The sequence below is a fragment of the Seonamhaeicola sp. genome (assembly GCF_028281565.1).
Classification (GTDB): Bacteria; Bacteroidota; Bacteroidia; order Flavobacteriales; family Flavobacteriaceae; genus Seonamhaeicola.
Map to the genome: position 1 here is coordinate 230,687 of NZ_JANQJQ010000013.1, position 43,871 is coordinate 274,557.

Annotated in this window: 37 protein-coding genes and 1 tRNA gene (1 of these 38 cut by a window edge); 12 read left to right on the plus strand and 26 right to left on the minus strand. The window is 37.7% G+C overall.

All coding sequences use genetic code 11. The features are described from left to right. Window positions 1-1,592, minus strand: the 5' portion of a protein-coding gene (locus Q0983_RS06435) for an SLC13 family permease (RefSeq protein ID WP_299550401.1). The gene continues 241 nt to the left of window position 1, outside the view; the window shows 1,592 of its 1,833 coding nt (coding positions 1-1,592); its start codon is at window positions 1,590-1,592; the stop codon falls past the left edge of the window. A 332-nt stretch (window positions 1,593-1,924) separates the two neighbouring features. Here Q0983_RS06435 and bshB1 point away from each other — a divergent pair, with 332 nt between their 5' ends. Both bshB1 and Q0983_RS06445 read left to right on the plus strand, forming a co-directional pair. After that, window positions 1,925-2,647, plus strand: a complete 723-nt coding sequence (gene bshB1 / locus Q0983_RS06440; RefSeq protein ID WP_299550404.1) for a bacillithiol biosynthesis deacetylase BshB1 — start codon at window positions 1,925-1,927, stop codon at window positions 2,645-2,647. Between the two features lie 97 nt (window positions 2,648-2,744). Then, a tRNA-His gene (locus Q0983_RS06445) sits at window positions 2,745-2,820 on the plus strand. 153 nt (window positions 2,821-2,973) lie between these two features. Here the strand turns inward: Q0983_RS06445 and Q0983_RS06450 are convergent. From Q0983_RS06450 to Q0983_RS06465, 4 genes are all read right to left on the minus strand, one after another. After that, entirely contained in the window at window positions 2,974-3,999 is a 1,026-nt protein-coding gene (locus Q0983_RS06450) for a M28 family metallopeptidase (protein ID WP_299550406.1), read from the minus strand. Between the two features lie 64 nt (window positions 4,000-4,063). Continuing rightward, complete coding sequence (locus Q0983_RS06455) at window positions 4,064-5,116, minus strand: M28 family metallopeptidase (protein ID WP_299550408.1); 1,053 nt, start codon at window positions 5,114-5,116, stop codon at window positions 4,064-4,066. A 107-nt stretch (window positions 5,117-5,223) separates the two neighbouring features. Further along, window positions 5,224-5,586 carry an FUSC family protein gene (locus Q0983_RS06460; RefSeq protein WP_299550411.1) on the minus strand — a complete coding sequence of 121 codons (363 nt, stop codon included), beginning with the start codon at window positions 5,584-5,586 and terminating at the stop codon, window positions 5,224-5,226. Between the two features lie 3 nt (window positions 5,587-5,589). Further along, a complete protein-coding gene (locus Q0983_RS06465; RefSeq protein ID WP_299550413.1) occupies window positions 5,590-6,354 on the minus strand; it encodes a DUF3108 domain-containing protein in 765 nt (254 codons plus the stop codon). Between the two features lie 140 nt (window positions 6,355-6,494). Here Q0983_RS06465 and Q0983_RS06470 point away from each other — a divergent pair, with 140 nt between their 5' ends. Then, a complete protein-coding gene (locus Q0983_RS06470; protein WP_299550415.1) occupies window positions 6,495-7,385 on the plus strand; it encodes a universal stress protein in 891 nt (296 codons plus the stop codon). A gap of 3 nt (window positions 7,386-7,388) precedes the next feature. Here Q0983_RS06470 and Q0983_RS06475 read toward each other — a convergent pair whose 3' ends face one another. The 4 genes from Q0983_RS06475 to Q0983_RS06490 all read right to left on the minus strand — a co-directional run bounded on the left by Q0983_RS06475 (window position 7,389) and on the right by Q0983_RS06490 (window position 15,304). Next, window positions 7,389-8,717, minus strand: a complete 1,329-nt coding sequence (locus tag Q0983_RS06475; protein ID WP_299550417.1) for an adenylate/guanylate cyclase domain-containing protein — start codon at window positions 8,715-8,717, stop codon at window positions 7,389-7,391. Between the two features lie 185 nt (window positions 8,718-8,902). Then, the gene (locus Q0983_RS06480; RefSeq protein ID WP_299550419.1) at window positions 8,903-12,388 is read right to left on the minus strand and encodes a 4Fe-4S binding protein; all 3,486 of its coding nucleotides are present in this window, start codon (window positions 12,386-12,388) and stop codon (window positions 8,903-8,905) included. A gap of 181 nt (window positions 12,389-12,569) precedes the next feature. Continuing rightward, a complete protein-coding gene (locus Q0983_RS06485; RefSeq protein WP_299550421.1) occupies window positions 12,570-13,124 on the minus strand; it encodes an OsmC family protein in 555 nt (184 codons plus the stop codon). Window positions 13,125-13,468: 344 nt separating this feature from the next. Further along, window positions 13,469-15,304 carry a sigma 54-interacting transcriptional regulator gene (locus tag Q0983_RS06490; RefSeq protein ID WP_299550422.1) on the minus strand — a complete coding sequence of 612 codons (1,836 nt, stop codon included), beginning with the start codon at window positions 15,302-15,304 and terminating at the stop codon, window positions 13,469-13,471. A gap of 137 nt (window positions 15,305-15,441) precedes the next feature. Here Q0983_RS06490 and Q0983_RS06495 point away from each other — a divergent pair, with 137 nt between their 5' ends. Beyond that, window positions 15,442-17,490, plus strand: a complete 2,049-nt coding sequence (locus Q0983_RS06495) for an adenylate/guanylate cyclase domain-containing protein (RefSeq protein ID WP_299550424.1) — start codon at window positions 15,442-15,444, stop codon at window positions 17,488-17,490. A 72-nt stretch (window positions 17,491-17,562) separates the two neighbouring features. Beyond that, entirely contained in the window at window positions 17,563-17,901 is a 339-nt protein-coding gene (locus Q0983_RS06500; protein ID WP_299550482.1) for a DUF4870 domain-containing protein, read from the plus strand. Window positions 17,902-18,020: 119 nt separating this feature from the next. On the opposite strand, the gene Q0983_RS06505 is transcribed toward Q0983_RS06500, so the two are convergent. The 5 genes from Q0983_RS06505 to Q0983_RS06525 all read right to left on the minus strand — a co-directional run bounded on the left by Q0983_RS06505 (window position 18,021) and on the right by Q0983_RS06525 (window position 24,364). Next, window positions 18,021-19,205 (minus strand): hypothetical protein, encoded by a 1,185-nt coding sequence (locus tag Q0983_RS06505; protein WP_299550426.1) that lies wholly within the window; start codon window positions 19,203-19,205, stop codon window positions 18,021-18,023. A 340-nt stretch (window positions 19,206-19,545) separates the two neighbouring features. Then, window positions 19,546-20,664: a DNA polymerase III subunit beta gene (gene dnaN / locus Q0983_RS06510; RefSeq protein WP_299550428.1), complete on the minus strand. Its 1,119-nt coding sequence runs from the start codon at window positions 20,662-20,664 to the stop codon at window positions 19,546-19,548. An 87-nt stretch (window positions 20,665-20,751) separates the two neighbouring features. After that, window positions 20,752-23,136 carry a gliding motility-associated ABC transporter substrate-binding protein GldG gene (gene gldG, locus Q0983_RS06515; protein ID WP_299550430.1) on the minus strand — a complete coding sequence of 795 codons (2,385 nt, stop codon included), beginning with the start codon at window positions 23,134-23,136 and terminating at the stop codon, window positions 20,752-20,754. 91 nt (window positions 23,137-23,227) lie between these two features. Beyond that, the gene (locus tag Q0983_RS06520) at window positions 23,228-23,524 is read right to left on the minus strand and encodes an antibiotic biosynthesis monooxygenase family protein (RefSeq protein ID WP_299550432.1); all 297 of its coding nucleotides are present in this window, start codon (window positions 23,522-23,524) and stop codon (window positions 23,228-23,230) included. A 3-nt stretch (window positions 23,525-23,527) separates the two neighbouring features. Then, the gene (locus Q0983_RS06525; RefSeq protein WP_299550434.1) at window positions 23,528-24,364 is read right to left on the minus strand and encodes an SAM-dependent chlorinase/fluorinase; all 837 of its coding nucleotides are present in this window, start codon (window positions 24,362-24,364) and stop codon (window positions 23,528-23,530) included. Between the two features lie 275 nt (window positions 24,365-24,639). Between Q0983_RS06525 and Q0983_RS06530 the strand changes: the two genes are divergently transcribed. Both Q0983_RS06530 and Q0983_RS06535 read left to right on the plus strand, forming a co-directional pair. Beyond that, the gene (locus Q0983_RS06530) at window positions 24,640-25,593 is read left to right on the plus strand and encodes a PhoH family protein (protein WP_299550436.1); all 954 of its coding nucleotides are present in this window, start codon (window positions 24,640-24,642) and stop codon (window positions 25,591-25,593) included. A 253-nt stretch (window positions 25,594-25,846) separates the two neighbouring features. Further along, on the plus strand, window positions 25,847-26,794 hold the full coding sequence (locus tag Q0983_RS06535; RefSeq protein ID WP_299550438.1) for a phosphoribosylaminoimidazolesuccinocarboxamide synthase: 948 nt from the start codon (window positions 25,847-25,849) through the stop codon (window positions 26,792-26,794). Between the two features lie 72 nt (window positions 26,795-26,866). On the opposite strand, the gene Q0983_RS06540 is transcribed toward Q0983_RS06535, so the two are convergent. Both Q0983_RS06540 and Q0983_RS06545 read right to left on the minus strand, forming a co-directional pair. Next, on the minus strand, window positions 26,867-27,892 hold the full coding sequence (locus Q0983_RS06540; RefSeq protein WP_299550440.1) for a serine hydrolase domain-containing protein: 1,026 nt from the start codon (window positions 27,890-27,892) through the stop codon (window positions 26,867-26,869). 568 nt (window positions 27,893-28,460) lie between these two features. After that, a complete protein-coding gene (locus tag Q0983_RS06545) occupies window positions 28,461-29,147 on the minus strand; it encodes a protein-L-isoaspartate(D-aspartate) O-methyltransferase (RefSeq protein WP_299550442.1) in 687 nt (228 codons plus the stop codon). A gap of 121 nt (window positions 29,148-29,268) precedes the next feature. On the opposite strand from Q0983_RS06545, the gene ppgK reads away from it, so the two are divergent. Continuing rightward, a complete protein-coding gene (gene ppgK, locus Q0983_RS06550) occupies window positions 29,269-30,018 on the plus strand; it encodes a polyphosphate--glucose phosphotransferase (RefSeq protein ID WP_299550444.1) in 750 nt (249 codons plus the stop codon). Here ppgK and Q0983_RS06555 read toward each other — a convergent pair. The 4 genes from Q0983_RS06555 to Q0983_RS06570 form a co-directional block, all read right to left on the minus strand. Then, a complete protein-coding gene (locus Q0983_RS06555; RefSeq protein WP_299550446.1) occupies window positions 30,015-30,140 on the minus strand; it encodes a hypothetical protein in 126 nt (41 codons plus the stop codon). The genes ppgK and Q0983_RS06555 overlap by 4 nt on opposite strands. A 68-nt stretch (window positions 30,141-30,208) precedes the next feature. Then, window positions 30,209-31,342: a beta-agarase gene (locus tag Q0983_RS06560; RefSeq protein ID WP_299550448.1), complete on the minus strand. Its 1,134-nt coding sequence runs from the start codon at window positions 31,340-31,342 to the stop codon at window positions 30,209-30,211. 97 nt (window positions 31,343-31,439) lie between these two features. Then, entirely contained in the window at window positions 31,440-31,703 is a 264-nt protein-coding gene (locus Q0983_RS06565; protein ID WP_299550450.1) for a hypothetical protein, read from the minus strand. Between the two features lie 68 nt (window positions 31,704-31,771). Next, window positions 31,772-32,764 carry a helix-turn-helix domain-containing protein gene (locus Q0983_RS06570; RefSeq protein ID WP_299550452.1) on the minus strand — a complete coding sequence of 331 codons (993 nt, stop codon included), beginning with the start codon at window positions 32,762-32,764 and terminating at the stop codon, window positions 31,772-31,774. A 188-nt stretch (window positions 32,765-32,952) separates the two neighbouring features. Between Q0983_RS06570 and Q0983_RS06575 the strand changes: the two genes are divergently transcribed. Beyond that, on the plus strand, window positions 32,953-33,333 hold the full coding sequence (locus Q0983_RS06575; protein WP_299550454.1) for an antibiotic biosynthesis monooxygenase: 381 nt from the start codon (window positions 32,953-32,955) through the stop codon (window positions 33,331-33,333). 216 nt (window positions 33,334-33,549) lie between these two features. On the opposite strand, the gene Q0983_RS06580 is transcribed toward Q0983_RS06575, so the two are convergent. From Q0983_RS06580 to Q0983_RS06605, 6 genes are all read right to left on the minus strand, one after another. Next, window positions 33,550-34,344, minus strand: coding sequence for a carbonic anhydrase family protein (locus Q0983_RS06580; RefSeq protein ID WP_299550456.1), 795 nt, complete (start codon window positions 34,342-34,344; stop codon window positions 33,550-33,552). A 120-nt stretch (window positions 34,345-34,464) separates the two neighbouring features. Further along, entirely contained in the window at window positions 34,465-34,950 is a 486-nt protein-coding gene (locus Q0983_RS06585) for a nuclear transport factor 2 family protein (protein ID WP_299550458.1), read from the minus strand. A gap of 30 nt (window positions 34,951-34,980) precedes the next feature. Then, on the minus strand, window positions 34,981-38,139 hold the full coding sequence (gene ccsA / locus Q0983_RS06590; RefSeq protein WP_299550460.1) for a cytochrome c biogenesis protein CcsA: 3,159 nt from the start codon (window positions 38,137-38,139) through the stop codon (window positions 34,981-34,983). Between the two features lie 106 nt (window positions 38,140-38,245). Next, window positions 38,246-39,742, minus strand: coding sequence for an ammonia-forming cytochrome c nitrite reductase (gene nrfA / locus Q0983_RS06595; protein WP_299550462.1), 1,497 nt, complete (start codon window positions 39,740-39,742; stop codon window positions 38,246-38,248). A gap of 28 nt (window positions 39,743-39,770) precedes the next feature. Continuing rightward, window positions 39,771-40,376 (minus strand): cytochrome c nitrite reductase small subunit, encoded by a 606-nt coding sequence (gene nrfH / locus Q0983_RS06600; RefSeq protein WP_299550464.1) that lies wholly within the window; start codon window positions 40,374-40,376, stop codon window positions 39,771-39,773. Between the two features lie 216 nt (window positions 40,377-40,592). Further along, window positions 40,593-40,967 carry a TfoX/Sxy family protein gene (locus Q0983_RS06605; RefSeq protein ID WP_299550466.1) on the minus strand — a complete coding sequence of 125 codons (375 nt, stop codon included), beginning with the start codon at window positions 40,965-40,967 and terminating at the stop codon, window positions 40,593-40,595. A 77-nt stretch (window positions 40,968-41,044) separates the two neighbouring features. On the opposite strand from Q0983_RS06605, the gene Q0983_RS06610 reads away from it, so the two are divergent. From Q0983_RS06610 to Q0983_RS06620, 3 genes are all read left to right on the plus strand, one after another. Continuing rightward, window positions 41,045-41,302, plus strand: coding sequence for a DUF4212 domain-containing protein (locus Q0983_RS06610; RefSeq protein ID WP_299550468.1), 258 nt, complete (start codon window positions 41,045-41,047; stop codon window positions 41,300-41,302). Between the two features lie 16 nt (window positions 41,303-41,318). Next, a complete protein-coding gene (locus Q0983_RS06615) occupies window positions 41,319-43,019 on the plus strand; it encodes a sodium:solute symporter family protein (RefSeq protein ID WP_299550484.1) in 1,701 nt (566 codons plus the stop codon). Between the two features lie 126 nt (window positions 43,020-43,145). Further along, window positions 43,146-43,871 (plus strand): AMP-binding protein (locus Q0983_RS06620; protein ID WP_299550470.1); only part of this gene is annotated, 726 nt, incomplete at its 3' end.

Sequence of the window (43,871 nt, forward strand, 5' to 3'; positions counted from 1 at the left end):
AGTACCGCTGTTGCCGAGTTATTGATCACCTGACTAAAGGTTGTTGTTAACAGAAATACGCCGCCTAACAATAGTGACGGATGTATAGCTCCTAAATAGTTAACCAGGCCATTGGCTATAACCTGAGCCGTTCCTGTTTTTTGTAGTGCTATACCCATTGGTATCATGGCTGCAATCATTACAACACTGGTCCAGCTAATACCTTTATACGCTTTTGCCATGGGAACACAGCCCGTAAGTAATATGATACCTGCGGATATTAAAGCGGCAATTGAGCCCGGTACTATCTTAAAGACCATAAATACGATCATAAGTAATAATGATGCCATTGCTATATAAGATTTGTAGTTCAGGCTTTCAACGTTTTTAGCCATACCTTCGGGACTACCACAGATCACCAGGTTTTCGTGCTGTTTTTTAAGGTCTTCAATACTATCCCAGGTACCCCTCAACAAAAAGGCATCACCTACTTTAACTCTTATTTCTTTTTCTAATAAAGGGGTATGGTTTCTGGAGACTGCCAGGAGTTGAATACCAAATCGTTTGAAATATTCACCCAATTTATATTTTCTGCCAACTAACATGGAGTTAGGGTTTACAATAACCTCAGTCATACCAACCTCCTGATTAATAAGGTTATGTTTCAACTCATCGGTTGTTTCCGGTTCAAGAGGTAATAACCCTAATCTAAAACGGATCATAATGCGGTTTATAGCCTCGGTATCACCTTTTACGGTTATAATATCATGATATCTTAGTTTGGTATCTAAATCCGGAAACTCTTCAAACTTAGGATACCCCTTTAACACATTGGGGTGCCTTCTTTTAAGTCTTATTATGGTCACATTGAACGCTTCTTCAAAGTCCCATTTTTTGATCTTGGTATTGATTAAAGGAGACAATGATCTGATACGTAACCTATAGTAATCATCATCTATTTTATAGGCTCCAATCCAGTTGTGTAGTGTAGATTCAATGTTTACAGGTTTGTTATTTGTTTTGTTCTTTGGCAACAACTTATAGCCAATATACCTGAAGTATAAAAGTGCTATGATTAAAAGAGGTAAACCGATCAGCCCGAATTCAAAGAAAGAGAAGCCTTCCAAATCGGCTTCAACCAAAGCATTACTGGCAATAATGTTAGGAGGTGTACCTGTTAAGGTTAGCAAACCACCGGTGTTAGAACCAAAAGCAACCGGCATTAACATTTTAGATGGTAAGGTCCCAATACTCCAGGCAGAAGAAATTGTAAGCGGCATTAAGGTGGCAACAGTACCGGTGTTACTCACAAAACCGGAAAGGACACCGGCACCTAAACTTACTATGACCAGTAATTTGGGGACGCTCTTACCGGCCCATTCCACAAATTTCTTACCCGCCATGGCTGTCCAGCCGGTTTGGGCAATACCTTCACCAATAATAAAAAGAGCGGCAATCATGATAACGGTTGGGTTACTGAATCCGCTCAATGTTTCGGGAGCCGTTAAAATGCCGGTCAGGTATAAGCTTATCATTGATATCAGAGCAACAATATCGGGAGTGAACTTTCCCCAGACAAAGAGTCCGATAGTCACAACTAATATGAAGAGCATTAAGTACATAGTTTTTAGTGTTTTCTTGTTAACTTTTTTTGATTGGTTTCCTTGTAAATAAATTACATGGTAAAATTACCACCCAGTACCCCTTATAATTATGACTAATGTCATACTTTTGGGCATCCCTTTATTTTTCAATAATTGTTATATTTAGCATATAAAAATTAAAGAAAGTGCTAACGAAGACGTTTTCGTAATTATGAGTTTTACGAGTTCTTTAATTTCTTTTGAGGAATAGGAAACAGAAACCTTAAAAAACACCTTAAAAATTTAAAGTATAGCCCTAATTTTAGGGCAGATTTCATTATTTATGTGTAGAAATTGAAACTATGAAACTAGATATTCTTGCCATAGGGGCCCATCCGGACGATGTTGAATTAGGTTGTGGAGCAACCATAGCTAAAGAGATCGCTAATGGTAAAAAAGTGGGCATTGTAGATTTGACAAGAGGAGAATTGGGAACACGGGGAACTGCGGAAACCAGAGCTACTGAATCCGAAGAAGCCAGAAAGATCTTAGGAGCTGTTATAAGGTTGAATATGGGATTTGCTGATGGCTTTTTTGTAAATGATAAGTACCATCAAATAGAACTTATTAAAGTGATACGCAATTACAGACCGGATATAGTTTTGTGTAATGCTGTTGAAGACAGGCATATTGACCACGGAAGGGGAAGTAAACTGTTAAGCGACGCCTGTTTTTTAAGTGGTTTGGTCAAGATTGGTACTAAGGCTGAAGATGCTGATGGCTGGCAGGAACCATGGCGCCCCAAACAGGTGTATCATTACATACAATGGAACAATTTGGAACCTGATTTTGTGGTTGACGTCTCAGGGTTTATCGATAAAAAGATGGAAGCTGTTTTAGCGTATAAAACACAATTCTTTGACACCCATAGTAAAGAACCGGAAACGCCTATATCAAGTAAAAACTTTAAGGACAGTATAAAATACAGGGCACGAGATCTGGGGCGTTTGATAGGTGTGGAATATGCCGAAGGTTTTAATGTAGAGCGTTACGTGGCTGTAGATAGTTTATACGATTTGAAATAAAGAACGGAACATTTCTTGCTTAAAATATTAAAAAAGTCTTTGCAGAAAAACCGAAATCCGTTACATTTGCACTCGCATTGTAAAATGCGGTTTACATGGTGGTTGTAGCTCAGTTGGTTAGAGCGCCTGATTGTGGTTCAGGAGGTCGTCGGTTCGAGACCGATCTTCCACCCAAAACAAAAGCCTCTCCTTTTTGGAGGGGCTTCTTTTGTACATAGGATAATCGGTCGAGAAGTTTATACTGAGCGCAGTCGAAGTGAGACCGATCTTCCACCCAAAACAAAAGCCTCTCGTTTATGCGAGGGGCTTCTTTTGTATTAAAAACTTTATTTTTTCTCTTTCTTTTCATCCAGTTCAATACGTGCCTCTCTGTTCGCTAATTCCCAGGCGGTATAAAAAATCAATTTGGCCCGGGTTGCCAGAAGTTCGTACTCAATCTTATCAGGCGTATCGGTTGGCTTGTGATAATCAGCATGGGTACCATTGAAATAGAAGATTACCGGGATATTATTTTTGGCAAAATTGTAATGGTCTGACCTGTAATAAAATCGGTTGGGGTCATTATCGGCATTATAAGTATAATCAAATTTCATATTGATATACTCTTTATTAACAGCCTCTGATACCTCGTGCAATTCTTTACTTAATTTATCTGATCCGATCAGGTATAAATAATTTGGATTGTTTTCATGTTTTGGATCGATTCTTCCAATCATATCTATATTCAAATTAGCAACGGTGTTTTTCAAAGGAAAAACAGGGTCAACATCGGTATAATAACGTGATCCGAAAAGGCCAATCTCTTCACCGGTAACATGTAAAAATAAGATAGAACGTTTTGGTCCGTGGCCTTTATCGGCAGCTTTTTTGAACGCTTCTGCAATTTCAATGATCGCCACTGTGCCTGAACCGTCATCATCAGCCCCATTATTAACTTCTCCAAATTTGGAAATACCGATGTGGTCCAGGTGCGCCGAAATAACAAGGACTTCTTCCGGTTTTTCAGACCCTTTGATGTATGCCAATACATTTTCCGAAGCTTTAATGCCCCCTCTAAAGAATGACTCCGGAATTTCCTGAAAATAATCCCCTTCACTTATGGGCGAAGGAATACCATTAGCCACATACTGGTCCTTAATAAACGCTACTGCCTTCTTTTGTCCGGGTTCCCCTGTTTTCCTGCCTTCGTATGCATCCGAGGCATAGGTATAGAGCATTTCTTTCAACTCATCTGCTGTAATGGTGTTAGCATAGTCTACCGGATTAGCCGCTTTGTTATTGTCTTTATTTTTTGAAGAACTACATGCCGCAATTAAACATGCCGTAAAAAATAATAATGTTATTTTTCGCATATTATCTCAACTTTTTAAGCTGCTATAATACAAAAAAAGCCTTTATTAAAAGGCTTTCTTCGGTTTATTTTAACAGTTCATTATCTTCGTCCAAAACGATTCTGTGTTCCTGGTTCGCTATTTGCCAGGCAGTAGCAAATACCAGTTGAGCTCTCCTTTGTAGTAACGGATAATCAATCTTATCAGGAGTATCTGTGGGTTTGTGATAATCGGCATGCTCACCATTAAAGTAGAAAATTACCGGAACACCTTTTGTCGCAAAATTGTAATGGTCTGACCTTGAATAATAGTTGTTACTTTCCCGTAGGGCATTGTATTTATAATCAAGATAAATATTGAAATAGGCCTCATTAACTTTTTCAGAGAGATAGTGTAATTCTTTGCTCAATCTATCTGAGCCAATTAAATAGATGTAGTCTTTGTTGTTTGTGTGTAAATCATCAACCCTTCCAATCATATCAATATTAAGGTCGGCAACCGTATTTTCAATAGGAAAAGCAGGATACATGGTATAGTATTCCGAGCCCTTTTTCCCTAATTCCTCAGCCGTAAAGTGAAGAAATAAAATGCTTCGTTTCGGGCCAAAACCTTCTTTTTTTGCTGTGTTAAAGGCCTGAGCCATTTCCATAAGGGCTACAGTGCCCGAACCATCGTCATCTGCTCCGTTGTTAATTTGTCCGTCGTCTTCAATTCCCAAATGATCCAAATGTGCAGATATAACCACTATTTCATCCGGCTTTTCCGAACCTTCAATAAAAGCTAAAACATTGTCTGTATCTTTTGTATTATTATTGAAGAAACCTGACGGAATGGTTTGAAAATAATTATCACCACCATAAGCAGATTCTATGTGTTCATTTTGGTAATACGTTTTTAAAAAATTAGCGGCTAATTGGTGCCCTTTTTCCCCGGCTTCCCTACCTTCAAACTCGTCCGAAGAAAAGGTGTAAAGATGTGTTTTTAATTCTTCGGATGTTATGGTATTAGCATATTTTACTACTGCCGCACTATCCACCAGTTGAATACTGTCTTTCAGGTTTTGAATTTTTGTAGTGTATCTTGGTGTGGCACAAGTGCCTACTAAGGTGAATGCAAAGAGTATGCAAAAGGTTTTCATCTGTGATTAGTCAGTTTTAGTGTCAGATGGATTAATAGGCTATTTTATGGCTTACTAATTTTAGTCTTGCCAAATATACAAATAACCGGGAAAAGCTTGCCTTATAATTAGAGATCTTCTATTTCCGTTGCATCCATGTCAAACTCATCTGCGTCTATGCCTTCCAACTCTTTAATAGCGTCTTCTTCTGATTTGATTTCAGTGGCTTCCAACGCTTTGGTGTCAGCTACTTCGGTTTTTGTGAATACGGCTTTGTAAGTGGTTATTGCTAATGCCATAATGGTTAAAAAGAAAGTGAATTGAATAATCTTTTTTACTTGTCCGGTTTTTTTTGAAAAATAAAAAGCCAGGAGTCCAAAAACAAGCGCTAAAACAGAAGGGATTATGGCTAAATTGGAAGCAGGTAAAACCGCTAATGAGATTGCTAAAAACGAAGCAATTATTGCTAATATTGTGAAAAGTCTTCTCATAATTTAAGATTTTAATCCGGTAGCCGATTTAATTTTTAACTCGCCGTTTCCAACGGGAATTTTAAATGTTCCGTAAACCATTATTTTGTTAGCGTCAGCGGTAAGCCATAGTAAATTATTATTACTGCCCTCTAAAACTTTTGATTGACTACCTATTGAAATTTTATAGCAGGTCTTTTTACCAATAGCAGTATTAATAGTTTCTTTGCCCAGGTACGTAATAGATGCTTTGGTCTCTTTTCTGTCAAAAACAATAGTGACTGTTTTTCTTTCTCCCTTTTGCATGGATTCGTAATTAAATAACCTGATATGGTACAAAGTGGAAACGATATCTTTGGTTCCGGGGTTAAACTTAAAATCCTTGTTTTCAACCTGATTGTTCTTTTTGGTTTGTACGGATTTGATCGTTTTGGTTTTATTACTGAAAGTGTATTTCATGGCTTTAAAATAACTACCTTCATTAATGTTTCGTTTGTATAGATACGGCGTTAAGGTTTTTGGGTTTACATAGCTTTCATACAGATCCCTGATCTTAAAAAAATGGTCCCATTTGCTATAAGTGGCCGCTGTACATTTCAATCTTAAAAGTGTCGCTTTAGAGGTTTGCACATTACTGGTTTCCATAGTTACCTGGGCAATATCATTAAGGATCCCTGACATGTTGTATGAAGCCGTATAAACAAGCTTTTCACCCGGAGCTATAGCAGTATTTTGAGCGTTTACGGAGCCAGACCATAAAAAAATGAGTAGGAGTAGAATACGCGTCATATAAAATGATTTATGGCTTATAAGTTTCGTTGAACATTTATTATGCCGAAAATACAATGCTTTAGATTATTTTGCTAATTTTTTGTTATGATAACGTAATCTGTTGTGTAACTGATAATTGTCATAGTTTTAAATGGTATTTGAAATTATATTTACGTATCATCAATATTTATGTAGTTATGAAAACCATCTTATTGCCTACAGATTTTTCTAAAAATTCTATCAATGCAATTAACTACGCTACAGAGTTGTTTAAAAATGAAATATGCAATTTTTATATTCTGAATGTTCAGAAAGCGTCTTCATTTATTTCAGATGATATGATGGTGGTTTCGTCATCTGCTACTATTTATTCAACGTTAATTGATGCTGCTAAAAAATCAATTTCTAATATCATTTCCAGCATTGAAGTAAGTCAGAAGAATGATAAACATCAATTTTTTTCTATTGTAGATTACGATAACTTTATTGATTCTATAAACCAAACATCAGAGAAACACCAGGTGGATTTGATAATTATGGGTACAAAGGGAGCTTCCGGATTACAACGTGTACTTTTTGGAAGTAATACCGCCAGGGTTATGCAACGTTGCCATACACCTGTTTTGGCAATTCCGGAAGGATGCAAGTATGCACCATTGCATAAGATAGCTTTTACAACCAACCATATAAACCTGTTTACTATTGAAGAGTTGCAAGCCTTGAAAACGGTTTTAGAGCTTTGGAACTCCAAGCTCTATATCTTGCATGTTGCAGATGAGCATCATTTGGCACAGAAGCAATTGCAAAACATGGATTTTTTTGATACTTATTTCCCTGATGCCGTACATGATTATATTGATGTAAACACTAAAGATATGTTTGATACTGTTCATCGGTATATAGCGGATAACAGTATTGATATGTTAGCCATGATCAGTGAAAAACATTCATTTTTAGAACGTTTATTCACCCGGCATGCTTTAGAAACCTTTGCTTTTAGTATTGATGTTCCTTTTTTGGTGATGGAAAGTACGTCCAATAAATTCTAATCGCTATTTGGCATAACGTCTCATTTCGGAGGTAACTGTTTCCAGGGCCTGTTTCCAGGCACTAAGTAATTTGTCGTTACATAAATCCCCAAGTTCTTCCCGGATGGTTTCCATAAGGCATTCCAGAACAACGGGATAATGTGCTTCATGAACGCCGTAACGCACATGACTTTCACCCAAAAGTTTGAGCCCCATGGCCAAATGTTCCGGCCTGCTCATGGAGTAAACAATACCACCCAGCATATGTGTTAAAAGCCTTCCCTGGGAGGCCATGTTATTTTTGAACAGGGCTCTGGCTTCAGGTGCTTTTGTAAATACTTTATCATAGAATTTACTGGCAAAAGCATCTTCATTTCTCAGTAAATAATCAAGGGACTGCTGTAGCTCCAATTGAATATCCATGTCCTTAAAGCCAAATAATTCATACAGTAGGGTAGCATGATCATGCCCGGCCATTTGGTTGCTAAAAGAGCGCCCAATGTCTAAAGTATCAGCGGGAATACTTTTGAAGACAGCATCTGATATTAAAATGTCAGTGCCTGCTTCTTTATTATAAGATTGGATTCTGCTGGCTGTGTTTACCGGATCGCCTACAACGGCAAATTGTTTATGCTTAGGATGTCCCAAATGACCTATATAAGCCCTGCCGAAGTTAATACCAATCCCCATTTTTATGTTGACGTCAAAATCCACCAGCTCAATGTGATTAAGCCGTTCAATAGCATACTGCATTCCTAATGCAGCTCTTACGGCATCCTTACAGTTTTTACTTTTCATACCACCTGAAACACCAAACAAGCCAATGATTTCATCGCCAACATACTGATAAATCACACCGTTATTGATAAGGATAGGGTCGCCTAAAACCGTATAAAATCTGTTTAATATGTGAGCCACATCAAAGGAGCTGTTTTCCGAAGCTAATTTTGTAAATCCTCTGATATCACAAAATAAGATGGCTATCGGACGTTCTTCCGCGATGCCCTCGGGAATGGTTTCCAATTGCAATCTATTGATCTCAGAATTGATCCATACCAAACGCTGAATGCTTACATCACCTTTGGCATAACATTGACAAGCCAATCTTATAGAAGGGTCCCACTTACGAATTCTGGCCGTTTCCTGTTCTTTTAAGGTTCTTGGGTTTAAGTTACTGTGCCCGTCCATGACCCTGATACGGCAAGTGGTGCATTGCCCATTTCCGCCACATTCATGAATGTGTGGAATTTGATTCATAATGGAACACTCTAAAAGTGTAGTATCAAGGTCATGATGCTCAACCTGTTGATTGATTCCGGTATAGGTGATTACGGGTGTTTTAACTTCTGGCATTTTAACAAGGATTATAGTTATTTGTTAGTTGCTAAATAAACTTTTTAGGGAGTACATCAGGAACAAGCTGATCTCAGTGATGCTTTCTAAACTTTAAGTTGTAAATAGGATAATACCCAGTATTAGAAGATTTATAATAATACTAAATGATACAATATTTATATGTCTTGTTTTGTGAATTGTTTTCATGACTCATGCCTTAATATGTTTTGAAATTTTTTATTCTGAAGAAGTTTGGCTCTATTGATAGGAGTGCTTGCCGAATGCACAAGGTACTTGTTAAACCTGGTATCAACCTGTTTCTGGATAGCTCTCATCCGGGATTTAAACTCATCAGGGTTAGTGCTTAATAGTTTTGAAAAACGCTTTTCTTTTTTCAGATAATCTTCAATCTTTATTGAGGGGATATCAGAATCCAGTTGCAACGTGTTTAACCTGTTTTCTGCCCGCCTGGGGTCATTTCTATATAACAACCATTGTCCTGAGTTAACGGCTGCTTTATGATATTGACCGGGGTTTTTCATATCAATACCATGTGAATCACTATGACAATAGGCTATTATAATGGATGGGCCGTCAAAACTTTCAGCTTCATTAAAGGCTTTTAAGGTTTGTTCCTGATCGGCTCCAATAGCCACTGATGCCACATAAACATTGTCATAGTTCATGGCCAATAAGCCCAAATCTTTCTTTTGCTTTTGTTTTCCGTTGAAGGCGAATTTAGCCTGGGCTCCAAAAGGCGTAGCTTTTGAAGCTTGTCCGCCGGTGTTATCATAAACTTCGTTATCTAAAATCAAAATATTTACGTTCTCACCGGAAGCTATTACGTGATCTATACCGCTATAACCAATATCATAGGCCCAACCGTCGCCGCCAACAATCCAAACGCTTTTTTTAATTAAAGCATCGCATGAATTAAGCAGCTCTTTGGCTTTCGGAGTATTAAATTTTTGCAGTGCTTTTTTTAGTTGTAATACCTTTTGCTTTTGCTCGTTTATTTTAAATTCGGTGTCCTGTGTATTATTTAAAATATCAAAAGCTAATTCAAAGCCTACTTGAAATGATAACGCCTCCACTAATTGTTTTGCCTGCTGCTCTTGTTGATTGGCAGATAGTCTAAAACCTAAACCAAATTCGGCATTATCTTCAAAGAGGGAGTTGGACCAGGCAGGACCTTTACCGTCTTTATTTTTTGCCCAGGGTGTTGTTGGCAAAGTACCTCCAAAAATAGAACTTGCGCCGGTTGCATTAGCAACTAAAAGTCTTTCCCCAAACAATTGCGACATAAGTTTTAAATAGGATGCTTCACCACAACCTTCAACACCAATTGAATATTTGAATAAAGGTTCCTGCAACTGTTGTTGACTCACCTTTAATGTATCAATTAAATTTCTATCCAGTTCCGGAATGGTCTCAAAATAATTCCAGTTAGTTTTTTGTTCATTATAAATGTTTTCAGTTTTTTCCGGTTTTAGTGCTTTTACAGGACAGGCATCCACACAGTTATTGCAACCGTTACACTGATCCGCATTAATTTGAATGGTATAATGCATCAAATCAAAATCTTTTGAGATCACATGTTTAAAATCTTCGGGAGCATGATTCAAATGGCTACCGTCAAAAGCTTTAATTCTTAAAGCTGCTTGTGGACAAGCCATACTACAGGCGCCACATTGGGTGCAGGCTTCTGTATCCCATTTGGGGAGGTATTCCGAATTTTGAACAGGATTGAATTTTGAAGTATTACTTTCATAAGTGCCATCTATTGGTAATAAGCTTACCGGAATATCATTGCCTTCGTTATTCAATAATTTCCCTAAAAGTGAACGGCTAAACTGTGCATCATCATCCAAAGAAACAGGGTCTTTTTTGTTCACAGAGTATGTGTCAACTTTATAAATAAAATCGTTTAGATTATAGATGGATTCAGAATAACTCAAATCGCTTTTAAGAGCTAAAAAGCAAGCGTGTAATTCTGAAATGTTTTCATTTTTAAGTATATCCAGTTTTACAATGTCATTAACATTCACGATAAGTAAATTAATGTGCTTTGATATGATGTCTCTTTGGATATTAACCGATACTGATTGCCAGAAAGCTTTAGACGTTAGTGAAGAATTAACCAGTAGGGTGCCTCCTGGTTTTAAATTTTTTAAAGTGCTGTCGTTTAAGGTGAAGTTAGCTTGCTGGCAACCAATAAAATCGGCATGTTCTATTAAATAGGGTGCCTTTACAGGGGTTTTGTCAATGCGTAAATGGGCCGCGTTAAAGGTGTTGGATTTTTTGTAATCGCATTGAACATACCCTTGAATAAAAGTATTTTCCTTTTTTGAAATAAGCTTTAAAGTGTTTGTGAAACTTTCGGCTTCTTTGGTGTTTTTATTTTGATAAAATATAGCCTGGTAACTGCTGTTATCAATTTGAATGGATTCTGTAACATTTAAACTCAAATTCATAACGTCGTCATTGATACCAACGGTGAAATTATTTTTAGGTTGATCTTGTTTTAAATTGTTGAAAATAGCGTTTACCATATCTGGTGTAAATTCTTTTGAAGACAGGCCGTATCTGCCGCCTACAACTTTAGGGAAGCTTGTTAATTTATTGTTTTGATATGCTTCGGTAACTGATTTTAAAATATCCAAATACAATGGCTCTCCATTGGAACCGGCTTCTTTAGTCCGGTCTAAAACGGCAATGGATCTTAGCGTTTTTGGTAAAGCCTGTAGTAAGTGTTTTGTACTAAACGGTCTGAATAACCTAACTTTTATTAGGCCGAATTTATTTCCTTTTTTATTTAAGTGCCGGATAGTTTTTTCAATAGTCTCTGTTGAAGATGCCATAGAAATAATAATATGTTCTGCATCAGGATGTCCGACATAATCGAATAATTTATACTGTCTGTTGGTTAATGAGGCGAAAGTATCCATATGTTTTTGAACAATATCCGGACAAGCTTCGTAAAGCGGATTTACAGCTTCTCTACTTTGGAAGAAGACATCCGGTCCTTGAGAAGTTCCTCTAACAACGGGATGGTTAGGATTTAAGGCGTTGGTTCTGTGTTTTTTAATAGTCTTTTCGTCCATCATAAATTGAATGGTCTCATCAGAAATGGCTTCAATTGTTGAGACTTCATGAGAGGTTCTAAAGCCATCAAAGAAGTGCACAAATGGAATACGGGATTTCAGTGTTGCTGCCTGAGCTATAAGTGCAAAATCCTGTGCTTCCTGTACGGATGCGCTACCTAGCATGGCATATCCTGATTGACGAACTGCCATAATATCACTGTGATCACCAAAAATGGAAAGAGCATGAGTTGCAACGCTTCTGGTAGCCACATGAATCACATTAGGGGTTAGTTCACCGGCAATTTTATACATATTTGGAAGCATCAACAGTAAACCTTGTGATGCTGTGAAAGTAGTTGATAGAGAACCGGTTTGCAAGGCACCGTGCATGGCTCCGGCAACACCTGCTTCGCTTTGCATTTGAAAAGCCTTGGGAACATTTCCAAAACAGTTCGGTTTGTTTTCAGCGGACCATTGCTCAACCAATTCGCTCATTTCAGAAGCCGGAGTGATGGGATAAATAGGAAACACCTCATTGGTTTTATAGGCAATTCTGGCGACTGCCTGATTGGCGTTGGTGATATGCTGTGTTGAAGTTTTCATGTTTTGGTGTTGAGATAAGTTTTGATTGATGAAAATGAGGGTATTTAAAAGACTTATTTACGTTGTCAGGTTGAGCTTGTCGAAACCTTTACTGGATCGTTAATGATTTGAAACATTTCGACAGCGCTCAATGTGACATAGGATTTAATTTTTAAAAACCCTCATTTTTAAGGTTGGGTTACTACTGTTTTACAATTTCTATCTTAACAGGAGTTGGGTTGCTGATCATGTCAAATACCGGAGAAAATTTAGCTAAGTTCTCAAGTTGCTCAGCAGTAGCATCCGATTTAACTTTTAATTGCATGGTGATACCATCAAAACCGGTTCTTACTTCGGGATCTAATCCTAAGAAACCGTGTAAATCAGCTGTTCCTTTAATAGTGGATTCCGCACCTTCAATGTCGATACCGTTAGCGGCAGCGTGGTAAACCATAGCACCTGTTAAACAAGAGCTTAATGCATGTAATACAACTTCCGGTGGGGTAGCAGCTTCATCTTCCCCTAATAATACTTGTGGGTGGCTACATTCCATAGTGAAAGTTTCTTCACGAGTAGTGTCTTCCTGACCGGCACCATAGAAGCCTTTAATACTGGACACACAATGTCCGCCATCAATCCAATTGTTTTTAGCTCTAAACTCAAATTTTGCTAAATCCGGTTGTTCTTGAATGTGACCGATAGTTTCTACTAATTGATCTACGTTTACGCCGTTTTTTACATTTGCTGTGTTAATCATGTTTTCTAAAATTTAAATTGTTAATAATTGATTTTTCAAAATGTTTGACTTGTTTAATGCTATTGCCGTGCCAAACTATTTAAATTATTGTAAATCAATTAGTTGTGTTTAAATTTAGGAATTAAAATATTAACGAAATGTCGTTAAGTAACGAAATATCGTAAATAAAATGACGAAATATCGTGAGAATAATAGAATTTCTAGGAGTGAAATTCTATAATATTAGATTCCCGTTTTATTCATTAATTCGTATTTTAAATTATCGGATTCATGAATCTTTGATTTCATGGGAATGACAATTTCAACGGAAACCTTGACACAGAGTGCCAAGGAGTTCTTTTTAATTAAACAGGGCGTTCTATACCTAGTGATTTTATTCTGGAAGCCAATGTTGTTGGTGGTATTTGGAGTAACTCTGCAGCACCATTTTTACCGGAAATCTTCCATTTAGTCTGTTTCAGGGCTTTCAGAATGTTTTCTTTTTCCAGTGTGTTCAGTTCTTTTATGGTTAAGATACGTTCTTCATTAGTTTGAACATTGATTTCTTGAGTGGAAGTATTATTAGGAATAATGGCGTGCCAGCTTATCTCACCGTTTTCAGAAACAATAACGGCACGCTCAATTAAATTCTGAAGCTCTCTGACATTTCCGGGCCAATGATAAGACGATAAAAGCGCTTTGTCATTATCAGATAAATTAACAATGGGTTTATTTAGCTTTTTTGAGAACTGATCCAGCATTTCTTCCGCAATAAGATGAAGGTCGTTACCTCTGTCACGAAGTGCCGGTACTTCAATAGGAAATACATTCAAACGATAATATAGATCTTCTCTAAATTTTCCTTCTTTTGAAAATTTTAAAAGATCTCTGTGTGAAGCGGCTATGATTCTAACATCAACTTTTATAGTTTCCGAACTGCCTACGGGATCAAACTCGCCTTCCTGAATGACACGTAATAATTTAGGTTGTAACTCCAGCGGCATTTCACCAATTTCATCTAAAAAGATAGTGCCTTTATCTGCTAAAAGAAAACGGCCCTTCCGGTCTACCGTTGCTCCTGTAAATGCTCCTTTTTTATGTCCGAACAGTTCACTTTCAATTAGATTGGCAGGAATGGCACCACAGTTAATTCGTATTAACGGTTTGTCGTTTCTGTCGCTTTCCTTATGGATCGCTCTGGCAATAAGTTCTTTTCCGGTTCCTGTTTCTCCATGAATTAATACAGTAGCATCGGTCCTGGCTACTTGTTGAATTAAGTTTAAAGCCTTTTTCATGGCTTTGTTTTCAGCTATTATACCATAGCTACTGGTAAGTTCTTTAATCTCTTCTTCCAGGTATTCTGTTTGTTTGGTCAGCAGATTTATTTTGTCTTCGGCAATGAGGCGTTCTTCAATATTTCTTAGTATAAGGGTAAAAAATATTTCGGAACCACTTCCGTACTTACTAATGGTACCTTCGTTTAAGGTTTCCGTATCATCTGACCCAATTACCTTTACAATGTTTGGTAGATATTTGTTTATGGAAGTTTCATCTTCCAATCCGGATCTTACAATAGCTTCTATTAAGTTTGCGCTATCATCATCAAAAAAGAACAACACATTTCGCTGTAATACATCCTCATTTTCTAAAAGCTCATGGGCGGAAGGATTGGTAAGCACTATTCTAAAATCGCTATTAAACATGATAATGGCATCCATGGCACCGTCAATTAAGCCACTCATTTTACTATTGACCGTTTCAATTTCTAGTTTTGAGGAGGCTAATCGTTCCTGAATAGTATCCAATTCCCTGTGGCGTTTGATCATAACTGCAAGAATGCCTTTAGCAAAACCGCCATCATCTTTAATTAGATTTAAAAAATGTACACGTTCAATTTTCAAAACGGTTGTGTTCTCAAGTGCCGTTACTGAGGCTGAGCGGGTTTCGTTATCAATCAAAGCATATTCACCAAAACAATCACCTTTTGTAAGTGTGTCGTAGATATGTTTTTTGTCATGAATTTTTACTGAACCATTTAAAATGACATACATGGAATCGCCAATAGTATCTTTCTTAAAAACAACTTCATTTTTGATATAAGTTTCTTCGGTTAAATGGTCTACCAAATGTGTAAGTGATTTTTTGGAAACTTCTGAAAAAAAAGGAATTTCAGATAAAAAACTTTCAAGGTTTTCAGACACTGTTCTTAGATTTTTGGTTGGCTAATTACTGTTAAAGATATTAATTATTTATAACAGTTTTAAAACCCAATTATAGGTCAGGATACCATCTTTGAAGATAATTGATTAATTTAGTAATCACCTAACACCAACCAAAAATGTCCGGGCAAAGACAACTCGCAGCAATTATGTTCACTGATATCGAGGGGTATACCTCTTTGATGCAAAAGGACGAAAAGCAAGCCATATCCATTAGAGAACGCCATAGAAGGGCTTTTGAAATGACTACCGAAGCCTTTAACGGTAAGATTATTCAATATTTTGGAGATGGCACTTTAAGTGTGTTTAAAAGTACGGTTGAAGCGGTTGATTGTGCAATTGAATTGCAAAGCGCTTTTTTAGAAGATCCTAAAATACCGGTTCGAATTGGTATTCATGTAGGGGATATTGTTCAGTCTAAAGACGATATTATTGGTGATGCTGTTAATGTAGCTTCCAGAATTGAGTCTTGCGCTGTTCCCGGAAGTATTTTAATTTCAGATAAAGTTCATGACCAGATCAGGAGTCACAGGCATATTCAATCTAAATTTTTAGATGCTTACGAACTTAAGAATGTGGATGATGCCATGCCAATTTTTGCCATTGCAAATGAAGGCCTGGTAGTACCCAGACCCGAAGATATTAAAGGGAAACTTAAGGAGAAGAAAAAAGAACCTAAAACACCTTTTTTCAAAAAGAAGAGCACTTATGTATGGCTTGCTATACTGATTCTTTTAGCTGTTGTTATTTTTAATATTACCTCCATTACCATAACAACGGGCAATGCTTCTAAAGATCTATCCATTGCGGTATTGCCTTTTGATAATTTGAGTACCGATGAAGACTCCGAGTTTTTTAGAGACGGTATCACCGAAGATATACTTACACAATTAGCAAAACTTAAAGAGATCCGTGTTATATCGCGGACTTCTGTTATGCAATATAAAGACACACAAAAAACAATTCCGGAAATAGCCAGGGAATTGGGTGTAGCCTATATTTTAGAAGGAAGTATCAGAAAATATGGTGACGCTATTAGAATTACGGCACAGTTGATTAATGCAGATGATGATGAACATTTATGGGCGGAGAATTATGATAAGACCATTACCAATGTGTTTAGTGTTCAGACGGAAGTGTCCCGGGAAATAGTGAATGCTTTAGAACTTAATCTGTCATTTGAGGAACAAAGAAGCTTATCAAATATAGCCACTCAAAACATTAATGCTTATAAACTTTTTTTAGAGGGTAGAAGTGAAGCTGATAAACGGAATTCTAAGAGTATTGCCAAGAGTATCATACTTTATAAGGAAGCTATTACATTAGACCCAAATTATGCAGAAGCTTATGCAGAAATTGCCAATTCCATTTTTTTGGAAACTTACTATTCGGGAAGAAATGTTAAGGAAGCTTCGGAATTAGCAAGAGAATACCTTGAAAAGGCAGAGACCATCAGTAATAAAGTGCCAAGGATCTATTCGGTTCGCGGATTTATAAATAATATTGAAGGTAAACGGGAAGAAGCCGAAGCTGCTTTTCAAAAAGCAATTCGTTTATCCCCTAACGATTTAACCGCAAGGCATCAGTACGCCACGTTTTATTACTACACAAGGCAATATGAAAAAATGCTTGTACAGGCCGAAATAGCATACAAGTTAGATCCGTTATCGTTTGCTGTGGCTAATAATTATGCTACGGCTTTAGCCTATACGCATAACTATGACGAAGCGGAAATGCTCATGAAAAAAGTTGAGAAGTTAGGGAAGGAAAACAATCAATTTGTGATTAACAGAACGTATTTTAGAATTTATACGGATCAGAGAAAGTACCGGGAAGCTATAGAACCTCTTAAGTATTTGGTAGCTGAAGCCAATGTCTACAACCGGTTTTTAGGCTTTTGTTATGCTAAAGTAGGAGATACCCTTAGTGCTCATAGAATTCTTGATACCATAAGGGCCGTGGCTCATCCTGAAGAAAAAAGCCACCAACTGGCCGTGGTATTTGCAGGTTTAGAAGTAAAAGATAGCGTACTTTATCATTTGGATATCATTAGGAACAAAAAAACAAATACTTTAAGAAGAGAAGCTCCGGAGTTTTTCTACTTTTTAGATGATGACCCTGAGTTTAATGAGATTCTTAAAAGCCACGGTATATCGTTGAATAAATAAACGTATTGGTTTTGTAACATTTTTGATTGGGTTGCGTCAAATAAGTAATCAATCAAAACAATCCTTGCTATGATGCGACAAGACAATCAATTAATCGTTATTACCCATTTAAGCCAGTTAGTGGTTTTTCTAATAGGTTTTGGCAGTTTAATAGTACCGCTGATATTGTGGGCTACTCAAAAAGAAAAAGTTTATAAAATGGATGCACACGGAAAGAGCATAATCAATTTTCAATTGAGCTTAATAGTGTACTTTTTAATCTGTATCCCTTTAATACTACTATTCGGTTTAGGCCTGTTAGGATTTTTAGTCCTGGGAATATTTTCAGTCGTTTTCCCTATTATAAATGCTATAAAAGCTAATAATGGTGAAACTCCAAAATACCCGTTATCTCTTAATTTTATTAGTTAGTTTAGTTAGTATGAGATAAACTAAGACGCCCACAGAAATGTGGGCGTCTTTTGTTTAGGGGTTTCCCTGTTCCCGAAATTTCATTTCTTAAGAATATCCCGGTACGAAAGTTTATCCATCTATATCGTGAATTCATTGATATCAAACGGTTTGATCTTAAGCAGATCAGCAGCTTCATTAGCCTCTTTAAGCAAGGCATCCATTTTTTCCGGGAACTCTGTAAACAACGTAATTACATATTTGTTATAACTTGCATTTTGCGCATCGCGTTCTAACCTGGAAAGGGTTTCATAAGAAGGGGCCCTGTTCTCACTGTGTAGAATGCCGTCAATTACTTTTAGGGCACTGGATTTTGATGCTTGTTTTACGGCGTCATCATCTGCTCTTAGAAAATCCATCATGTAAACTTCTAATTTGAGTCCGAGCGCTTCACCATAGCCCTGGGTTAATTCAAGAGATTTGTCCAGGTACTCAATGCATTTATGCCTTTGGTTTAGTGAATTGTAATTGTGATAATCGTTTAAAGCTGTTAATGCCCCATTGATATAGGTATTAGACTTGAGTTTGAAATCCTTTTCATATGTCGATATTAAATCGTTAACCTCGTTGTATTGTTTTTGGTCATAATATATGTAGCTTAAAAGGTTAACAACTGTGGGGATTTGAAATTTATTTTCGGAAGCTTCTATATCATTTAATATGTTTTGAGCGCGATTCAGGTCTTCCGGTAATTGATATTTTTTCTCAGTTATTATAAGGTTTGTCAAACTTTCAATTTCCAAATTGGTTAAATAATCTTCCGCCTTTTTTACCTGGGTTTTTGCTTTTTCAATCTGCTCATGTATTTGAGTCAGGCTACTCTCATTATCTTTTTTAAGAAGGTCTATGTTTTGTGTAAGTCGTTTCTCTATTTCAGCAAGCTTACTTTCAATATTATCTTTATAAAAACTTTGTATGTCAAGGATGGATTCCTTTGCAGCAATGTTGACCTGTGCCTCAATAAGCTTTTCGTTTGAAACACGCGACTTGTTAAACTGAAAAATTGAAAACAAACTAAGCAATGTGATTAGACCAACAGTGATTCCAATCAAAGCATTTATTTTTGAATTGACAAGGTTTGATAATCGGTTCTCTATCATAGTATCAAAATCTTTTTTGGGAATCCGTATATAACTGTCATCAATTATTTCTTCAATTTGATTTTTAAGATCACTTCTCAATTCCACACGGGTGGTATCCTGTGGAAATAGTACGCTTAGGGGAATAGTAACAATAAACAAAACTAAAAGCATCCTTTTTTTCATGACATTTAATTATTAAGGTTAATAAATTAATTTAATAGTTTGATAATCAATTCATTTTGGGATATAGCTGACTACCCAATAAAGACTTGATTTGAAATTGTTTCGATGCTTCAATAAACTCAGCAAAGGAGTTTTATATCCGATGACGTAAACAAAACTTCAATAAGTGCCATCTGATAGTTCGTAAGGAGTAAACTAAGTTCGTGAATTTTTCGTACAAAGTCAAGGGGTAATTTTGAGCACAAAAAAAAGCAGCAATCAAATTAAAGATCACTGCTTATATTTTATCAGATCCTTTCTCGTCCCTGATAGCTATCGGGAGTTATTAGAATGCAGGAGTTTAAGAATTCAACATCACTGGCATTACAAGCATAGTCACCTGTTCTCCTTCTTCCAAGCCGTCAATAGGGGTTAAAATACCTGCTCTGTTAGGCATGCTCATTTCCAACTGAACCTCATCTGAATTTAAGTTGTTCAGCATCTCAGTCAAGAAACGTGAGTTAAACCCAATTTGCATATCGTCCCCCTGGTAATCACAAGTTAAACGTTCTTCAGCTTTGTTACTGTAATCAATATCCTCAGCAGAAATGTTCAATTCGGCACCTGCAATTTTTAAACGTATTTGGTGCGTTGTTTTGTTTGAGAATATGCTAACACGTCGTACGGAGTTTAAGAACTGTGTTCTGTCAATAACCAGTTTATTAGGGTTCTCTTTTGGAATGACCGCTTCGTAATTAGGGTACTTGCCATCTATAAGTCGGCAAATTAAAATCGAATTTTCAAACGTGAACTTGGCATTAGACTCGTTGTATTCAATAGTCACGTCATCTTCACTGGCAGCTAAAATACCTTTTAAAAGATTTAAAGGTTTTTTAGGCATAATGAACTCGGCCACCTGGTTAGCTTTTACATCTTCACGGGTATATTTTACCAGCTTGTGAGCATCGGTAGCCACAAAAGTTAAGCCCTGCGTTGAGAACTGAAAAAAGACCCCGCTCATTACCGGGCGTAAATCGTCATTACCGGCGGCAAAAATAGTTTTACTAATAGCGGTTGCCAATACGTCTCCGGTAACTACTGTTTTACTTGGGTCTTCAAGCTCTACAGCTTTTGGGAATTCGTTCCCGTCTGCATAGGCCAGGGCATATTTACCGTGGTTAGAGCTAATTTCAACCGTGTTATTATCTTCTACAACAAAAGTCAGCGGTTGCTCCGGGAAAGTCTTTAAGGTATCAAGTAACAAACGCGCAGGAATGGCAACACTTCCGGTACTATCACTTTCTACATCCAGAGTAGAAGACATGGTAGTTTCCAGGTCGCTGGCAGAAACAGTAAGTGTACTATTATCCAATTCAAATAAAAAATTATCTAAAATAGGTAAGGTGTTAGAACTATTTATAACACCTCCTAAAACCTGCAATTGTTTTAATAAATAAGTGCTCGATACAATAAACTTCATGAACTTATGTTGGATTTTAATTTTTGAATAATGTTATCTACAAATATATTCTATACGGATAAATAACCGAAACAAACTTATTAACATTTAAGAAGCATATTTTTTCTTTCTAATGAAATTGAATGTAAATCCAAAAAGAGCCAATAATACCAGTGGTAATGCAATGTTTATGAGTTGCCACCTGGTTTTTTCCGAGGCTGTTTTTTGTTGATTTAGAAAGGCAATGGTAATTTCCTTGGATCGAATGTTTATAAGTCCGTCATCATTGAGTAAGTAATTTACGGCATTGAGTAGAAATTCTTTATTACCATAATTTTGACCTGTCCAACGGTCAAAGCCCAATTCCTGGGGCTGGTTTTTTACTACGTCATTTTTAATGACATCCCCATCAGCAATAACAATCATTTTGGTCGGTGTACTTTGATCTTTAGTATGATCCAGCTTGACAGGTTTTATAAGGTTTTTATATGCCGAAATAAATTCCCCTTCTAAAAGTACTGCCAGCGTTTGGTTGCCTCTGTTAAATTGCTGAGGATCTTGTTGTTTGGTAACCAAATCCAGGCTTATTTCCCTAGGGACGCCTTCTAGTTTAGTCAATGGCGCCGATTCTAAAAGGATAATTTTTTGTAAACTATTCTTTAGTGTGTCAATCTGATTAGCAAAATCAAATCGAACCAAATTCAGATTATTTACGATAGGATGGCCACTACCGGAACCGGCTAAAGGGGAGTAGGGCCATTGCAAATGTTGAAATTGGGAGCTACTACCTTCACCCATAGCTAAAGTAATAGGAGCAGAGTAGAGTGTACTCACAATACCCGGATTGATACGAACCCCATACTTAAAGAAGAAATCGGTAAGATTTAGATCCCTGGAGACGGCGTAGTTTGTTCCGGTTTCATTGTACAAACTGTCTTTTTCAATGGCAACGGCATCAATCAACCAAAGGCTTTTGCCACCGTTCATAGTGAATTGGTCCAAAACTAATTTCTCTGTTTCCGTAAACGGTTCGGTAGGTTTTGCTGAAATGATGAGGTCAAATTCATTTAAGTCGCTTAAAGTTTTTTGCGCACTGGTAGCTACACTATCCAAAGTAAAGGGTGCGATAAAGTAATACTCCTGAAGTTTTTTTATAAAATCTGCAATGTAGATATCTTCCAGCTGTTTATTGCCTTTTAAAACAGCTATTTTCCGCTTCTTGGGTTTGGTGAGTTTACTAAAACCATCAGCAAAAGCATATTCCAAATGTTGCACGGAATTAGACACCAGTTCCTGTTGCGTGGCTCCTATTTTATTTTTTATAAGAGGAATGGTTACTGTTTGCTCATTATAACTGGCCAGGGCCCAGGGGAAAATAACGGCTTTTGAGGATTTACCGCTTTCGGTAACGCTTAGCTGCATAGGAGTTAATCCACGGGCGTTCAATTGTTGCATGTTTCTATCACGAGTGGCTTCGTCTTCCAGCGGATCAATAAAACTAAAGACGATGTTATCGTTTATGTTGGAAAACTCGTCGAGCAACTGTTTGGTCTCAGTTTGAAGTCGTCTGAATTCCGAAGGAAAATCATCACCTTCCAAAAACACATCAATGACGATAGGTGATTCTATATCCTGAACTATATTAACGGCAGATTCACTTAATGTGTAGCGTTTATCCTGGGTGAGGTCGAAACGACTATGCCATGATGCCGTGAAAATATTTATAACTATTAATCCTAAAGGCAAAACCAGTAAATGCAGCCACTCTTTTTTCTTAAAAGGCTCATTTTTAATACCTCTGACCGTAAGCAGGATGAAGAAAAGCGTGACACTTAAAAAATAAAGAATATCAGCCGTATCAAGAACGCCACGCCCCATACTTTTAAAATGGTAACTCATACCCAATTGCTCCACAAAATTGCTGGCAGTAAAATCGGCAATCCCTTCAAAACCGATATAGAACAGGAAGCAGAGGAAAACAGAAATAATAAACGCCACAATTTGATTGTCTGAAAGGGTAGAGGCAAACACCCCAATGGCCGTATAAGCGGCTACCAAAAACAGCAACCCAAAGTAAGAGCCCCAGGTGCTTCCCATGTCTAAATTGCCAATGGGATTTCCTAACTGATACACTGTATAGACATAGAGCAACGTTGGTAAAAGTGCTATCAATATTAAAATAAAGGCTCCCAAATATTTACCCAAAACTATTTTTAAATGTGAGATGGGTTTGGTTAAAAGCAATTCCAAAGTGCCTTGTTTCTTTTCATCTGAAAAACTGCGCATGGTCACAGCAGGGATCAGGAAAATGAGTATCCAGGGCGCTAATAAAAAGAAGGATGACAAATCAGCAAATCCGTAATCAAGAATATTAAATTCGCCTTTAAAGAGCCATAAGAACAAGCCGTTTAACAGTAAAAAAATGGCAATGACCAAATAACCGATGGGTGAGGCGAAAAACGAGTTTATTTCTTTTTTTAGAATTGCTAGCATTAACTTTATTTACGATTTACGATTTTAGAGTTAAATCAATACGATGCGCGAATATAAAATATTTTTACTGTTCACTGTCACTGAAAACTGTTTACTCGAGCGTAGCGATTTTATCCACACTCCAGGCTTCAGGCTTCATACTGAATAACACTTTGGTTTTATTCCAAACGGTTTTAAACAAATCAGATTGCCTGTAATGTTCCAAATCGGCTTCAGATTCCCAATAGCTGTAGGTGAAAAATATATTCGGATGGTTCTTATCTCTGTAAAGCTCTAATAACTTACAGCCTTTAAAGTTTCTGATACGGGCTTTATTCTCGTTAAAGTTTGAAAGAAATGCTTCAATGTGCGCCTCCTGAAATCCCATTTTAACAATTCTTACAAACATAAATTACGCTTTAATAAAATTAACACTCACTGCATCCATGATGCCTAATCCCATTAAACTACTGGCACTACCAACAGTGGCAGAGTTGCTTTTGTAAACAGCAATCTCTAAAAAATTCCCGGAGTTAAAAACCACCAGACCCCGACCTTCATCAAAACGTTTTCCTTCAGGTATTTCAAAGTTTACTATATCGCTATATTTTTTGTAAATGGTTTTGAACTTATAATTCCTTGCCGAAATCTCAAAAGCACGCCCTTTTTGTATGGTCTCAAAAAAGCCCCGTTTAATGTTGGTCACCACGTTACCATAATTATCAATATAAATAACACTGCCAATTATTTGGGTTTTGTCATCATTCACGTAAGGCACAATATTTTTTATGGGTTTAATCTCCTGAACAGTTTTGCCAATGACTTCCAAAGTCCCGCCACGTGCAATATGACAAGCCACTTTTACAAACACATCCAATACCGGAAAGCTGGTTTGAATCTTATCGTGAATATTGATCTCTACAATTTTTTCAGGCGCAATTTCAGAACAGATCATACTCATAATACCATTGTTGGCACAAATAAAGTAGTGGTCGTCTAATTTAATGGCAATGTGCTTGTTTTCCTGGTTAATTTCAGAATCAATGCCTATAATATGTATGGTGCCTTTTGGAAAACTACTGTAAGCATTCTGAATAATGTATGCCGCTTCCGGAATATTAAAAGGCGAGACCGAATGTGAGATATCAACAATTTTAACATCGGGGAGTTCACTGTAAATAGCGCCTTTTGTCGCGCCAGCAAAGTGATCTTTTTCACCAAAATCGGTCGTTAAAGTTATGATTGCCATGGGCAAAATTGTTGATATGTTTTTAGCTTAAGGTCGTTCAATTTGTGTATTTTTGAACAATTCAAAAGTACATGAATTTTTTCATTTTGAAAATTTCAAAAGGGCAAATGGAAAAATTAAATGGACTAACGAAGCGGTTTCTGAAGTGAAACTAAATTTTGTATTTTTTGGAACATGAAATTTAGTTTTTTACAGAAGAAATCTAAAGAAATCATGTTATCTGATTACATATAATTTTTAATAATCTCACAAGTAATTTAAAATAGTCTACGCCTTTGAATGAATTAATTTTTGAACTTGAAGAAATCTCTCCAAAAGAATTTTTTGGAGCCCAAAATGTAAACATTGAACTTTTAAAAAAGTATTTCCCAAAACTTAAAATTGTAGCAAGAGGCAATAAGATCAAAGCCTTTGGTGATGAAGAATTATTAGAAGAATTTGATCGCCGTCTTACTATGCTGTTAACGCATTATGCCAAGTATAACAAACTGGATGAAAACGCTATTGAACGTGTGTTGACCAGTGTGAGCAGTGATGATTACAGCACTTCAAAACAAAGTGGTGAAGTCATTGTACATGGTGTTGGCGGAAAAGTTATCAAGGCACAAACGGCTAACCAGCGCAAGTTGGTAGAGAGCATCAGAAAGAATGATATGGTTTTTGCCATCGGTCCTGCAGGAACCGGTAAGACCTATACCGGTGTTGCTTTGGCAGTTCAGGCACTTAAAAATAAGGAGGTTAAACGTATCATTTTAACACGTCCGGCTGTAGAAGCAGGAGAGAACCTAGGGTTTTTACCGGGGGATCTTAAAGAAAAACTGGACCCATATATGCAGCCATTGTACGATGCGTTACGTGATATGATAGCAGCAGAAAAGCTGGCTCATTATATAGAAAACGGTACCATTCAAATTGCACCGTTGGCCTTTATGCGTGGACGTACTTTAGACAATGCCTTTGTGATTCTGGATGAAGGCCAGAATACTACGCATGCACAAATGAAAATGTTTTTAACACGTATGGGTAAAAATGCCAAATTCCTGCTAACAGGTGATCCGGGGCAAATAGATTTACCACGACGTACCATTTCCGGGTTAAAAGAAGCCATGTTGATCTTAAAAAATGTACCAGGGGTAGGCATGATATTTTTAGACGATAAAGATGTCATCCGTCACAAACTGGTGAAAAAGATCATTGAGGCTTACGATAGTATAGAAAACAGAGGGTGATTTCAGTAGGCAGTATACAGTGAGCAGTATGCAGTATTCAGTGGCAGTTAGTAGTAAAAAATAGTTGTCATGCTGAACTTGTTTCAGCATCTCATTCAAGAATAAAGTTCTCGATATTTATGCTGAGCCTGCCGAAGTACAATCACGCCAAGAGCGTGACACTCGAACCGACATAAAATATAATTTTGTCATTCCGAACTTGATGCGGAATCCATATAAACGAATAAACAAATAAACTCATAAACAGTCACACATGAGTAACACCATAACAGATACCAACTTTAATTTTCCCGGACAAAAAAGTGTCTATAAGGGGAAAGTAAGAGAAGTTTATAATATCAATGACGAGCAATTGGTCATGATCGCCACCGATAGGTTATCAGCCTTTGATGTCGTCATGCCTAAAGGGATTCCGTATAAGGGACAAATACTAAACCAGATTGCTACCAAAATGATGGCGGCCACCGAAGATTTGGTACCCAATTGGCTTATGGCAACACCGGATCCTAATGTAGCGGTTGGGCATTTATGCGAACCGTTTAAAGTGGAAATGGTGATACGCGGCTATATGAGTGGTCATGCTGCCCGGGAGTACAAGGCAGGCAAACGTTTATTATGTGGTGTACCGATGCCGGATGGTATGAAAGAGAACGATGCTTTTCCCGAGCCTATTATTACACCGGCGACCAAAGCCGAGAAAGGCGACCATGATGAGGATATTTCCCGTGAGGATATTTTAAAACGTGGTATTGTATCTGAAGCAGATTATGTAATACTGGAAGATTATACACGTAAACTATTTCAGCGTGGTTCTGAAATAGCTGCAGAACGCGGTTTGATTTTAGTGGATACCAAATACGAATTCGGAAAAACTAAGGACGGACAAATTGTCCTTATTGATGAAATACACACCCCTGATTCTTCTCGTTATTTTTATGCCGAAGGTTATGAAGAACGTCAGGCTAAAGGAGCGCCACAAAAACAATTGTCTAAAGAGTTTGTACGCCAATGGCTAATCTCTAATGGTTTTCAAGGTTTAGAAGGACAAACTGTGCCGTTTATGAGCGACGAATACATTGAAACCGTGTCTGACCGTTATATTGAACTCTACGAGAACATTACCGGTGAAACTTTTGTAAAAGCAGATGTTTCTAATATCCAGAAGCGCATTGAGGCTAATGTTTTGGAGTATTTGGGATAGAAGTTTTTGGTGTCTGAGGTACTCGAAGACACATTTAATAAGTTAAAAAGACCTTGCATTGTAAGGTCTTTTTTATTCCTTGTTTTTATGGAGTATTTTCACAATTCGATTTATAGATATTTGCGATAAATTCCATTCGTATCCTTCAAAATCTGTGGTATTCAAAAATTGAACGATAACGGCGTCTATGTCTTTATGGTATTCTGCAAGGCTTTGATAACCAGGAACCAAACCGCCATGCTCAAACTCGTAAATAGAAGCGTAGATTTCCTGTTCCCCTTTTTTAAATACAGAACCATCATTAAGTGCTCTTAAAAATATACCCACATCTTGGGCTGTAGCTAACATGCCTTGTTCCTCAGTCTTTAAATCTGGTTCATATCCTACATAGTAGCCACTCATCACATCGTTAATATCTACTTCTTTAAGTGAAAAAAAGGTGTTTTTAAGTCCAAGCGGAATTAATATTTCTTCTTTAATATATTGGCTATAGTCATACCCTAACTCTTTATTGATGAGTTCGCGAAGTAGTAAGTAATTGGTGTTAGAGTATTCATAGTCTTCCCCAGGCTCAAAATTAGCAGGTAAATCTAAGACCAATTCAAGAGTTTCTTTACTGGATTGTGGCGGATTTTGCCAAAACTCCGGAAAATCGGTAAAGTTGGGAATACCACTACGGTGTTGTACCATATGTTTTAGCTTTATTTTCTCCGCATTTTCAATTCTTTCCGCAAGCTCTGGAAAATAATCAGCTAATGTTTTATCTAAGAATAAGCGTTGGTTACTTACCAATTTGGTAATGGAAACAGCAACATATAGTTTGCTTATACTGGCAATTTTGAATAAGGCATTTGGGTCAGCAGGGATTTTATTTTTTTTGTCTTTCCAACCGCCAGAATAAAAAGCAGGTGCTTTACCAGCTTCATCTACGTAAACAATCATACCGGCAAATCCGTGTCCAACGGTTTCGTCTACCTGTTCTTGTATTGTGTTTGGTAGGGGCAATATCCAAGCCCAAACTAAAATCCATGGTACAAAAAATAAGGATATTGCAGTGGAAGTAAACAACACTATTCTGAATACTTGTATTTTCTTCATACCTAATTTAATTTTATTATTGGTTATTAGACTATTTTAAGGTGGGCATAGTTCAAAGGTCTGGATTAAATACAATTTATCTAAATCTGAGTTTCCCAATTGTCATTTTTGAAGGATGAATTGGTTAATAATAAGAAGTATGAATGTGCTTTTGCCATTTGAAATTATATAAAGCTTTATGAAAACATCACAGGCGAAACTTTTGAATAAGCAGATGTTTCTAATATCCAGGAGTGCATTGAGGCTAATGTTTTGGATATTTGGAGTAATAAACTAGCCATTGTCAGTTCAAGTATTATGTTCCATGCGTGATGTATCAATTTGCCAAATCAATTGGGATTTTGTCGTAAGTCTTGACTTTTTTGGTTGGTCCCCATAATTATCGGGAATGTGTCAAGACAAAAATGAACATTACAGTTAGAACATGTGGATTCCTGCTTGCGCAGGAATGACAGAGTGATGCTGCACTTCATTGTATTCCGTTCAGAATGACATTATAGTCTGCTTGAGTGGCCCCCATCACCGTCAGGATAAGCTTAAAAAGACTTGTTTTTTGAACGCAAGGTCATTATTTTCCTTGTTTACCGGTAAAGGGCACAAACCGTACAGCCATTAAATTATTTTCAGTGGTCTTACCTCTTCGTTTTTTTAACAGTTTGAGGGCCTGTATCTCACCGTGTTTACCAACAGGCATCACCAGGGAACCACCTTCTTTTAATTGCTCTATCAGTGGCTGAGGAATGTGATTCAGTGCTGCCGTAACGATGACTGCGTCAAAAGGGGCGTGTTCTTCCCATCCCAGATAGCCGTCACCACTCCTTATTGTAACATTTTCATAACCAAGCATATCCAAAGTATTGGTTGCTTTTTGTGCTAATTTCGGGATGATTTCTATCGTATAAACGTGATCCACTATTTCTGCCAATACAGCAGCCTGGTATCCGGAACCGGTCCCTACCTCTAACACTTTCATACCGGATTTAGGTGAGATGGTAGCTGTCATATAGGCAACGATATAAGGCTGCGAAATAGTCTGGTTATTCCCAATAGGTAAGGGACGGTCCTCATAGGCATATGTAACCATGTACTTGGGAACAAAATGATGACGTGGCACCTTATACATAGCTTTTAATGTGGCCTTATGAGTTATACCGCGCGCCTCAATCTGATGTTTGACCATACGCTTGCGTTCGGAAGCATATGGATCCACCTGGAAGACCGCGTAAAAAACAAAAATGAGAACCCAGTATTTCATAACTTACATTTATAAATAACCAGCAACACTTAGGTCATGATATTTGAGTAGATATGCAGGTTATTAAAATTAAGAAAAAATCTTTTGTTACTTTTGATAAGTTTGTTTTAAAATTTTAAATATGGATGTTCTTGGAATAGATATTGGAGGCACGGGTATGAAAGGTGCCTTAGTGAATTCATTAACCGGCGAAATACTAACCAAACGGTTTAGGATACCCACACCAAAATCCAGGAAACCAAAAGACATGGCTAAAGTTCTTAACGACATTGTAGAGTACTTTAATTACAAGGGGCCGGTAGGCGTTGGTTTTCCAACCATTATAAAGCATGGCGTGTGTATGGCCACGGGAAACTTGCATAAAGATTGGTTAGGCGTAAATGCAAAGGAACTTTTTTCTGAAGCATCCGGATTGCCTGTTACTGTTATTAATGATGCAGATGCTGCCGGTTATGCGGTTATGAATTACGGCATTGGTAAAGGCGAACAAGGTTTGGTATTAATGATAACTATTGGCACCGGAATTGGCAGTGGCGTATTTTTAAATGGCGAATTGCTACCCAATTTTGAATTAGGACAAATACCTTATAAAAACTACAAAAAGATTGAAGCATATGCTTCAAATTCAGCTAGAAAAAGGGATAACTTAAGTTATAAGGCCTGGGGCAAACGTTTCAATAAATTTTTAGAATTGGCTGAGATCATAACTTGTCCGGATTTAATTATTCTAGGCGGTGGTAGCTCCAAAGATTTTGATAAATACAGGAAACAAATAAAAATACAAACCCCTGTTATTCCTGCAGAACTCGGAAATCATGCGGGGATCGTTGGAGCTGCCGCAGCTGCATTGCATGAAGCACCAAAAGATTAAAAGCATTTTAAAGGAATTAAGAGGTTAATCATTATCTCCCACATAAAAATACCTGTAATAGCTCCGGAACTTAACTCCCCGGCTGAATTACCATCAGGGTCATAGCTTAAATTAATTAGCATACTTATTTTAAGTACTGTGCCCGTGTAAAGTAGATAATCAAGCCGTACTTCAGAAAACAATAGACTTCTTATAGCTTTGGTTTATAAACCCTGAACCAATCAACCTTCATAGTATTTTTAGCCGGGTCTTTTAGATCGGCATCCGTAGGGGTTCTGCCCGCTTTGACATGCCAGTCCTGAGATTCCAGGTTGATAATAATATTCAAAGGCTTTGTAAACCCTTTACCGCCTTGATACTCATACGGGTCAATGATACTAACCGAAGACACCTTACTGGCCTTTTGTAGTTCCGCAAACGAATAGGTGTCTTTTGTGCTAAAAGGCGTTATTTTTTGTTTTCCGTACTGTACATCAAGTTTACCATTGGTCATGGTTGGATAACCGTATTCCCATTTGCCATTTATTTTTGTTGCCAGTGCTTTATCGTATAACACGCGTACCAATTCGCCATCAATATAATGTTCAAAATGCACGGGGCTTTTCCAATACACACCGGTTCTTACATATTTTCTATCGCCGTTGTTCCAGCAGTATTCACCCCAGCCGGTAACACCGTCCCGGTTATACCAGGCCCCTTTATCCCTGGGCTGATAATCCGTAAACGGTTTTCTGATAAAGGAGTGATGGCTGATGTGAATGGATTTGGCAAAATAACTGTTTCCCGGCTCTTTACCCCCGTAGCACTCCATAATGTCTATTTCCTGGGTAGCATCCGGACTCAATAACCACACATCAGATGCCAATACAATATTGGCCACACTACTTTTAGACTCGATAAACACCGGGTACACCACCGTTTTGTTAGAGGTTATACAACCGGCGCTAACACCACCCTTAGGCTTGCCCATTTTATTAAATTTTAAGGCCTTAGGCGCCGTTTCGTTTTTGCCTTTCCAACGCGAGGCCTTTATGATAAGATCGTTACCATCAACCGCTACATGGTTATATTTCCAATAGGTAGTCCCCGGGCCGTCCCATTTGCTTTGGTAAAAATTGAACCATTTACCATTACCGAAATCGGTTTTTTTATTTTTTGGCAGGAAGGTGTAATTAAAATTATCAGACAGGTCGTCCTGAAACTCCCAGACCGTACCATCCTGTAAATGTTCGGGAAGTGGTAGATCTTTTATGTTTTCTGTTTGTCCGAAAATAGTATGGCTGCTAATGATGATAATACCAAGGATAATTTTATAGAATTTCATAGGTCTGTGTTTTGTTAGTAACAAACTTAGTTTGTGTTATTAAAACATGTGTAATTCAAAACTTGAAATTAACTATACAATGACCTGATGAGGAATACTAATGTTTAATTATGTAGAACAAAATACCAATGGTACCGATCCAAAACAAGTATCCATAGGTTTTAACGCGATATGCCTGTTTTAACTTTTTATCGAACCCATATTTTTTAAAGCGTTCAATTTCCGATTCTGAAAAATGGTCTTCTCTATGATTGGGCCTTGGAGTAAAGAATGGTAAAAAGAAAAAAGTCAGCCATTCCTCTGTTGTTAGAGGCTCTGTTTTTCTGTTTCGTTGGTTTCTTTGTTCTAAATCGTTTTGCATCGTTGAAAGTCAATAAAGGTGGCCATATGGCTTCAGGTTCCAATATGTTTTTATATCATTCCTGGTAATTAAGCATAGGCCATTTCCCGGTTATACTTTTTTTGATATGCTTTGGGCGCTAACCCGGAATATTTTCGAAACGTCGTTCTAAATGCTTTATCATCATGGTATCCAATATCATACATAACCTCAAGTATGGTTTTGGTAGACGATTCCAGTTTCTTTTTAGCGGCTTCAATCTTAACGCGTTGTATATATTCCAGGGGTGTATTGGAAGTGGCTTTTTTAAATCGCCGCAAAAAACTTCTGGGATTTAAATGGACCATTTGCGCAAGGTCATTTACATGCAATTTATCCCGGTAGTTGTTTTCAATATAAAGTTGAGCCCGTTTAACAGGTTCATCCGAATGATCTTTTTGTCCGCTAAAAATGATAAACGCACTCTGACTTAATCTGTCAAACTCTATTTCCGAAACCTTTGAGCACCATATGGCTGTTTCTCTACCAAAATAGCGTTCTATTAAATACAGTGTAAAATTCAATATGGAGTAAGCACCTCCACTGGAATATATACCGTTGTCTTCGCAGATTATTTTTTCAGGTATCAGGTTTACCTCAGGGTATCTCCGTTGGAAAGCTTCATGAACTGTCCAATGTGTGGCACAGGATTTTCCATTTACCAGGCCGGTTTCAGCCAGTAAAAAGGCCCCTTTGCATAAACTGGCAATTTCCGAATCATTTTCTATCCGTCGTTTTTTAACCCAGGTAACAAAATCCATATTAGCCTTAATAGCTTTATCTAAATCTCCGCTTATTGGTGAAATAATGATCAGGTCGGTTTTTGATATATCATGTATGGTGGCTGTAGGCAGTATACTGAATAAACCCTGATAGGTCACAGGCTCCTTTGTTAACCCTACTAAATCAATGCTGAAAGGATCTTCTGCCAATTTGTTCAGCTTCTTATAGTATGAATTTGCCATCTTAAACATATTAAAAGGCGCAATGATGGTATCTACAATGCTATGACCCGCAGGAACAATGACGCTGATATGTTTCATCCGTTTAAAATTTTATAGTTATCTGAAAATGCCAAAACTCAAAATTTCTGCTCATTTCATAATTATTTTTATAAAGATATAAAATCAAAGTGTCGTAATCAACCCTTTAAAATGTCTAAAAAGACACTATTGTAGTATATGTAAACGACATAACTTTGTGGTGTAATCAATTTTAAAAATCAAATATCATGGAAAATCAGGACATAATGGTAATGTATAAGTGGACTGCTAAGGAAGGAAATTCAGAAGCTTTAAAAGCTATTTACAGGGAGGTGGAAAGTCAAATGAAAGCCAATGAACCGGGCGCATTGAAGGTGCAATGTTATTTTGACGAAACGTCTTCTACATTAGTGGTTATGGATTTATTTGTTGATGCCGGGGCGGTTGGCTTTCATTTGGGAACTACCGCAGCCGGACATTTTGAAAATTTACTGCAAATAGCGGTCCCAGGGGAATTTTTGTTCTGTGGTGACGTTCCCGAAGCCATGAAGCAAGCCGCGATAGGAATGGGGCTTAAGGCTACTTTTGCGCCAAGGATTTTTGGGTTTGAAAGGTCTTTAAGTCATTGATGATCTGTTTTAAATTATTTGATGATCATTCTTCGGCTGTAGCGCTCCTCTTAAACTTAAGAGGAGAATGAATTCCAGTTTCATTAAGAAACTGGAAGAAAGCCGAGATTTTTATCAATTAACCCTCCGAATCCCGATAATTATCGGGATTCACCTCCCTTCAAAAAAGGGAGGAGTCATTTAGGTACCTCTAAGCTAAGGTTATACCGATAGCATTTAATAATGATAATTGACAATCCTGCCGTTTAAAGCCTGCTCATTTCTATAATTATTGAGAGGCATATTGTTCTTAAGTTTCAATACTTCTTCTACAGATAGTATAATAGGTTCTTTAAAGACGATCCAATTGACATTTTCGGAGCAGGGTGGTGTAGTTAATGAACCGCCATAAGAATAATAATGCTTGTCCTCTAAGAATAAACCGGATAGATCTATTTTTTGATGGATATCCTTAACAGCGCCATTTTCAAGGGGTAAAAAACTTTCAAAGAATTCAAACAACTGACTTTCCTTGCCTTCTTCCCCTAAAACGCCTAAAACGGTGATTTCTCCTCTTTTACTAACATGAACCAGGTGCATTTCAATAGGATAGATCATGCCATTAATCCTGTGTTCCGAAGGTTCGTGAAAATGAATTTGCTTTAAATAAAAGGTTTTGCCTTTATAGTTTATGGAATCTCCGGGTTCAAAGTCAAATTGAATGGAATGTCCGTTGTTTTCCACCTTGCTCAGTAGGGTAGATGGCGTATATAATATTTTTAGATCATTATTGATGCGAACCGAGTCCACATCATTGTGAATGATGTTTATAGGCGATTGGTGGTTCCCGTTGCAATCGGAATTCTTTTCTATTTCGGCCCAATGAACAGGGGAAGTTTCACCTGAGTAACTCCAATGCATTTCTTGTGTCCCATGTCCTGCTATAGTATTGTTCGGTCTTTTTTGAGTTTTGTAACAGGCAATAGCTACTAATAACGTTAGACCGATTAGTATTTTGACTGTGATTTTCATAATGGGGTTATTTAGTAATCATGCTACAAAATTAGTTCGGATAAAAGCTATAAAATCTAACTTTTGTCAGGTTTTGGCTTTTAACCGAAAAAATTATTAACTATTACGTTTTCTTAGGGCTTAAGGATTAGACATATGGGAATGAATGACTTTCCATTTGCCATTTATTTTCGAATATACAAAGCTCCAAGCGAATTTACCTTTTAAAACCCGACCATCAACAACTTTAGCGGCATAGGTGCCGGAAGTCGTTAAAAGCACTTTACTTTCAGAAAGTACCGTGATCTTTTTATTGGTCACTGTCATATCCTGAGACTCCAGACCCTGGATACCTTGTTTGAAGCCGACCATTAATTCGTCAAAAGTCTCAAAGTATTGCCCGTTATCGATAAAACCGCTTTTTAGGGAATCATCAATGTTACTTTCAATACCATCAACATCCAGCGTTTCACCGGCTTCAATACTTTTATTAAAGGTTTTGTAAATCTCAGTTTTAATGGATTTAATAGTGGTGTCGGACAGGTTCTGAGAATAACTTGGTCCCTGAAAAACAAGAACCAGTAATCCTGTTAAAATCAGAACAGGAACATTTGGTTTTGTACTCATGATTTTTTGTTTTAAATATATGTTGTAGCGTTAACTTTTAACGCTTACTTTTCTGCGTTTATAAGCCACCAGAATGGTAATTAAGACCATACTGAAAAATATCACATAGACAAACTTTGGTATTGGAACAGGATCTCCTGAGGCATAACTATGAAGGCCTGATAAATAGTAGTTTACACCAAACGAGGTCATGATTATGGACCAAAATGCAAACATGCTGGCTACATTTAATGTGTAAAAATTATTGAGTTTTGGTACGAACCGTAAATGCAATACAATAGCATAAACGATGATACTGATAAGCGCCCAGGTTTCTTTAGGGTCCCAGGCCCAATAACGTCCCCAACTTTCATTGGCCCAAACACCACCTAAAAAGGTACCTATGGCTAAAGTAAACAAACCAATGGTCATGGATAATTCATTGATATAGGTCAGCTCTTTAATTTTTAATTCTATGATAGATCTGGTCTTTTTCGTTTTAAAAAGCATAAGTAATAAGGCCATGATACCAAGTACTGCCGATAGTGCTAGAGGCGCATAACTACTCACAATAGTAGCTACATGAATCTTTAACCAGTACGATTTTAATACCGGCATCAGGTTGGTGATCTCAGGGTTTAACCAATCCAGGTAACTAACAAATAGTAACGCACCTGAAAATAATGTAGCTAATGGCAGTGCAAAATCCGATTTTCTAAAGGTTATTAATCCGCTTAATAATAAACACCAGGCTACAAATACCAACATTTCATAACCGTTACTCCATGGGGCATGTTGCGCTACATACCAACGTAAAATGATATTAAAAGTGAATAGCAAAAAAGATATGAGCGTAAGAAGGATTAACCCATTCCACACCATGTTTATCAGTTTATTTAGGGAAAACATTCTTACTATAGACATGATGAGGAGTGCGAAACCAATAGTAAAGAACACTTGGAATAACCAAAAATTGATATTGGCCTTGTTGTACCATAATTCGGCTTCAACACGTTCAGGTGTCGGAATGATGGATGCTCCGATAACATCCTGATATTTTTTAACGTAGTTTAGTTTTTCATAAGCTTCGTTGTATTTCCGCTGATTGAGATCATTAAAATAAGCCGGCAATATAGATTTGGCAAAACGACCATCTTCTTCGGTGAAATCTTTAAAATCATGTGTATAACTGTACCAGGTATTATTTTCATCTTCTTTATTCGGGAATATTTTCAGATAATTCCCTGAGAACAGATTATAAAGAATATTAAAACGTTCGTCAATTTTTAAAACTTCTTTATCAAATTCGTTACGTTCCGCAGGTTTCTTTTTATTGGCCTGTTCGGCGGCATCCGATAACAAATAACGTCCTTCATGATCTAAGAAACTGACAAAGGCGTACAGTCCGTTTGCTCCAACTGAAATATTGTTTAATAGATCCCCTGTTTTTTGCGTATCCGCTTTAATAATGGGAATTTGTTGCCATATGCCCGGCGCCATATGCATACCTAAAAATACCTGATTCACATCAAGTTTCAGGGTTTCACCATCTACGGGATATTTAAAATAAGCTTTTCTTGAGATCTTTCTAATGCATTCGGAAGCCAGCGTATTTATAGGTTTGATACGCCCATCTAAATCCTGAACCAATAATCTGCCAAAGAAATCGGCTTGTTGTATATCTACTTGTTGTGATTGTACCAGTTTTTCAATAGAAACTTTTGGAATACTATCCTGATCTGTTGAGGCTTGAGATTGTTGACTCAACAAAGCAATCATTAAAGCAATAACCGTAACCGTTTGTGTTTTTAATTTTTTTAGCTTTTTATTAATAATTTGAAAACGGGATGTTTTCCCAAAAAAGGTAAAGCACATGCCAAGGCCCATTAAAAAATAACCAATATAAGTTATCCAGGTACCGATACTATCGTAATTTACTGATAACACAGTGCCTTGTTCATCGGTATCATAACTGGCTTGAAAGAATCGGAACCCTTTGTGATCCAATACATTATTCATGAAGATTCGATAGGGAATTTGCTCATCACCATCCAAAATCATAACCTCACTGGCGTACGCCGAAGGACTAGAAGAGCCCGGATAGCGCTCCAGTTGAAAATCGTTTAATTTTAAAGCGAATGGTGTTTGAATGGCTCCGGAACCGTAAGACAGAATAATTTGTAAGTCGTCATTAAATTCCCCAATGTGCTTTACAGGTAAAAAGCCTTCGCGATAGAGCAGGTTGGTTTCCTGGATGGCTTCGTCATCAACCCTAACATCTACTATCAGTGCATCATCCAAAGTTTTATCATTCTCTGTTTTGGATGTTGTCGAACTTTTCAGTTTAAAGGTTCCATGGGAATGGTGCGCCGTTGGAACAAAAGAAAAATCCCCGGAACGAAATAAGGTTCTTAATGATATGTTCTGAAGGGTGTCTTGTTGGATCTTTCCGGCCTGCTGACTCGCCATGATAAAAAAGTCAATCGGGTGTGGTGCTTTAATTTTAAAAGTACCATCAGCTTCATAAATATTAATAATGCCTTCCTTATCTGATTCAAAGCCTACCTCGTGCTGATGCGCTCCAATGCGTTCAATTTCACCTTTTTGCAGATAGACGGTATGACGTCCGTTACCGGCAGTAACTACCATTTCTAAAAGTGGTGTGCCGTTAACGCTATCGCTAATCACTTCCGGTGTTGCATCGGCAATATAATCCTTATAGGTTATGCTTATCTTTTTTCCTTTAAAATCGGTATCGACTTCAAAATGATTATCCTGCAATGGTGAAAAACTGAATTTTTTATGAACGGTCTTTTCGTTTTTCCCATCGGTTATGGTAGCAGTCAGGAGTTTGGTGTCAGAAATAATGATATTGGATGAAGCGCCTTCACGAATCCGCATTATACCACTGTAGGACGTGTATCTTGTTATTCCCGCACCAAGAATAATGACTATAAAAGCAATATGAAACAAAAAGATGGCCCACTTTTGTTTTCTGAACAGCCTGTATTTAAAAATGTTGAACAAAAAGCAGATGGCCAAACCTACCATAACAACTTCAAACCACCAGGCATCATAGATACTGGCCCAGGCAACGACAGTACCATAATCATTTTCAACAAAAGTGGCTATAGCCATAGCTATGGCAAAAACCAATAGAAGGATTAATGCCAGAGTCGATGAAGAAAAGAATTTATATAATTTTTGCATAATGTGCTATTTGAAAAAAGATAATCTTTGAAGTATGATGCTCCAAAGATTATCTCTTTTAACTCGGGGCGAGTTTAAACTATTAACGTACTACTAATCTATTTCTTTAATTTGCTACGGATACTTTTTGACTTCCGTAGGTAGCTTCTCTTTTTTCAGCAGCTTCTAACCATTTTGGTAAAAGGTTTTCTTTAAATTCCTCTTTTTCTTTGGTTAATTTTTCCATATCCAGGCCAATGTATTCCTGAGCTTTTTCTTTACTTGAAAGATCCGGCATTTCAACAGGTTTGTTATGTCCAAGTTCTGCTAGCAGACGGGCTAGTTTTACACGACCTTCGGTAGCTTTGTCTAAACCACTACTTAACACACGGCCTGTTTCAACCGGAGAATGGAACGATGCTCCGTGAGCAGCAGCAGCATAATCCCAACGCCATTGTGCATGGCGGATATCCATTAAAATATCTTTCATTTGTTCTTCCGTAGCACCAAGATCCCAACATTTTTTAGCCTCTACATGCATTCTAACCAAAGCATCTTCTAAACGTAATCTACTCTCGGCAGCTTTTTGCTGACGGTCATAAACATTGGCTCTTAATTTCTCAGCTTCCTCGCGGTGACATACCTGGCATGAGTTCGCAATATTGTTCAAAGGTGATTGAATGTGGTGATCCGTAAATTTTTGTCCGCCTTCACTTTTATATGGCATATGGCAATCGGCACAAGAAACACCTCTATCGGCATGCACACCGGTTAAGTAGGTTTCATAACCCGGATGCTGTGCTTTAAGCATTGGGGCCTTACTTAATTTATGCGTCCAATCTTTGAAGTTCATGTCATCATAATATTTCTCCATAGCCTCCACAGACATACCGTTTTTCCATGGGAATGTTAAATAAGGCACCCCTTCTTTCCCAGGTGTATTTTTATTGAAGTAATACTCTACGTGACATTGTGCACAAACCAATGAACGCATTTCCTGATGGGTAGCTTTGTTGATATCTTTGCCCATGGCTTCAAAGGCTTCAACCAATGCAGGACGCGTAATGGTTAGCTTCATGGTTTTTGAATCATGACAATCTGCACAACCAATGGGGTTAACAACTTCTTCCCCTTTATCGGCCCATTTACCACTGTAGAATTCGGCAATACCAATCTCGTTCATTAAACGTGGTACATCCGGACTCTTACAGGTCCAACAAGTAGCTGGCATAGGACCGTCACCTTTTCCTTTTGGTCCGCCGGTTCGCAATGAGTTATGTAGATCCTCAACGGCGTATTGGTGACCTCGGCCCTGATTGTAATCTTTGGAGAATCCGTAACCGGCCCAAAGCACCGCTAAACGCGTATCTTCTTCTAACATATCCCGCATGGCATTACCGCCCTGGAAGGAAGCAAAATCACCTTGTTCTGTTTGTAAAAACGACTGATACTCTGCAGGAAAGTTTTTCCCCCATTCTTCATTTCTCGGCTCATTTTCATTGATCTCTACCTGAGGTACATATTTAAATTTAGCTTCATTCTTTCTGTTCACGATACTTGAAGCCAGAATTCCTAATAAGAAAACTACAACTACAGTTACTATAAATAATACTTTGTTTTTCATTGGTTTAAAATTTGCAGGTCGTTGTTAATTAGTTTTTATCGTTTATTTGATTGTTTAGCCATTTTGGGATCACCGTTGTTAAGGTATCCGTTGGAATAGGGGCTATATTATTTCTGATAGTTGATATACCATGCACGGTTCCATGTGGGATTTCCTGATGGCATTCCCAACATTTCCGCTCCGTTCTGCTTTCTTTGTGGCCATCTATCCAACCGTCATATTTAGTTTGGGTTACTTGCTGCACATGACATCTGATACAATTGTCCTGTACTACTTCTTGTGACGCCTCACGCATAAACATCACTTCAGGTTCCATACGAGCGGTAAAAATAGTGGCGTGAAATAAGCCGTCTTTTGCTTTAAAAAAGTATTTGTTGGCAACATTGTTATGCGGTACATGACAATCGTTACAATTGGCATATTCCCTGTGCGAACTATGCATCCAACTGTTATACATAGGTGTCATAACATGGCAGTTAACACAGGCCTGAGGTTTGTTGGACATATAAGAAACTAACGAAGCCTCCTTAGCCATAAAAAAGCCCAAACCTGTAAGAGCTCCAATTAAGACGACTGCTACCGGACGCCATCTGGACTTTTTATTGGGTAGAATTTCTTTTTTCTTTAGGTTCAAGTTACTTGTTTTAGTTGGTAGATATACCTTAAAGTTTTACAAGGCCAAAAATAATTAAATGAAAACCAGCAAAACCTTACAAATGTCATGTTTTTATAATTTTTTTGTTATAGAATTATTAATCATGACATTCTTTACTTTACGCTGAATATCGCATTTTATTTTTATAAATAAAAACCTTTATACCTAAGTGATTATTATTTAAGGAGATACATTTTATTTAGCCTTCTTTTTTCGTGGTTTACTGCCTTTTGCCAAAGGATTAAAAGCAATGCATAGGTCCAGCCAATAGCTAAGGTCTGCTTCCGTATCAAAACCTTCAGGAGTTACAAAGATGTAACCTTTCATGGGGCGTCCGGTGAAGTCCATGGGTAAACAATGTGGTTTTTCCAATTCCTGTTCATATACATCTTGTCCAATACGGGCCATTAATAAACTATCTCCGTATTTTTTGTCAATATGTATGCCGCATAGCATTTTATTATCCATTTTAAAACAAAGTCCGCCCATCATTTTGAGTTCTGTGAAATGCGCTTTCTTTTCTTTAAGTTGTTGCCTGATGCGATCTGCTAAATACTCGTCGTATGCCATTTTCTTATGAAATTGATTGTTATAGCTTCATGTTTTAAAATTACGTTTTATATATTAGAGTCCATAATTTTTTTCATATGACTAAAGAAAATAAGGCAAGGGCCTATTGGAAGGAAAACATCAAGTATGTTTTAATATTACTCGCTATCTGGTTTTTAGTATCTTACGGAGCGGGTATTTTGTTTAAAGACGAATTGAATACCATTAAAATAGCGGGTTTTAAGCTTGGGTTTTGGTTTGCACAACAGGGGGCCATGTATGTTTTTGTGATTCTCATTTTTGTTTATGTACGCTTAATGAACAAACTTGATAAAAAGTACGGTTACGATGCATAGTTTACTAATTGCGGCTATTGCCGTACAGGATTGGACCTATATTTTAGTGGGTATAACTTTTGCTTTATATATAGGAATTGCTATCTGGTCCAGGGCAAATTCCACTAAAGATTTTTATGTAGCCGGAGGGGGCGTGTCTCCATGGGCTAACGGTATGGCTACAGCAGCGGATTGGATGAGTGCTGCCTCCTTTATTTCTATGGCGGGTATTATCTCATTTGCCGGGTATGATGGCGCGGTGTATTTAATGGGATGGACCGGGGGCTACGTATTGTTGGCCTTATTATTGGCACCCTATTTAAGGAAGTTTGGAAAGTTTACGGTTCCCGATTTTATTGGCGATAGATATTATTCAAATGCAGCGCGAATTGTAGCTGTCATTTGCGCCTTATTAGTATCGTTTACTTATGTGGCAGGACAAATGCGCGGTGTTGGCATTGTATTCTCCAGGTTTTTGGAAGTAGATATTAATTCGGGAGTTATCATTGGGATGTTCATCGTGCTTTTTTATGCCGTTTTAGGAGGCATGAAAGGGATCACCTATACGCAGGTGGCGCAGTATTGTGTGCTGATCTTTGCTTTCATGGTGCCTGCTATTTTTATTTCCATTCAAATGACGGGAAACCCAATTCCACAGTTCGGCTTTGGAGGTGAACTGGCGGATGGATCCGGAACTTACTTATTGGATAAATTAGACGGACTGAGTAAAGAACTGGGTTTTGCCGAATATACTGAAGGTTCAAAATCAACCATAGATGTATTTGCCATCACTTTGGCACTAATGATCGGTACGGCTGGATTACCGCACGTTATTGTCCGTTTCTTTACGGTTAAAAGAGTAAGGGATGCCCGTAAGTCGGCAGGAATTGCGTTGTTGTTAATCGTTTTACTATACACTACAGCACCCGCAGTGGCTGTTTTTGCAAGAACAAATATGATTGAAACGGTTTCTGATAAACCATATACCAGTATGCCGGAATGGTTTAAAAAGTGGGAAACTACGGGATTGATAAGTTTTGAAGATAAAAATGAGGATGGCAAGATTCAATATTTAGCGGATGGTAAGCATAATGAGTTGACAGTTGATAGAGATATTATGGTATTGGCTAATCCTGAAATAGCCAAATTGCCTAATTGGGTCATTGCTTTGGTGGCTGCCGGTGGTTTAGCGGCGGCTTTATCAACAGCTGCAGGATTATTATTGGTGATTTCTGCATCAGTGTCTCACGATTTGATTAAAAAAGTTATAAAGCCTTCCATTTCGGAAAAAGGGGAGTTGGTAGCAGCTCGTTTATCAGCTGTTGGAGCCGTGGTAGTAGCCGGTTATTATGGGATCCATCCGCCGGGTTTTGTGGCGGCTGTAGTAGCCCTGGCCTTTGGTCTGGCAGCAGCTTCGTTCTTTCCTGCTATTATTTTGGGAATCTTCTATAAACGGATGAACAAAGAGGGGGCAGTAGCGGGTATGGTGGTTGGAATCATATCCATGCTACTATACATGATCAAATATAAATTGGGCTGGTTTGACGATACCTTACCTGATAAAAGCGAATGGTGGTTTGGTATTTCCCCGGAAGGTTTTGGCGCGGTCGCGATGCTGTTAAATTTCATAGTTTCCATTACTATTATGAAGTTTACCAAAGCGCCTCCGAAAGAAGTTCAGGACATAGTTGAAAATATCAGAATACCCAGTGGGGCCGGTGAAGCTATCAATCATTAATATCCAGAAACTTTATTGTCCGTCGATAGTTGTTAGTTATATGTAGAAAAAACTTAGTAGGAAATCATTTATTTATTTATTTTAGGGCGCAACTAAATTTGGCGTTAATTTTAATTAAAAACAGATATGAGCAATTACCACATAAAACACTTAGAGGAATATTATCAGGTTTATAGAAAATCGGTCCGGGACCCGGAGCATTTTTGGGAAGAGATCGCCGAAGAACATTTTATGTGGCGCAGGAAGTGGGACAAGGTATTGAGTTGGGACTTTTCAAAGCCTGAAATAAAATGGTTTGAAGGCGCACGATTAAATATAACAGAGAATTGTATCGATAGGCACCTGGCCACCAGGGGGGACAAGACGGCCATTTTATTTGAGCCAAATGACCCGGATGAAAAGGTCATATCAATTACCTATAAAGAGCTTTCCGAACGTGTCAACAAGTTTGCCAATGTATTAAAGGAACAGGGGATAGGTAAAGGAGATCGCGTTTGTATTTACCTGCCCATGATACCGGAGTTGGCTGTATCGGTATTGGCCTGTGCCAGGATAGGTGCGATTCATTCGGTAGTTTTTGCCGGTTTTTCCTCCACAGCCCTGTCCACCAGGATTAATGATTCCGAGTGTAAGATGGTGATCACCAGTGATGGTTCCTACCGGGGCGCCAAAACCATTGACCTAAAAGGTATCGTAGACGAAGCCCTAAAGGATTGCCCCTGTGTAGAAACGGTTTTAGTGGCTAAACGAATAGCATCCGATATTCACATGGAAGCAGGAAGAGATAAGTGGTTACAACCTTTATTGGATGAAGCTTCTTCAGACTGTAAGGCCGAAGTGATGCAAGCCGAA

Excerpts from the sequence above, each read along its gene's own strand:
- Q0983_RS06475 (WP_299550417.1), bottom strand. The coding sequence starts at position 8,717 with ATGCCAGAAGTTAAAACACCCGTAATCACCTATACCGGAATCAATCAA.
- Q0983_RS06575 (WP_299550454.1), top strand. The coding sequence starts at position 32,953 with ATGGAAAATCAGGACATAATGGTAATGTATAAGTGGACTGCTAAGGAA.
- Q0983_RS06460 (WP_299550411.1), bottom strand. The coding sequence starts at position 5,586 with ATGAGAAGACTTTTCACAATATTAGCAATAATTGCTTCGTTTTTAGCA.
- Q0983_RS06610 (WP_299550468.1), top strand. The coding sequence starts at position 41,045 with ATGACTAAAGAAAATAAGGCAAGGGCCTATTGGAAGGAAAACATCAAG.
- Q0983_RS06560 (WP_299550448.1), bottom strand. The coding sequence starts at position 31,342 with ATGAAATTCTATAAAATTATCCTTGGTATTATCATCATTAGCAGCCAT.
- Q0983_RS06605 (WP_299550466.1), bottom strand. The coding sequence starts at position 40,967 with ATGGCATACGACGAGTATTTAGCAGATCGCATCAGGCAACAACTTAAA.
- Q0983_RS06565 (WP_299550450.1), bottom strand. The coding sequence starts at position 31,703 with ATGCAAAACGATTTAGAACAAAGAAACCAACGAAACAGAAAAACAGAG.
- ccsA (WP_299550460.1), bottom strand. The coding sequence starts at position 38,139 with ATGCAAAAATTATATAAATTCTTTTCTTCATCGACTCTGGCATTAATC.
- Q0983_RS06500 (WP_299550482.1), top strand. The coding sequence starts at position 17,563 with ATGCGACAAGACAATCAATTAATCGTTATTACCCATTTAAGCCAGTTA.
- Q0983_RS06555 (WP_299550446.1), bottom strand. The coding sequence starts at position 30,140 with ATGCTAATTAATTTAAGCTATGACCCTGATGGTAATTCAGCCGGGGAG.
- bshB1 (WP_299550404.1), top strand. The coding sequence starts at position 1,925 with ATGAAACTAGATATTCTTGCCATAGGGGCCCATCCGGACGATGTTGAA.
- Q0983_RS06455 (WP_299550408.1), bottom strand. The coding sequence starts at position 5,116 with ATGAAAACCTTTTGCATACTCTTTGCATTCACCTTAGTAGGCACTTGT.
- Q0983_RS06520 (WP_299550432.1), bottom strand. The coding sequence starts at position 23,524 with ATGTTTGTAAGAATTGTTAAAATGGGATTTCAGGAGGCGCACATTGAA.
- nrfA (WP_299550462.1), bottom strand. The coding sequence starts at position 39,742 with ATGAAAAACAAAGTATTATTTATAGTAACTGTAGTTGTAGTTTTCTTA.
- gldG (WP_299550430.1), bottom strand. The coding sequence starts at position 23,136 with ATGCTAGCAATTCTAAAAAAAGAAATAAACTCGTTTTTCGCCTCACCC.
- Q0983_RS06540 (WP_299550440.1), bottom strand. The coding sequence starts at position 27,892 with ATGAAGAAAATACAAGTATTCAGAATAGTGTTGTTTACTTCCACTGCA.
- Q0983_RS06505 (WP_299550426.1), bottom strand. The coding sequence starts at position 19,205 with ATGAAAAAAAGGATGCTTTTAGTTTTGTTTATTGTTACTATTCCCCTA.
- Q0983_RS06570 (WP_299550452.1), bottom strand. The coding sequence starts at position 32,764 with ATGAAACATATCAGCGTCATTGTTCCTGCGGGTCATAGCATTGTAGAT.
- Q0983_RS06485 (WP_299550421.1), bottom strand. The coding sequence starts at position 13,124 with ATGATTAACACAGCAAATGTAAAAAACGGCGTAAACGTAGATCAATTA.
- dnaN (WP_299550428.1), bottom strand. The coding sequence starts at position 20,664 with ATGAAGTTTATTGTATCGAGCACTTATTTATTAAAACAATTGCAGGTT.
- Q0983_RS06545 (WP_299550442.1), bottom strand. The coding sequence starts at position 29,147 with ATGAAATACTGGGTTCTCATTTTTGTTTTTTACGCGGTCTTCCAGGTG.
- Q0983_RS06465 (WP_299550413.1), bottom strand. The coding sequence starts at position 6,354 with ATGACGCGTATTCTACTCCTACTCATTTTTTTATGGTCTGGCTCCGTA.
- Q0983_RS06450 (WP_299550406.1), bottom strand. The coding sequence starts at position 3,999 with ATGCGAAAAATAACATTATTATTTTTTACGGCATGTTTAATTGCGGCA.
- Q0983_RS06535 (WP_299550438.1), top strand. The coding sequence starts at position 25,847 with ATGAGTAACACCATAACAGATACCAACTTTAATTTTCCCGGACAAAAA.
- Q0983_RS06585 (WP_299550458.1), bottom strand. The coding sequence starts at position 34,950 with ATGAGTACAAAACCAAATGTTCCTGTTCTGATTTTAACAGGATTACTG.
- Q0983_RS06495 (WP_299550424.1), top strand. The coding sequence starts at position 15,442 with ATGTCCGGGCAAAGACAACTCGCAGCAATTATGTTCACTGATATCGAG.
- Q0983_RS06580 (WP_299550456.1), bottom strand. The coding sequence starts at position 34,344 with ATGAAAATCACAGTCAAAATACTAATCGGTCTAACGTTATTAGTAGCT.
- Q0983_RS06525 (WP_299550434.1), bottom strand. The coding sequence starts at position 24,364 with ATGGCAATCATAACTTTAACGACCGATTTTGGTGAAAAAGATCACTTT.
- ppgK (WP_299550444.1), top strand. The coding sequence starts at position 29,269 with ATGGATGTTCTTGGAATAGATATTGGAGGCACGGGTATGAAAGGTGCC.
- Q0983_RS06480 (WP_299550419.1), bottom strand. The coding sequence starts at position 12,388 with ATGAAAACTTCAACACAGCATATCACCAACGCCAATCAGGCAGTCGCC.